The 57,074-nt window shown below is 54.5% G+C and carries 51 protein-coding genes and 2 pseudogenes (1 of these 53 running past the window's edge); 29 read left to right on the top strand and 24 right to left on the bottom strand.

Annotated features, from left to right (window positions below; genetic code table 11):
• Positions 1–227: 227 nt before the first annotated feature.
• A complete protein-coding gene (locus AC2TCY_RS21135; RefSeq protein WP_480850502.1) occupies positions 228–1,580 on the bottom strand; it encodes a serine hydrolase domain-containing protein in 1,353 nt (450 codons plus the stop codon).
• A 690-nt stretch (positions 1,581–2,270) separates the two neighbouring features.
• Between AC2TCY_RS21135 and AC2TCY_RS21140 the strand changes: the two genes are divergently transcribed.
• Genes AC2TCY_RS21140 through AC2TCY_RS21160 form a run of 5 tightly spaced genes read left to right on the top strand, consistent with a single transcriptional unit; the run spans position 2,271 to position 7,324 of the window.
• On the top strand, positions 2,271–3,194 hold the full coding sequence (locus AC2TCY_RS21140; RefSeq protein WP_480850504.1) for a hypothetical protein: 924 nt from the start codon (positions 2,271–2,273) through the stop codon (positions 3,192–3,194).
• Positions 3,191–4,066: a ThiF family adenylyltransferase gene (locus AC2TCY_RS21145; RefSeq protein WP_480850506.1), complete on the top strand. Its 876-nt coding sequence runs from the start codon at positions 3,191–3,193 to the stop codon at positions 4,064–4,066. Before AC2TCY_RS21140 ends, AC2TCY_RS21145 begins: the two co-directional genes overlap by 4 nt.
• Positions 4,063–5,247, top strand: a complete 1,185-nt coding sequence (locus AC2TCY_RS21150; RefSeq protein ID WP_480850508.1) for a hypothetical protein — start codon at positions 4,063–4,065, stop codon at positions 5,245–5,247. Before AC2TCY_RS21145 ends, AC2TCY_RS21150 begins: the two co-directional genes overlap by 4 nt.
• Positions 5,244–6,350 (top strand): hypothetical protein, encoded by a 1,107-nt coding sequence (locus AC2TCY_RS21155; RefSeq protein WP_480850510.1) that lies wholly within the window; start codon positions 5,244–5,246, stop codon positions 6,348–6,350. Before AC2TCY_RS21150 ends, AC2TCY_RS21155 begins: the two co-directional genes overlap by 4 nt.
• A complete protein-coding gene (locus AC2TCY_RS21160) occupies positions 6,350–7,324 on the top strand; it encodes a hypothetical protein (RefSeq protein ID WP_480850512.1) in 975 nt (324 codons plus the stop codon). The genes AC2TCY_RS21155 and AC2TCY_RS21160 overlap by 1 nt, the downstream gene beginning before the upstream one ends.
• Here the strand turns inward: AC2TCY_RS21160 and AC2TCY_RS21165 are convergent.
• The gene (locus tag AC2TCY_RS21165; RefSeq protein ID WP_170327328.1) at positions 7,321–7,611 is read right to left on the bottom strand and encodes a YiaA/YiaB family inner membrane protein; all 291 of its coding nucleotides are present in this window, start codon (positions 7,609–7,611) and stop codon (positions 7,321–7,323) included. The genes AC2TCY_RS21160 and AC2TCY_RS21165 overlap by 4 nt on opposite strands.
• Positions 7,612–7,657: 46 nt before the next feature.
• A complete protein-coding gene (locus AC2TCY_RS21170; protein ID WP_480850514.1) occupies positions 7,658–8,359 on the bottom strand; it encodes a PspA/IM30 family protein in 702 nt (233 codons plus the stop codon).
• A 113-nt stretch (positions 8,360–8,472) separates the two neighbouring features.
• Between AC2TCY_RS21170 and AC2TCY_RS21175 the strand changes: the two genes are divergently transcribed.
• Positions 8,473–9,075, top strand: a complete 603-nt coding sequence (locus tag AC2TCY_RS21175; RefSeq protein ID WP_480850516.1) for a TetR/AcrR family transcriptional regulator — start codon at positions 8,473–8,475, stop codon at positions 9,073–9,075.
• 86 nt (positions 9,076–9,161) lie between these two features.
• Here AC2TCY_RS21175 and AC2TCY_RS21180 read toward each other — a convergent pair.
• Positions 9,162–9,365 (bottom strand): annotated as a pseudogene (locus AC2TCY_RS21180) (IS5/IS1182 family transposase); the annotation flags it as partial.
• A 67-nt stretch (positions 9,366–9,432) separates the two neighbouring features.
• Between AC2TCY_RS21180 and AC2TCY_RS21185 the strand changes: the two are divergent.
• Positions 9,433–9,615: a DUF3604 domain-containing protein gene (locus AC2TCY_RS21185; protein WP_480850518.1), complete on the top strand. Its 183-nt coding sequence runs from the start codon at positions 9,433–9,435 to the stop codon at positions 9,613–9,615.
• 65 nt (positions 9,616–9,680) lie between these two features.
• Positions 9,681–10,352 (top strand): annotated as a pseudogene (locus AC2TCY_RS21190) (IS6 family transposase); the annotation flags it as partial.
• A 346-nt stretch (positions 10,353–10,698) separates the two neighbouring features.
• On the opposite strand, the gene AC2TCY_RS21195 reads toward AC2TCY_RS21190, so the two are convergent.
• Positions 10,699–11,595: a LysR substrate-binding domain-containing protein gene (locus AC2TCY_RS21195; RefSeq protein WP_480850520.1), complete on the bottom strand. Its 897-nt coding sequence runs from the start codon at positions 11,593–11,595 to the stop codon at positions 10,699–10,701.
• A gap of 512 nt (positions 11,596–12,107) precedes the next feature.
• Between AC2TCY_RS21195 and AC2TCY_RS21200 the strand changes: the two genes are divergently transcribed.
• Entirely contained in the window at positions 12,108–13,019 is a 912-nt protein-coding gene (locus AC2TCY_RS21200; protein ID WP_480850522.1) for a LysR family transcriptional regulator, read from the top strand.
• A 399-nt stretch (positions 13,020–13,418) separates the two neighbouring features.
• On the opposite strand, the gene yghX is transcribed toward AC2TCY_RS21200, so the two are convergent.
• The 5 genes from yghX to AC2TCY_RS21225 form a co-directional block, all read right to left on the bottom strand.
• Positions 13,419–14,306 carry a YghX family hydrolase gene (gene yghX / locus AC2TCY_RS21205; RefSeq protein WP_480850524.1) on the bottom strand — a complete coding sequence of 296 codons (888 nt, stop codon included), beginning with the start codon at positions 14,304–14,306 and terminating at the stop codon, positions 13,419–13,421.
• An 89-nt stretch (positions 14,307–14,395) separates the two neighbouring features.
• Complete coding sequence (locus tag AC2TCY_RS21210) at positions 14,396–15,919, bottom strand: malonate--CoA ligase (RefSeq protein WP_480850526.1); 1,524 nt, start codon at positions 15,917–15,919, stop codon at positions 14,396–14,398.
• Positions 15,916–17,214, bottom strand: coding sequence for a malonyl-CoA decarboxylase domain-containing protein (locus tag AC2TCY_RS21215; protein ID WP_480850528.1), 1,299 nt, complete (start codon positions 17,212–17,214; stop codon positions 15,916–15,918). The genes AC2TCY_RS21210 and AC2TCY_RS21215 overlap by 4 nt, the downstream gene beginning before the upstream one ends.
• 1 nt (position 17,215) lies before the next feature.
• Complete coding sequence (locus tag AC2TCY_RS21220; RefSeq protein WP_480850530.1) at positions 17,216–17,881, bottom strand: GntR family transcriptional regulator; 666 nt, start codon at positions 17,879–17,881, stop codon at positions 17,216–17,218.
• Between the two features lie 42 nt (positions 17,882–17,923).
• Positions 17,924–18,310 (bottom strand): YciI family protein, encoded by a 387-nt coding sequence (locus AC2TCY_RS21225; protein WP_480850532.1) that lies wholly within the window; start codon positions 18,308–18,310, stop codon positions 17,924–17,926.
• Between the two features lie 84 nt (positions 18,311–18,394).
• Here AC2TCY_RS21225 and AC2TCY_RS21230 point away from each other — a divergent pair, with 84 nt between their 5' ends.
• From AC2TCY_RS21230 to AC2TCY_RS21275, 10 genes are all read left to right on the top strand, one after another.
• Positions 18,395–19,279, top strand: coding sequence for a fumarylacetoacetate hydrolase family protein (locus AC2TCY_RS21230; protein ID WP_480850534.1), 885 nt, complete (start codon positions 18,395–18,397; stop codon positions 19,277–19,279).
• Positions 19,276–19,941 (top strand): malonic semialdehyde reductase, encoded by a 666-nt coding sequence (locus AC2TCY_RS21235; RefSeq protein ID WP_480850535.1) that lies wholly within the window; start codon positions 19,276–19,278, stop codon positions 19,939–19,941. Before AC2TCY_RS21230 ends, AC2TCY_RS21235 begins: the two co-directional genes overlap by 4 nt.
• An 18-nt stretch (positions 19,942–19,959) precedes the next feature.
• Positions 19,960–20,415, top strand: a complete 456-nt coding sequence (locus AC2TCY_RS21240) for an OsmC family protein (RefSeq protein ID WP_480850605.1) — start codon at positions 19,960–19,962, stop codon at positions 20,413–20,415.
• Positions 20,416–20,444: 29 nt separating this feature from the next.
• Positions 20,445–21,518 carry a C4-dicarboxylate TRAP transporter substrate-binding protein gene (locus tag AC2TCY_RS21245; protein ID WP_480850536.1) on the top strand — a complete coding sequence of 358 codons (1,074 nt, stop codon included), beginning with the start codon at positions 20,445–20,447 and terminating at the stop codon, positions 21,516–21,518.
• 30 nt (positions 21,519–21,548) lie between these two features.
• A complete protein-coding gene (locus tag AC2TCY_RS21250; RefSeq protein ID WP_480850538.1) occupies positions 21,549–22,100 on the top strand; it encodes a TRAP transporter small permease subunit in 552 nt (183 codons plus the stop codon).
• Positions 22,097–23,401: a TRAP transporter large permease gene (locus AC2TCY_RS21255; protein WP_480850540.1), complete on the top strand. Its 1,305-nt coding sequence runs from the start codon at positions 22,097–22,099 to the stop codon at positions 23,399–23,401. Before AC2TCY_RS21250 ends, AC2TCY_RS21255 begins: the two co-directional genes overlap by 4 nt.
• Positions 23,402–23,411: 10 nt before the next feature.
• Positions 23,412–24,278, top strand: a complete 867-nt coding sequence (locus AC2TCY_RS21260; protein WP_480850542.1) for a dioxygenase family protein — start codon at positions 23,412–23,414, stop codon at positions 24,276–24,278.
• Positions 24,279–24,299: 21 nt separating this feature from the next.
• Positions 24,300–25,106 (top strand): amidohydrolase family protein, encoded by an 807-nt coding sequence (locus AC2TCY_RS21265; protein WP_480850544.1) that lies wholly within the window; start codon positions 24,300–24,302, stop codon positions 25,104–25,106.
• A gap of 68 nt (positions 25,107–25,174) precedes the next feature.
• On the top strand, positions 25,175–25,480 hold the full coding sequence (locus AC2TCY_RS21270; RefSeq protein ID WP_480850546.1) for a hypothetical protein: 306 nt from the start codon (positions 25,175–25,177) through the stop codon (positions 25,478–25,480).
• Positions 25,477–26,607, top strand: coding sequence for a cytochrome-c peroxidase (locus AC2TCY_RS21275; RefSeq protein WP_480850548.1), 1,131 nt, complete (start codon positions 25,477–25,479; stop codon positions 26,605–26,607). The genes AC2TCY_RS21270 and AC2TCY_RS21275 overlap by 4 nt, the downstream gene beginning before the upstream one ends.
• On the opposite strand, the gene AC2TCY_RS21280 is transcribed toward AC2TCY_RS21275, so the two are convergent.
• Positions 26,594–27,757: a pyridoxal-phosphate-dependent aminotransferase family protein gene (locus tag AC2TCY_RS21280; RefSeq protein ID WP_480850550.1), complete on the bottom strand. Its 1,164-nt coding sequence runs from the start codon at positions 27,755–27,757 to the stop codon at positions 26,594–26,596. The genes AC2TCY_RS21275 and AC2TCY_RS21280 overlap by 14 nt on opposite strands.
• Before the next feature lie 136 nt (positions 27,758–27,893).
• On the opposite strand from AC2TCY_RS21280, the gene AC2TCY_RS21285 reads away from it, so the two are divergent.
• Complete coding sequence (locus AC2TCY_RS21285; RefSeq protein WP_480850552.1) at positions 27,894–30,770, top strand: FAD-binding and (Fe-S)-binding domain-containing protein; 2,877 nt, start codon at positions 27,894–27,896, stop codon at positions 30,768–30,770.
• Between the two features lie 9 nt (positions 30,771–30,779).
• Positions 30,780–31,457 (top strand): GntR family transcriptional regulator, encoded by a 678-nt coding sequence (locus AC2TCY_RS21290; protein WP_480850554.1) that lies wholly within the window; start codon positions 30,780–30,782, stop codon positions 31,455–31,457.
• A gap of 42 nt (positions 31,458–31,499) precedes the next feature.
• Here the strand turns inward: AC2TCY_RS21290 and AC2TCY_RS21295 are convergent, their stop codons facing one another.
• From AC2TCY_RS21295 to AC2TCY_RS21315, 5 genes are read right to left on the bottom strand one after another with little or no spacing between them, the layout of a single operon-like run.
• The gene (locus AC2TCY_RS21295; protein WP_480850556.1) at positions 31,500–32,576 is read right to left on the bottom strand and encodes an Ldh family oxidoreductase; all 1,077 of its coding nucleotides are present in this window, start codon (positions 32,574–32,576) and stop codon (positions 31,500–31,502) included.
• Positions 32,566–33,438 carry an ABC transporter permease gene (locus AC2TCY_RS21300; RefSeq protein ID WP_480850558.1) on the bottom strand — a complete coding sequence of 291 codons (873 nt, stop codon included), beginning with the start codon at positions 33,436–33,438 and terminating at the stop codon, positions 32,566–32,568. Before AC2TCY_RS21300 ends, AC2TCY_RS21295 begins: the two co-directional genes overlap by 11 nt.
• A complete protein-coding gene (locus AC2TCY_RS21305) occupies positions 33,435–34,244 on the bottom strand; it encodes an ABC transporter ATP-binding protein (protein WP_480850560.1) in 810 nt (269 codons plus the stop codon). The genes AC2TCY_RS21300 and AC2TCY_RS21305 overlap by 4 nt, the downstream gene beginning before the upstream one ends.
• Positions 34,241–35,269, bottom strand: coding sequence for an ABC transporter substrate-binding protein (locus tag AC2TCY_RS21310; protein ID WP_480850561.1), 1,029 nt, complete (start codon positions 35,267–35,269; stop codon positions 34,241–34,243). Before AC2TCY_RS21310 ends, AC2TCY_RS21305 begins: the two co-directional genes overlap by 4 nt.
• A gap of 58 nt (positions 35,270–35,327) precedes the next feature.
• Positions 35,328–36,149 (bottom strand): fumarylacetoacetate hydrolase family protein, encoded by an 822-nt coding sequence (locus AC2TCY_RS21315; protein WP_480850563.1) that lies wholly within the window; start codon positions 36,147–36,149, stop codon positions 35,328–35,330.
• Here AC2TCY_RS21315 and AC2TCY_RS21320 point away from each other — a divergent pair.
• The 4 genes from AC2TCY_RS21320 (at position 36,148) to AC2TCY_RS21335 (ending at position 40,523) form a co-directional block, all read left to right on the top strand.
• The gene (locus tag AC2TCY_RS21320; RefSeq protein ID WP_480850565.1) at positions 36,148–37,068 is read left to right on the top strand and encodes a FadR/GntR family transcriptional regulator; all 921 of its coding nucleotides are present in this window, start codon (positions 36,148–36,150) and stop codon (positions 37,066–37,068) included. The genes AC2TCY_RS21315 and AC2TCY_RS21320 overlap by 2 nt on opposite strands.
• A gap of 192 nt (positions 37,069–37,260) precedes the next feature.
• Positions 37,261–37,944: a fumarylacetoacetate hydrolase family protein gene (locus tag AC2TCY_RS21325; RefSeq protein ID WP_480850567.1), complete on the top strand. Its 684-nt coding sequence runs from the start codon at positions 37,261–37,263 to the stop codon at positions 37,942–37,944.
• 61 nt (positions 37,945–38,005) lie between these two features.
• Complete coding sequence (locus AC2TCY_RS21330; protein ID WP_480850568.1) at positions 38,006–39,541, top strand: acyl--CoA ligase; 1,536 nt, start codon at positions 38,006–38,008, stop codon at positions 39,539–39,541.
• Positions 39,542–39,545: 4 nt separating this feature from the next.
• Positions 39,546–40,523, top strand: coding sequence for a 2-dehydropantoate 2-reductase (locus tag AC2TCY_RS21335; RefSeq protein WP_480850569.1), 978 nt, complete (start codon positions 39,546–39,548; stop codon positions 40,521–40,523).
• A gap of 295 nt (positions 40,524–40,818) precedes the next feature.
• On the opposite strand, the gene AC2TCY_RS21340 is transcribed toward AC2TCY_RS21335, so the two are convergent.
• The 6 genes from AC2TCY_RS21340 to AC2TCY_RS21365 all read right to left on the bottom strand — a co-directional run bounded on the left by AC2TCY_RS21340 (position 40,819) and on the right by AC2TCY_RS21365 (position 48,445).
• Positions 40,819–42,642, bottom strand: coding sequence for a BCCT family transporter (locus AC2TCY_RS21340; RefSeq protein WP_480850572.1), 1,824 nt, complete (start codon positions 42,640–42,642; stop codon positions 40,819–40,821).
• A gap of 74 nt (positions 42,643–42,716) precedes the next feature.
• Positions 42,717–43,727 (bottom strand): Ldh family oxidoreductase, encoded by a 1,011-nt coding sequence (locus AC2TCY_RS21345; protein WP_480850573.1) that lies wholly within the window; start codon positions 43,725–43,727, stop codon positions 42,717–42,719.
• Between the two features lie 12 nt (positions 43,728–43,739).
• A complete protein-coding gene (locus tag AC2TCY_RS21350) occupies positions 43,740–44,369 on the bottom strand; it encodes a DUF3726 domain-containing protein (protein ID WP_480850575.1) in 630 nt (209 codons plus the stop codon).
• Positions 44,366–46,054, bottom strand: coding sequence for a hypothetical protein (locus AC2TCY_RS21355; RefSeq protein WP_480850576.1), 1,689 nt, complete (start codon positions 46,052–46,054; stop codon positions 44,366–44,368). Before AC2TCY_RS21355 ends, AC2TCY_RS21350 begins: the two co-directional genes overlap by 4 nt.
• A 4-nt stretch (positions 46,055–46,058) precedes the next feature.
• Complete coding sequence (locus tag AC2TCY_RS21360; protein WP_480850578.1) at positions 46,059–47,033, bottom strand: membrane dipeptidase; 975 nt, start codon at positions 47,031–47,033, stop codon at positions 46,059–46,061.
• On the bottom strand, positions 47,033–48,445 hold the full coding sequence (locus AC2TCY_RS21365) for an aldehyde dehydrogenase family protein (RefSeq protein WP_480850607.1): 1,413 nt from the start codon (positions 48,443–48,445) through the stop codon (positions 47,033–47,035). Before AC2TCY_RS21365 ends, AC2TCY_RS21360 begins: the two co-directional genes overlap by 1 nt.
• 133 nt (positions 48,446–48,578) lie before the next feature.
• On the opposite strand from AC2TCY_RS21365, the gene AC2TCY_RS21370 reads away from it, so the two are divergent.
• Entirely contained in the window at positions 48,579–49,451 is an 873-nt protein-coding gene (locus AC2TCY_RS21370) for a LysR family transcriptional regulator (RefSeq protein WP_480850580.1), read from the top strand.
• 268 nt (positions 49,452–49,719) lie between these two features.
• Here AC2TCY_RS21370 and AC2TCY_RS21375 read toward each other — a convergent pair whose 3' ends face one another.
• Positions 49,720–52,920 (bottom strand): ATP-binding protein, encoded by a 3,201-nt coding sequence (locus AC2TCY_RS21375; RefSeq protein WP_480850582.1) that lies wholly within the window; start codon positions 52,918–52,920, stop codon positions 49,720–49,722.
• A 177-nt stretch (positions 52,921–53,097) separates the two neighbouring features.
• Between AC2TCY_RS21375 and AC2TCY_RS21380 the strand changes: the two genes are divergently transcribed.
• Positions 53,098–53,508: a DUF1348 family protein gene (locus AC2TCY_RS21380; RefSeq protein ID WP_480850584.1), complete on the top strand. Its 411-nt coding sequence runs from the start codon at positions 53,098–53,100 to the stop codon at positions 53,506–53,508.
• Between the two features lie 201 nt (positions 53,509–53,709).
• Here AC2TCY_RS21380 and AC2TCY_RS21385 read toward each other — a convergent pair whose 3' ends face one another.
• Positions 53,710–54,579 carry a LysR substrate-binding domain-containing protein gene (locus AC2TCY_RS21385; protein WP_480850586.1) on the bottom strand — a complete coding sequence of 290 codons (870 nt, stop codon included), beginning with the start codon at positions 54,577–54,579 and terminating at the stop codon, positions 53,710–53,712.
• A 118-nt stretch (positions 54,580–54,697) separates the two neighbouring features.
• Between AC2TCY_RS21385 and AC2TCY_RS21390 the strand changes: the two genes are divergently transcribed.
• Entirely contained in the window at positions 54,698–56,239 is a 1,542-nt protein-coding gene (locus tag AC2TCY_RS21390; RefSeq protein WP_480850588.1) for a trimethylamine methyltransferase family protein, read from the top strand.
• A gap of 13 nt (positions 56,240–56,252) precedes the next feature.
• On the top strand, positions 56,253–57,074 hold the 5' portion of the coding sequence (locus AC2TCY_RS21395) for an aminomethyl transferase family protein (protein WP_480850589.1). 270 nt of this gene lie beyond the right edge of the window; only the first 822 of its 1,092 coding nucleotides appear in the window; its start codon is at positions 56,253–56,255; the stop codon falls past the right edge of the window.

Genomic DNA, 57,074 nt, shown 5'->3' on the forward strand with positions numbered 1-57,074 from the left:
CCTTGTTTCAAACTGGACGAAGCGCGCGAATGGCAGGCAAGTTTGGTGTTTCCATGGCTGATCCTTCGATCCGCCATGCCCTCCCACAACGGCAACCCGACGTCGTCAAGGGGCGATATCACAGGATGCTGCGTCGCCTCTGAGGTCTGCAAGGAGCCCAACATGCCAGTTTTCTGCTCAACGGCGAATGTCGGCTTCCTACGTCCCAACTCACCTTTTGAATCAACTCATCTGAACAGCTGTTGAACGATTTCGCGGGCGTAGGCGTGAACCCAAACCTCTGCTTGGTAAGAGGACGAGTAATAGACCACTACCGTGTCAGTCTCAGGGGACACATAGAGGCACTGACCAGTTCTCCCTGATTTGTACATGTCTCCATCCGGGAAAACAGCATCCCACTGGTAGGAAGCGCCAAAGCCGTCTTCGCCAAAGTCGTTGAGGAGGCGCTTGCTCATGTAGTCTTCGCCATAGATGGCGGGGTCGGCGGCGGCTTGGATCTTTGCGAAGTAGTCCTCTGAGACCACTTGTTCTTCTGCGACAACGTCCCAGCTCGGGGTGAAAAGCATTCCGAAGCGGGCCAGATCACGAAGTCTGGCGGCGAACGCCCCTGGAGAAGAAGGTTCTCCACTGACGGTAAGGCCGAGGACGCCATCACCCTCCATGCCTGCTTGGCTCCAGATGTGTTCGGTTGCGAGATCTTCGAACGGCTTCCCTGTGACCTTCTGCAAGATCAACGTCGTGACGTAGGTGTTGAGAGACGCGTACTCAAAACGACTGCCGGGTTCTACATCAACCTCGACGCGCTTCAGCGCTTCCATGAGTGACAGACCCTCTGGGATATTGGGGTCACCAAAGCCAATGGCGTAAAACAGATTGACTGGGTGGTCCGGAGCGCTACCCAACCGACTTTCGCTGATATCAAGACCGGATCGCTGGTGGAGGACATCAGCCACCTTGATATTAGCCCAAGGTGTGTCTCCGAGTTCAGGTACATATTGGGAAACTGTTTCATCAAGGTTGATGAGACCTTGCTCGTTGGCGATGTGTGCCAGGGTCCCGACCAGTATCTTGGTTGCAGAGGCCCAGAGGTGATTGTCCCAATCGCGTATGCCGACATACTTTTCGAATACGATCCGTCCCTTGTGAACAACGGCGATTGCTTTGAGCCGAGACCTTTCGTCTTGGATCATCTCGTTCAATGTCATCGTGCCGAGAATGGTCGTCGCTCTGACCTCACCAACTTCAGGCATCAGCTGGTAGCTGAGTTCTGAAACCGGTCCATAACGATGCACGATTGCTGTTGGCAGGCTTTCACTAAGGCGAGACGCTGCATAGCTGCCGGCATCGCCGGAGGTGGTCAGAGTTTCTCCGTCATAGGCTTGTCGATAGGACTGGCTCTGCTTAGCAGAAAAGCCGTCTCGGCCTTCTGTGACAGACTTTAAGTCGGCAGGGATTGTGAAGTCGGAACGCTGCGGCTCGGCAACTTGCGCGGCTGTAGGGCTAGCTAAGATAGTTAGCCCGAAGAGCAAGGCCAGAAGGGGCGTTACAGGAGAGTGGCGATGATCATTTTGGGTTCTCATAAATGAAGTATCTCCCTCGCAAACCGTCCGTCAAGAAAGCTCTTTCCCACCAGATCGCATAATAAACCAAAGCGGCCATTTGTAGATCACCATTCAACGGCAGCAGTGTCCGCGATCTGAGTTCGCTGACGACAAAACCGTGCACTCGCGGCGAATGTCGGGAAAGCGGGCTGCGACCGCAGAATCTTGACAGAGGGGCGAAGGTCCGGAATGGGTCGTCCTCGATGCTTAATCTCCCGTCACAGGTTTGCATTCTGCACTTTCGCTGATCATCGCGAAGAACCCTGAGCGGAAGTGTCGAAATCTAGCTACGCCGCACCATGGACTGTCCTGACCGTCGCGGACTACACATTTTTGGCAAATCTTGAAGTATCCAGAACCTAGGGTCAGGACTCGTTCTTATTTCATTGCCAAAACATGACGGTTGCGGCGAGGGCGATTGCGGACAGAAAGTCCTTGGGGCAGCGGATAAAAAAGAACTTGGCGAGCGACAGAAAAGTTAAATGCTGCTGGAATTCACGACTTGCGCTGAAAAGAAAAAAACCTGTTGATGGCGAAGCTATGCGACTTCAGGAAAATTGATCTCAAGTAGTGGCCTCGCCGAAACTTCGTTCGGATCCGTAGATGAGTAGAAATTAACGGGAACAGGAATTGTTTAGCGCAATTATCAACGCGGCTTCGCAGCGTTACATGGATATTCGTTTAGGTATCCCGGGCGGCTATCGCGTACGTATTCTCGAACGCCCTGGCCTGTGGATGCCAAGCAATGAGCTGGACAATCTGGTCGCGGAGCTGCGGAGTGTGGCGTCAAAAACGCTGCCGGCCGGGGAACTGAAATACGGCGTGTTTGCTGGAGATCGCGATCGGCTTGCACATTCGGTGATTACTCTGATTTCGCGCAGGGATGACAATACCCCTGTTGCCTTTAATGCCTTGGCGTTGATGGATGTAAATTTGGGCCATCGATCCGAAGAGGTCTTGCACCTAGGATTGGTGATGGTTGATCCAGACCTTCGCAGCCAGGGCTTCAGCTGGGTTCTCTATGGTCTGACATGTGTGTTGATCCTGTTTCGAAACGGTATGCGTCCGCTCTGGGTCTCGAATGTGACGCAAGTCCCGGCGGTGGTGGGGCTGGTCGGGCAGGGCTTTGCTCGGGTTTTTCCTGCGGCACCGCCCGAACCTCAAAACCGGCGTAGCCTTTTGCATCTACACTTGGCGCGGAGCATCATGCGGCATCACCGTCATGTGTTTGGCGTCGGTCCTGATGCGGGGTTTGACGAAGATCGCTTTGTGATCACCAACGCCTACACGGGCGGGTCGGATCATTTGAAGAAAACCTTCGAAGATGCGCCGAAACATCGCGATCAGGTCGTTAATGAATTCTGCGAGAACCAGCTTGACTATGACCGGGGCGATGACGTCCTGCAGTTGGGGCAAATGGATATGCCGACAGCGCTGTCCTATGTCGGTCGCGAAGTTCCGCGCGGATCAGTAGCTGCCCTCACCCTTGCTGTCTTCGCGGCGGTATTGCAGCGATTGGCGATGCCACTCTGGCAATGGGCCGATACGCGACACGAATTTGGCATCCTCAGACCACTTGAGCAGAAAAAATGACAGTCTTTACCTATCAGGAGTTCACCACCCGCAATCTCGGATTTGTTTCCGAAAATGAACAAACCAGTTTGCGCAACGCCAGCGTGTTCGTCTGTGGAGCCGGAGGAATGGGGGGTAGTGCAATCATGACCCTGATCCGTGCCGGCGTGGGTCGATTGATCTTGGCTGATCTGGACGCGTTCGAAGTGTCCAATCTGAACCGTCAGCTTTTTGCGACGCTGAAAACCGTCGATCAAGATAAAGCTCAGGCAACCCGTGATCAGTGTCTGCAAATAAACCCTGAGGCTGATATAGAAGTACTTGGGGCGGATTGGACCGACCATGTGGAGCGTTTGGTTCAAAGCGCGGATGTGGTGGTCAATGGCACGGACGATCTTGGCGCCAGCTTGCTGCTGTATCGGACTGCGCGGGCCAAAGACCGCGCAGTAATTGACGCGTATGCGTCTCCGTTGCCGTCAGTTTATGTCACAGTGCCGGGCGATCCGATGCCCGAGGAGCGTTTGAATTACACCACACGCGGCACCAAGTGGAATGAGCTGACCTCGGGGATGCGAGATGCGGCAGCAATGGCCGAGGCGGAATACGTACTGACCCATTCGTCCTCCCGGCACCACGTTGATCTGGCTCTGGCAGGTGAGGTGATTGCCGGAGCCCGCAGCCGTATGTCCTTTGCGCCGATGGTGATCATGGCAGGGGCACTGATGGGAGGAGAGGCGCTTCAGGCTGTTCTGGGGCGGTCGCATGGCGCGGATTACCGAGGGTGGTTCTTGAACCCTCACACCGGTAGGGTCGAGCGGCCCTTGCCGAGCTTTATTGCCGCGTTGATGCGTCCACTGGTGCGACGACAGATGGAAAGGTTGCTGACTCCATGACAGATATGGCGACCTTTTTGGCGGATGCTTGGGTTTCACTATGTGCGGCATTGGGTGCAGCAACCGTATTGTTGCGTCTTAAGGACCTTGTGCAGAGGCAAGAAATTGCCAGACGGTTTCAATTCTGCCTGTGGGTGCTGATCATCCTGATGCTGGCGCGGATCGGCCACTGGGGTGGCTGGGGGTGGCTTTTTTCAGCGATCACAAGCATCTGCGCGGCATTGATCCCTTTGACGGCACTTGTTCTGTCCGAGGGGCTTGTGCGCCGCCACGCGCCTGCGGTGCTGAAACAATTCTGTGCGTGGGGGGCTGTGACGTTCGGGCTGTTGGGTCTTTTCCAGTTTGGCAATATCGAATTTGGAAGACTTGCGGGGCTGATGCTGTTCCAACTGTTTGGATTAGGTGGCGTCGCTTTGTTCGTTTTGCGGCGCGATAGGGACAGCCTGTCACATGCGGAAAACAGAACCATCAATTGGATAAGCCTGTCATTCCTATTGATCCTGCCGTTTCTGGCAACGGATTTCATGCGTGGAACAACGCTTGACCTGCCGGTCAGGCTGGGCGGAGTGGCGGTGCTGGGGCTGTGCTGGTTGTCGATTGCGATGAACCGCTCCGGATTGCGACCGTGGGACACTTTGCGTGGTTTCGGGATCGTATTTGTCGTGGCCGCTCTGCTTTCGCTGATCACCTCGGGGATTGTGCCAATGGATATGCGGTCCAGCCTGCAGGTAATGGCGATTATTTTGGCCTCGCTCATGCTGTTGGCGATTTGGCAAGCAGCAATTGCCTTGCGGATTGAGGATCGCCAGTTGATCGCCCTTCGTGAGATTGCCGATGCGGACGGGCACGGCCCAAAGGTTAGCTTGGCATTGCTTCGACGGGCTGCCGGGTCTCCGGACGCGATTTTGGTGGACGATGCGGACTTGGCGGATATGAACCTGAATGAACTGCGCGCCAGCTTCACGACAACACCTGTTCAACAGTTGGGGGCCACGGATGACGAACAAGTCAATTGGCTATTCTCGCGTTTCGATGCAACCCATGCGGTTTTCTTGTCTGGCACCCCTCTGCAATTGATCATGCTCAACAGTCCCGAAATCGCGGCTTTGGACAGCACCGGTACCGCCTTGCGCGCGGTCCAGAGGATGGCGCAGGTTCTGGTGTGTGAGGGGCAAGCATGATTGAGTTGCTGGAACGGGACTTTTCAAGTTTCTTCGCCGCCCCGTTTCACGCCTATGGCGCGGACACGCCATATGTTTCGCCGATGAAAGCGGATTTGAAACGCTTTTTGTCGATCGAGAACCCATTGTTCTCTGACGCATCAGATTTCACGTTTTTCTCGGTGAAACGGTGCAGCAAGCCCGTGGGACGGATCACGGCTCACCTTCACCGGGGATCGAACAACCTGCACCACGAGGCGCGAGGATGTTTTGGCTACTTTGATTGCGCAAATGACCCCGAGGTCGCCACAGTTTTACTGCAAGCAGCAGAAAATTGGACCCGTGCCAAAGGCATGACCCGGCTGGTTGGTAACTTCAACCTGACTGCGATGCAACAAGCTGGAATCATGACGGGTGGTTTCAATCAGCAACCGTTTACCGACCAGATTTGGGGGCCTCCGCACTTGCCAGCGCTGCTGGAAGCGAATGGGTTTCAGCCGCACTTTCCCATGACCACCTTCGAGCGTCGCCTGGATACCAATCCAATCCCGGAAGTCTTGCCCGACGCGCAACGCTCGCAGTTACTGGATCAAGGGTTCTCTTTTGCACCCGTCACCCGCGCGACCATTGCTGAGAGGCTTGAGGATGCGCGTGCCATCCTGAACCGCAGCTTCAAAAACAATCCTATGTTTGTTCCAGTAACCGCCGAAGAATTCCACTTTCAGGCCAAAGACATGAAGTGGATCATGGACCCGCGAATTTCTAAGGTTGTGCACTATCGCGGCGCTCCAGCAGGTGCGGTGATTGCCATTCCTGATCTCAACCCGTTGCTTCGGCGGATTGGATCGATTATGCGTCTGTCCCTGCCGTATCACTATCTCCGCTACAAAGCTCGCCGTGATCGTGCAGTGGTCATTTTTCAGGGTGTAATGCCAGAGTTTCAAGGTCGTTCGGTCAACCCATTGATGCTGAGCGAGATGACACGAGACATGATTACCGCCGGATACAAAACCGTTGGCGGCACTTGGATCGCTGACGAGAATACGGCCAGCCTGCGACAAACCGAAAAAGCCGGGGCTGCGCCGCTTCACAGGCTGCATCTGTTTTCCAAGGAGTTGGTGTAGTGGACCGCACGAGTTTTGAAGCAATCGTTGCGCAAGCGATGCTTGCTCCTTCGGCGCATAACACGCAGCCAGCGCGATGGCGGTTGCGGGCGGGTTGTATTGAGATCCATGCTGAACTGTCACGGCGCCTGCCTGTTGGTGATCCGAATGATCGCGATTTGGAAGTCTCATGTGGTGCGGCGGTGGAAGGCACCGTACTGGCCCTGGCTGCGCACGGGGTTGGTGCAGAAGTAACCGTATCAGACGAGCCGGAGGAGGCAGGTTTGCGCAAGATTGCCTGCATTACTCCTAAGACGACGGGTGACGCAGAGGATGCAGAGCTGGCCGTGGAAACGTCGAAACGTCTGACACATCGCGGGGGCTTTGCGCCTCCTCCTCAAGGTGCTTTTGAGAACTGGAGCAGCGCTCACATGACATTGGTCGAAGATGCGGCCCAGATCGAGTGGCTTGCAAAGCAAATCGACACCGCGTCAGCCCGCGTTATGCGATCCAAAGCCTTTCGTTCCGAGTTGCTGAGTTGGATGCGTTTGCGTGAGGGCGATCCGAACTACCACACCGATGGTTTGAACCGAGAGGTGCTTGCCATGGATGCAACAACCGCAAGGTTCGCGCCATTCGTTCTGGGTGGCAGACTTTATGATCTGTTGTCGGTGCTGGGTCTTGGCCCACACCTGTCGGGTGAGGCCGCGCGCAGCCGTGAAGCAGGGGCAATCGCACTATTCCACTGGCCTGAAAACGGGTCGATGGTCGAGGCAGGTCGGTCGTTTTATCGATCCTGGTTGCAAGCTACTGCACGTGGCTTGGTGGGATGGCCTGCAGCGGCGCTGGCAGATGATCCGGGCACATGCGCAGCCGTCTCGGATCGTTTTTCTGTGCCGACTGACAGGGTCTTGTTCAACGCGTTAAGATTGGGGGCAGCAAATGGTGCCACCCCCAGCCGAACGCGCCTGTCTATGCGCGAGGTTATTGTTTAGGCAGCGATATTCTCGCCCACCTCTTTCAGCAGTTTTTCGGTTTTTGCGTCTTCGATCCGGTTGTGCAGACGCTGTGATTCTTCACGGTCGCGCAGGGTCTTGGTGATCGAAACGGTGGTATGCACTAACATCAGCGCAGACATGGAGTAGAACCCTTTTGCTGCAAAGCTGGCTTCGAGGAAGTAGATGCCGCCGGCCATCATCGCTGCCGCGACAATGAACGAGCCAATAGTGAACATGTTCCAGGCGTTGGACTGCGGCAGGTTCAGGTTTTCTTCGGTATTCATGGATCAATTCCTTTCAGCTTTTTGTCGGTTAAATTCAGTTTGGTCGTCAGTTCGATTTCGTTTTGTCAGATTTCTTCACCTTTTTCTTCAGGCGATCGAGCACGTCATCAGTGCTTGATCGCAAAGGCTTACCGCACCCTGCTTCGGCCAACCTGTCGCGCATGTTCTCGGCCGAGCCAGTCGCTTCCAACTCGGTCATGGCGCGCGCTGTGGCATCAATTTCGCTTTGACGTTCTTGCAAACGCTGAAGGGTGTCCTCAGCCTCGCGCAAAGTGGATAAACCGCTGTCGGGTGCCACTTGTTGCAGGCGCTGCGTATTGTCGGTGGCCGTGGCAAGACGCTGACCACGCTGCAGCTGCCGCAACCGGGTTTCAGCCTCGCGCAGGACGGTGCGTAAGCGGGCGATCTCAGTATCAAACCGGGCCTGCGCCTGAGTTGATACATCACGCTCTGCTTCGAGATGTGCGATTGTCTCGGCCGCATCCCTTGCCAAATCCTCACGGTCTTTCAGCAGCGCATCCAAAGTGCGGCCTTCGAGATCCGCGATCTGTTGGGTCAGTCGTTCGTGCTGCTTAACCTCCTGTTCGTTCTGGGCCATCGCGACGGCAACAGCCTTGCGGGACATCTGGACAGCATGGGCGCAGTCCCGGATCTGCTGGCGCAAAATAGGCAGAGCATTGCGGTCGGTTACGACGGATGCCGCCTCAAAGGCCCGGCCTCTTATTAAAGTGGCAAACTGTTTGAACATCGTTGGCTCCTCATTTATGAACATTGTTCATGGAGTGACTATGAAATGATTCTGAACATTGTTCAATATTAAAAATGAACGTCGTTCATTATAATTGGAGCCAAGAGGATTAAGTGGCTAAAAGTAAAAGAGAAATACTGAAGGAGAAAATCCTGATTGCTGCGGAAAAGCGCATTGAAACGCAAGGTTTGGCTGCTTTGCGCGCCCGTGATGTCACAAAAGATGCCGGATGTGCTCTCGGCAGTCTTTACAACGCCTTCGAAGACCTGGACCTTCTGATCCTGGCGGTCAACTCTCGCACACTCGCACGCTTGCATGCGTCATTGCAGACCGCCTCTGCGTTGCAAACCGCGCCCCAGGACAAGCTTCTTGCGCTAGCGTTGGCTTATCTGGATTTCGGTACTGCGAACCCGAACCTGTGGGCCGCATTGTTTGATCACCGTATGCAACCAGGAGTACCTGTCCCGCAATGGCACCTTGAAGAACACGCGGTGCTCATTGCCGAGATTGTCGGCCCGTTATCGCAATTGAGCCCCAACTTAGATGAAGACACATTGGCTTCGCGTGCGCGAACCGTGTTTTCTGCTGTGCATGGCATCGTCAAACTCTCGTTGGAGGGGCGGTTCGTCGCCTTGGAACCGGATTTGGTCCGGGCGGAATTGACGGAGTTCGTTTCCCAGTACTTGCGGGGGTATCAGTCAGGGCAGAAGGTATAGGATGATCATATGAGTAGATCGAGTATCGCACGTGATCCAAACACCATTGTCGCCTGGGATTTCGACGGGGTTCTTAGGGTCAGGATTCATGACCAATAGATGGCGATGGCAGCGAGAGCGATAGCTGATAGAAAGACCTTTGGGCATCCTTCGTAGTGTGTGGCCACACACGGCCAGTCCTTGAGCCTGTCGAACATGATCTCAATCCGGTTACGCCGTTTGTATCGGCGTTTGTCGTAATTCACGGTTGTTTTGCGTTGCTTTCGACCCGGGATGCAAGCGTGTATAAGCGGATCTTTGATGTGGCCGTCGCCGATGGCCGAGAAATTGGAGAGGATGGTCGTGCACGCGAACCCAATGTGTCTCCATCTAAGTTGGGGCTCGACGGTAGACGTTGAAATTGCGAAGTACAGCAACTCAATCGGTTCCGTGGAACTCGCCGCGTATTGGCAAGACCCAGATTTTGATCCGGATAACAACGCGGTTTACTACGTGAGAGTGATCGAAACGGATGTGTCGCAAACTATAACGCCTAAATGACGAACATACGTGATCTGACGTTTGTTCCCGTCGAATAGTTTTCGAACAGGTTTCGGCACGATCTCATTGAAAGGCTGTCATTCCCCAAGGATACGGTTTTGTACGCTGTGTACTTCTATCTGCGGTACACGATGTCCTGTCGTGACCTTGAAGAGATCATGGCCGAATGCGGCGTGCAGGTGGACCACGCCACTCTCAACAGGTGGGTTGCAAAGTATTCACCGATGATCGCAGTGCGCGCGCAATCAAAGAAGCGACCAACGCTGAGTTCCTGGCGCATGGATGAAACATATGTTCGTGTTCGCGGCAAATGGATGTACCTCTATCGGGCCGTCGACAAAGCTGGAAATACCCTTGATTTTATGCTGTCTGAGCGGAAGAACCGTCCAGCAGCAGCCAGGTTCTTTGCCAAAGCGCTGTCTTCTAATGGAATTCCAGGAAAGATCGTCATCGACAAAAGTGGAGCTAATGCGGCGGGCATTCGAGAAGTGAACAAAATCCTTAATCGGTTTGGCTGCTCAGCCAAAATCCAAACAGTCAGGTCCGAGTATTTGAACAACCTGATCGAGCAGGATCATAGGTTCATCAAGCGTCGCATACGGCACATGTGCGGGTTCAAGTCGTTCAGATCCGCCTCGGCTACTCTGGACGGCATTGAGGTCGCCAACATGATCCGAAAGCAGCAATTCCCCAGCACTACGACATCTGCCTTTCGGCTATTTTCCGAAATCGCAGGATATCTCTCCGTTGTCTGCAAGATCTCCGGCGATCACGCAGAAATCGAAGTCGCCATAATAGGCGTTGGCGGCGTCGATCGCGCGTTCAAAGCGTTCTCGAGTGCACAGGCCCATGCACGCCGCATTCGGCCATGATCTCTTCAAGGTCACGACAGGACATCGTGTACCGCAGATAGAAGTACACAGCTACAAAACCGTATCCTTGGGGAAATGACAGCCTTTCAATGAGATCGTGCCGAAACCTGTTCGAAAACTATTCGACGGGAACAAACGTCAGATCACGTATGTTCGTCATTTAGGCGTTATAGTTTGCGACACATCCTTTCATACTGCCAATTGCGAGTAACTATGCAATAGCGACCCCTTGACCGGATCGCGCCTCCTGCTGCAGCCACTTTCGCACAACACGGACGGCTCGCCGCCTTCCTGCGCGTTGGTTGGTGGCGAGGTAATATCCTCCAAAACGAATTTCCACGTCGTTGAGGCGCACCAACGCACCCGTCTCAACCTCTGTTTGACAAAGGTGCTGATCCATCAGAACCGCCCCCAAGCCTGCCACGGCTGACTGGATTGATAGCAGCGCTCCTAATGGATGAGGCAGATCAAGAGTAGGAACCTCTTTCAAACCAGATTTTGAGAACCATTCTGGCCAAAGACGGAAGGTTGCCTCTTCAATCAATGGGCCGGATGCCAGAGCCTCAAGATCAGCCTTAGAGCTGGCATGTGGCGCAAAGTTTGGGGCGGCAAATGCTCTGACCAGAGATGGGAACAACAGGTCGTATCCTTCGTCTGGGTGGGTGCGAAGATATCTTAAGCCCAGATCGAAGTCATGCGCTTCAATATCCATGACCTCAGTTGTGATCGAAAGTCGCAGGTCTATTTCCGGATGCGCATCTTTCAGTCGCGGTAGTCGCGGCACCAGCCATTTTTGCGCTACGGCACTCTCTGTCGTCATAGTAACGACGCCTTCGGGCACAGAGATCAGAGCGTCTGTTGCGATTGCAATTTGATCAAGAGCGGGTGTGATCTGACCCAAGTAGATTTGCCCTTGTTCTGTGAGGGCAACACCGGATTTTTGCGTCCGGAAGAGATGCACGTTTAGCCGCTTTTCCAACCCGCGAACGTGACGGGAAATTGCAGAGTGCGATACGTTCAATTCCTCCGCTGCACGGGTAAAGCTACCCAACCTTCCAGCAGCCTCAAAGGCGCGTAGCGGATTTAGGGGCGGTAAATTTCTTGGCATGATTGATTGTGACTTTTTGGAACAATTAGTGTCAAGAAACGGCGCTTGTGAGATTCCTGGTTAACTCAGATTTTGGGTGTATTTCCAAAACAGGAGAGATCCATTAAATACGCAGATCCTCGTGAATTTGTATCACATCGTAAAGCCACAGTCCCAAGCGCCGAAGGTTCGCTCACCTTCCTTGAAAAGATCAGGGAGTCGTTCCGTGCCCTGCTTACAAAGCGAAACGATCCTACGAGTATGAGCAAGGTTGAACGGCAAGATTCCGGTATCTCTGAAGCCGACGTCGATTGGCATAATGCACGACACGGTCCTTTGGTAAAGTGAGTCAGTCAGCTTCGAAAACAACATCCAGGCCGCTGTTTGATCGTGTAATTGCCATGATATTGCCTCGTCTCTTGCTGCGATGCAGTATTTATGCTGCACTGCAGGGGTAGCTGTATTTGGTAGCGCTCACAGTTCAGCAATTTGGCAAAGGCCCCATGCCAGATTGGAATAGCAAGGGTCATGACATGGATATTTCTGCGCAAATGTTAATCTTTGCGACAGTTGTCGAGCAGGGAAGTATCTCTGCGGCCGCACGATCAATGGGGCAAACCCCATCGGCTGTGAGCAAGCAGATCAGTTTACTTGAAGGTCAGGTGCACTATCGCCTTCTGAATCGCACCAGAACGGGTGTCTCCCCGACATTGGAAGGCCAAGCGTTCTACGAAAAATGCAAAGCGATGGCTGACAAATTCAAAGAGGCCGAGGCGATGATTCATAACTTTGATGGTATCCCGCGCGGAGTGCTCAGAGTCGCATCCACGGTTGCCTTTGGTAAGTCACAGCTGATCCCTGCTCTGCCTGAATTCATGGAAGAGAATCCTGAGGTTCAAGTATCGTTGGATCTGACCGACCGGGAGATTGATCTTCGGAATGAAGGGTTCGACGCGGCGATTTGCTTTGCTGAACAACGGAAGAACCCAGATATGGTCGTCAGGCGCATTATGCAGAGTCGTAGGGTGCTATGTGCCTCACCCGAATACCTTGAGAGGATAGGATCACCGTCGAGTTTTGCCGAGTTGGCCGAACACAATTGCCTGAGGGTTTCGGGGAGAAGCCAGCGGAACGCTTGGAATAGTATCGAACAGAAGGCAGGCGAAAGATTTGAAGCAACGGGCAGTTTTGAGGGAAACAGCACCGATGTTGTCTTCAGAGCCGCGCTGGCTGGTATCGGGATCGCACGGCTACCCTGCTATATGGCAAACAGTAAATTTCGCTCCGGCGAACTTGTTCACGTGATGCCGGAGTATGCACCACCCAGCACAGATATCGTCGTATTGTTTGCCGAAAGGCGGAATCTGGCACCAAAAACCCGCGCGTTCGTGGATTATCTCGCGCGGCGGTTTCGGGATGCCGAAGTGAACCAAATGAACGGCTAACCACGCATAGAAACGATCGCAGTTGTCCAAGTTAATCCGGTCCCATCCGCTGTGAGTGGTTAAAAGCCCAGCCGAAATTTAAAGAGAACTGACGGGGCACCTCGATCAAAAATCTGGCATTGGTTGGTAAATGCGGCATTGGTCAATTCGGTCTCAGAACAGCCCTTCTCCGAACACATGATCATGGCTGCTATCAGCGGCATTAAAGTGATAGTGCGTTTAATCCGTAGATGAGTTGAACACTTAACGATGGATCGCTTCACCTAAAACCACTTCGACAATATTCTCCCATCGTTTCGACTCTATAAAACATCCAATGGTTGGGATAGCAGGCCAAGACGAACCGTGGATTGCCACGAAGCGATATCAACGAATGACTGACTTCGTAGCTTACACCAATTACTTCAGATAGGTGTTGAACCAATCAATTGTGCGGTCCCAGGCTAGGATTGCCATTCCCTCGTCGTAACGTGGCGTGCTGTCATTGTGGAAGCCGTGGTTGGCATTTTCGTAGATATAGGCCTCATAAATCTTATCGTTGGCCTGCAGGGCGGCCTCAAAATCTGGCCAGCCCGCGTTAATGCGTTCGTCAAGCTCTCCCATCTGAACAAGCAACGGCGCCTGAATTTTGGCCACATCCTCGGCCGCTGGCTGGCGCCCGTAGAACGGGACACCAGCAGCCAGTTCGGGATAGGCCACGGCAATTGCGCTGACCACACCGCCGCCGTAGCAGAAACCAACAGCGCCGACCTTTCCAGTGCAATCATCTCGGTTCAATAGGTATTCGAACCCATTGAAAAAATCGTTCATCAACTCGACCCGGTCCACTGTCTTTTGTAGTTCGCGCCCATCCGCGTCGTTGCCTGGGTATCCGCCCACAGAAGTCAGGCCGTCTGGAGCCAGTGCCATAAATCCGGCTTTCGCCAATCTGCGCGCCACGTCCTCGATGTAAGGATTCAAGCCTCGGTTTTCGTGGATTACCAGCACCGCGGGCAATGGCTCTTCAACGCCGGCGGGCCGAACTAGGTAGCCCCGGACATCACCGGTTCCGTTCGGTGAAGGATAAGTAATGTAGTCAGCGTGGATATCGGGATCGTTGAATGATACTTGCTGAGCCAGTGCATAATTTGGGCTGAGCATGTTCAGCAACGCGACCGTCGTCACGCCGCCGACCGCAAACTTGCCGGCGCGATCCAGAAATTGGCGCTTGGTGATCTTGCCGTGCGCGTAAAAGTCGTACAGGTCCAGAAGTTCCTGGTCGAAGTCTTTTGCCGTCATGCGGGTCATTGTGGATCTCCTAATGAGTTTGGCAGTCTGAAGGGGCGGTATTATCCGATCTGACGGTTTTGATATGATTGAGCGTCTGGACAGGTTTTCTATGATGCGGCCGGCGACTGCTCCTTGTTCGCGTGCTGTTCGCGCAGCACGTTCTTTTGAACCTTTCCCATTGTGTTTCGTGGCAATTCCAGGACGAGTTCGTAGCGGCGCGGATGTTTGAAGCGTGACAGCTTGTTTCTGATGGTCTCCGCGATCTGATCCGTGTCAAGTTTTACGTCTCGCTCAGCAACCAGAGTGGCGATGATTGCTTCACCGAAATCGTTGTCGGGAATTCCGAAAACTGCCGATTCCCTAACACCATCTATGTCGTTCAGGGTGTCTTCAATTTCTTTGGGGTAGACGTTGTAGCCACCGGTAATGATCAGGTCTTTTGACCTGCCCACAATCGACAGATAGCCATCCTCACTGAATTGGCCCAAGTCGCCGGTGATGAAGAAACCGTTCTCTCGCAACTCTGCGGCTGTTTTATCGGGCATTTTCCAATAGCCGCTGAATACGTTGGGGCCACGTATTTCGATCATTCCAACCTCGCCTTGGGCCGATGGCTCTCCGGTTTCAGGGTTGGTCAAGATCACCTCGATGCCCGGCAGCGCCATGCCGACGGTTCCTGCGCGACGCTCACCGCTATAGGGGTTCGAGGTGTTCATATTCGTCTCGGTCATGCCATAGCGCTCAAGGATGCGGTGGCCCGTGCGCGTTTCGAACGCCACATGGGTTTCGGCTAGAAGGGGGGCAGAACCAGAAACGAATAGGCGCATGGTCCCTGTGATTTCTTTCGTGAACCGGTCGTCCGCCAGCAGCCTTGTGTAGAAGGTTGGAACTCCCATCAGAAGGGTTGACTGGGGCAACTCTTCCAAGATCGTGTCTATGTCGAACTTTTCCATCAGCCTGATTTGGGCACCGGCGAGTAGTGCCGTATTCATAGCCACGAAAAGCCCGTGCGTGTGAAAGACGGGCAACGCGTGAATCAAGCGATCAGTGTCGGTGATGCGCCACAAATCTACAAGGGTTTGGGCATTGGAAAGCAGGTTTCGGTGGCTGAGCATCGCGCCCTTGGACCGGCCGGTGGTGCCTGATGTGTAAAGAAGCGCTGCGAGGTCTTCTGGCGCGCGATTCACGGTTTCGAACACGCAAGGCTGTACGTCGGCCTCGTGGCTCAGGCTTGGATCTTTGCCACCCAATGTCAGCAGCTTTGCATCATACCGGGCTGCCAGTTTTTCGAATTCAACTTGGTCGATGCTGTCGCAGACGATTAATGCGGGTTGTGCATCAGAGATGAAATAGTCCAACTCTGCCAAGGTATAGGCAGTGTTAAGCGGCAAGTAGACGGCACCTGCCTGAACCGAAGCAGCGTAGAGCGCGATTGTATCGGCCAGCTTGGGGGCCTGCACAACGATGCGATCACCAGGGGAAACTCCGCTATTCTTCAGGACATGCGCGATCTGCGCTGCCCGCTTCTGAAACGCGTCATAAGAAACCACCTGGCCATCGTCGAGTTGCAGGAACGGAGTCGTGTTGCCCTCGTGGTGGGCAAACAAGTTGTCGTATAGAGTATTTGTCACGCTGTATTTTCCCTTGGCTTGACCGCAAGCGCTGCGGTTGAGGCCGCGCGAACAGAACGCGAGGCTTGGATCGTGGCACGTGTCGCGAATTCTTCGTGGTGACGTTCTGTTTTATTTAAATCGTAAAGATAATTGACCATCGCGCCTCCGGATTGGGCGCGTCCGTTTGGCGACAGATCTGCTTCAGCATGCAATTCATGAAGCTCGGCACCATTGCCCAAGTGAAAGCGGGCCACAGGGTCCTGTGGCATCCCGTCTTCGCGCTTGGCGAACATTAAGTATCGGGCAGCCATCGCACGTATGACCTGCGGCGTTGCTGTTTCTGCCAACACGGCCTGGGCCGCATGGCCGTGTTCCGGACGTTCTGTTTCCCCGGCCAGCCAACGCTTCAGCCCCGGTAACGGCGACAAGGTCACAAAGGTATCAAGCCCTCGAAGAGCTCGCGAAAGCTCGGTCACAACTTGCTTAATCAATAGATTACCAAAGCTGATGCCCGCTAAACCCTTTTGGCAGTTTGAAATGGAATAGAACGCCGCGACTTTTGCCTGCTCGGCTTCGATCGGTTCTCGAGCCTCGGAAAGAAGCGTGTCAATCGCAGCCGGGATTTCAGCGGTCAGAGCGACCTCAACAAATATCAGTGGCTCATCTGGCATCGCAGGGTGGAAGAACGCAAAACAACGACGATCTGGCGGGTAGAGCCTTCGCCGCAAATCGTCCAGATCGTTGATCTGGTGCACCGCCTCATAGGTGACGATCTTGTCTAGAACACGGGCAGGGGTATCCCAGCTGATTTGCTTGAGAACAAGAAAGCCCCGGTTGAACCAGCTACGCAACAAATGGACGAAATCGATATCTGTTCGCTTGAGTTCCGGGTTGGATTTGAGAAAGCGCAGCAGGTCAACGCGCATGGCCACAAGTTCTTGCGTCGCACCAGACGGCTGGTTCAACCGGCGCAACAACTCTTGCCGCCTTGGCTCTGCAACTTCATTAAGTCTTTGATAAAGATCGACACTTCGATCACTGGCGTAGAGGCGCGCCGTTTGGGAAAGCTGATCCGCGTCTAGCTCTAGATGGTCATTCAAATAGGCAAAAAAGTCTAGTTTCTCGGGGTCATCCAGGGTGTGGTAGCGATCTAGAATCGTAGACGCGAGCGTGAAGCCCGATACTTCACCTTCTGCGGACAGAAGCGCCTCACATAGCTCGGCAATGGATCGTTTGTCATCCTTGCCACGCCTTTTGTCGGGACGGTCCAGCAAATGGTTTAATAGATCACCCAGAAACCAATTCCGCTGCATTTCAGGGCTCCATCTGGCTGCTTAGGTACTCGCCTGTTCGCCGGTAGTGATCGACCAGGTGCCGAGTTGCGCTGTCTGCGTCGTGGTCGAGTGCGGCATCTAGGATTTGCTGGTGTTCGGCAGCGATATCGCGCTTTTTGTAACTTGGCCCTCCCGCTGCCAGATAACGGTAGCGAATGTTGAGGTCATAAAGCTGGGAACAATACCGCAACAGCAACGGCAGTTTTGCATTTTCCAACAAGGCCATATGAAACGCTTTGTGGGCGTCTTCGAAGTCAGGCACACCCTTTTGACTGGCCTTTTTCATATGGTGATGGCGCAAGACTAGCCTGTCCTCCCAAGCGCCATCTGCGTTGGCGATGGAAGCGCGCAGCGCTGTTTCCTCGAGGTTGCATCGCAGCAATAGGATTTCCTCGAAGTTGCATTTGCTGACCGGCGCCGCCCGAAATCCGCGCTGATCGATCCGCTCAACCAGCATGTCAGAGGTCAGAAGGCTAAGCGCTTCGCGAACCGGGCTTGCGCCAGTGTCCAGCAAACCACGGAGTTGTTCGATCTTGAGCTTCTGTCCCGGAGGCAACTCGCCTGTCAGGATCATATCGCGCAGCCGTCGATATGCACCATGAGTGGCTGATTTCTCTTTGCCCTCGGTATCAAGCATGACGTCCATATCCGGCTATTCCTCTGTGAATGCGCATTCTTCGGGGTACTTTTAACTGAGGGCGCTCGTTCCGGTCGATAGGCCGACTGAAAGGTTCAGCGAACCTTCGTTGATCATCCAGCGCCGAAGTACAAAGTTGCGCGCACCGCTTTGGTGCATCGGATCGTCCTCGGCTAGTTTTCGGGCGGCCTCAAGACTGTCAGCACGATAGATAATCAGGCCCATTCCTTGCATGTGTTCACCAGTCTCATCCGACATTGGCCCTGCAAAAGCCAGCTGTCCCGCGCGTTCAAGCTGCGCCTGATATGCCAAATGATCGGGAAGCGACGCCTTCACATCTTCGGGTGCTTTGGCTGGCGTACTCATTGCAGCATAAAGCTCCAAAGCCAGTGCGCCACGGCTCTTTGCTTCTGATTTGTAGTCTGCCCAGGCAACCATCAATCGCCTCCAAAAATATCGATATTATTTGACATATGGCAAAATAGTCGGCAAAAATCAAGCGAACTGACATGGATGGTGAAAATGAGATACGTGGTGGGAGAGACTCCGGAGGGCACAGCGGTATTTGCCGTGAACGGTGAAAACGCGGTGAATCTAACGGCTTTGGACCCTGCCGTCGGTCCTGATTTGATGGGTTTGATCGGCAAGCCTGAACTGGCCGAATCGCTGGCTGGAAAAATCGACTCTGCAGAATGTGTGCCTGTATCCTCTGTCGCGCCAGCGTTGCCCGTGGCGTCACCCGGCACGATCATTTGCATGGGTTTGAACTATACAGATCACATCAAAGAGGGCGGGTACGACATCCCGGAGTATCCAACGCTGTTTATGCGCGGGAAGAACTCGATCATGGCTGCAGGGCAACCTATGGTGCGGCCTGCGTGTTCGGAAAAACTCGACTACGAAGCCGAGCTTATGCTGATTGTTGGTAAACGTGGTCGTCATATCTCGGAAGAGGACGCGTTGGACTATGTTTTTGGTTACACCGTGTTCAATGACGGGTCACTGCGAGACTATCAGCGCAAAACCGTTCAATGGACGCCAGGCAAAAACTTTGATGACACGGGCGCGATCGGTCCCTTCACCGTAACACCAGACGAACTGCCCGAAGGAGCGTCAGGTCTGAAGATCGAAAGCCGTGTGGGCGATGAAATCCTTCAAAGCTCGAACACTGCCAACATGATATGGGGTGTTCGTCAGGTCATAGCGACGATTTCGGAGTACACCACTCTTGAGCCCGGAGACCTCATTGCTCTGGGAACACCACCGGGTGTTGGGCACGCCAAGAAGCCAAATCCTCGTTGGTTGAAGCCTGGCGAAACCGTCGAAGTCGAGATTGAAGGCATAGGCGTCTGCGCCAGCCCGATTATCGACGAAAAGGATGCCAGATCGAAGGTGGCCGCAGCATGAGTGCACCGACCGGGGCAGAACTGGAGGCACTTCGCGCCAAGGCGCAGCAAGATCATCGCGATCTGCGTGAGCGTATTCCACGTCTTTCAGACGACGCAATTGCCTTGATCCTGCGCGAATCCAGATCTCATTACGCTTGGACTGACAAGCCAGTTTCTGACGAACTGCTTGAAGAGATCTATGACATCACGATCAACGGCGCGACCAGCATGAACACGCTGCCCGCCCGCTTCGTTTTTGTGAAAAGTGCAGAAGGAAAAGAGCGCCTTGCTAAGTCGTTAAAGCCGAAGAACGTGCCAAAGATGATGGATGCGCCGGTCACGGCGATCATTGCCTATGACAAAGACTTCTGGAAGGAATTGCCCTTTCTTTTCCCACACGAAGATCGTCGGTCATTGTTCGAAAACAATCCCGAATATGCAGCCGATACAGCGTTTCGCAATGGAACGCTTCAGGGCGCCTACTTCATGATCGCCGCCCGGGCTGTCGGGTTGGACGTTGGCGCGATGTCAGGATTTTCGAACAAATTCGTCGACGATGAATTCTTCGCGGGCACGACGCTCAAGTCGAACTTTCTTTGCAATCTGGGCTACGCGGACGAAACCGGTTTGTTTCACAAGCTGCCGCGTTTTCCGTTTGAAAAGGTTTGCTCTTATGCATGAGGAGGTTACGCCGTGGCAATGAAAGTGAAACCTGTCGTGACTTACCGGACGACAGCTCAGTGCCCGACACATGCGCGTACCGAGATACCTATTCGCGATCTGGAAGTGGTAATCGACGAGCCCCTCGAACGGGGCGGCACAAACCTTGGTCCGTCTCCGACCGAAACGGCCATGGCGGCCTTGATCGCGTGTACGAACGTCATTGGACACAAGAACGCGCACCGTTTGGGAATTGATCTTGGCACAGTGACGATAGACGCGAAATGCAGGTTGGATCGGCGCGGTGTTCTGATGGAGGAGGAGATCGTTGTTCCGTTTCCGGAAATCGAGCTCACCGTGAATTGCGAAACGCCCGCTAGGCAGGAAGAACTGACAATCGTGGGCGAGGAGACAGCCAAGTATTGCGCCATTGCAAAACTGTTTGAAGCGGCAGGCACCGACCTGACCGTCAACTGGGTCAAAGCAAACAAATAAAAAAGACCCGACTTTCTGGGAGGAGAGAAATGAAAAACTGGACCAAACGTAGTCTAATAGGTGCCGCTGTAGCTAGCGTTATGGCGCTGCCTGTTGCCGCGGAAGAAACCATTTCCGCTGTCGTGATAGATGGCTACCCCGATCGTGCGCTGTGGGTGAGGGAATTCACTAACTTCTTCATTCCAGAAGTGGACAAACGGCTGGCCGAGTCCGGTAATTACAAGATGAACTGGCAGGAGAACTATGGCGGTTCGATCGTAAAGCCCAAGGGCGTTCTGGAAGGCGTACAGCTGGGTTTGGGGGACATTGGCATCGTCACAACCATCTTCCATTCATCCAAGCTGCCTAGTCAGGGGATCTCGGGCTCGACACCATTCGTCGCGTCGGATGCCCGTGCAGTGGCCAAGGCGGTTGACGAGATCGCGCGAGAATACCCGGCCATGCAGAATGAGTTCGCTGCGCAAAATCAGGTTTATCTGGCGACGGGCGTTGTGCTCGACACATATCAGATGTTCTGCTCTGAGCCGGTCGAGAAAGTTGCAGACCTTGAAGGACGCAAGATCGCGGGAGCCGGCCTGAACCTGCGCTATCTCGAGGGTATCAAGGACGCGGCGGGCGTTCGCGGTGGCCTGACAGATTTCTACAACATGGTTCAAACCGGCCTTGTCGATTGCGTGATGATTTGGCCGGAAGCTTCCAAGACGTTCAAGATCGTAGAAGTGGCCCCTTACATGTTGAAGGCAGACCTTGGCGCAGTGAATACAAAAACAGTCACAGTCAACGCCGATTACTGGGCAAGTCTGCCTGACGAGGTCAAAGACGTACTCCAGGCTGTGGCTATCGACTACCGTGACCACGTGGCAGGCATTGCAATGGATCGAGCCGCTGCGTCACGAGATGCCTTTGTAGAAGCTGGCGGATCGATCATTGAAATCTCGGACGAAGACCGCGCTGCGTGGGCAAATGGGATGCCCAATGTCGCGCAGGAATGGGCTGCAACGCTGAATGACAACGGCGAGCAGGGCACAGATATGCTGGCCGCTTATCTTGGCAAGCTTCAGGATGCCGGTTTCACTGGTGTGCGCGACTGGACGGCCGAATAATCGTTCGGCGACCCGAGAAAGGGGCCATACATGCTGAAGACCGCAGTTGCCGTTCTGTCGCGGGTCGCTAATTCGCTTGCAATAACTACCAACGCTTTGGGCACGCTCGTCGTCCTTGCGTTGGTGGTCATTCTGAATGTCGACGTCGTTGCGCGCGGGCTGTTTTCGGCTCCGCTGCGCGGCACCTATGAAATGGTGCAGTTTTCGGTCGTGATGATCGTTTTCCTGCAACTGGCCGACGTGGTCAGAGTGGATCGGCTGACACGCTCGGACGGGTTCCTGAACCTCCTGCACCATCGCCGTCCTGGTCTGACGGCCAGCCTGAGGCGCATCATCAACGCCATCTCGGCGATCTTCATGGCGTTAATTGCGTATGTGACCTTTCCAGAATTTCTGCATATGTGGGAGACGCAGGACTACTTCGGAGTGCCCGGTCTTTTCACACTGCCCTGGTGGCCGGTCAAACTGGTCATCGCGTGCGGTACTGCGCTTGCCTGCGTGATCTTCCTGCTCAAGGTCGTCACGGCGCAGGACCGCCCGCAACTTATTCGCACCCCAGAGCATGACGAGGCCGAAGAATGACGCCGATTGAGATTGGCCTGATCTCGGTCGTTGCCATCGTCTTTTTGATCTACGCGGGTGTCTACATTCCCATCGCTCTTGGCGTGGTCTCATTCGTGTCAATCTGGCTGATGCGGGACAACTTCACGCTTGCGCTCAACCTGCTGAAGGTAGCGGTCGGCGACAGCGCGATGGAATACAGTTTCGCGACCATTCCCTTGTTTACCTTTATGGGGCTCATCGTCTCAAAGGCAGGGTTAGGCAGGGACATCTACGAAGTCATGACCATGCGGTTTCGCAAGGTCAAAGGCGGTATTGGGATGGCAACCGTCGGGGCCAATGCCGTTTTTGCCGCGGTGACAGGGTCATCAATCGCCTCGGCATCCGTGTTCACCAAAGTTTCGGTCCCGCAGATGATGGCGCAGGCCTATAACCCGCGCTTTGCCGTCGGAGTAGTGGCCGGGTCCTCGGTCTTGGGTATGATCATTCCACCGTCGGCTATGCTGATCATCTATTCCTTTGTCGCTGAACAATCTGTGGGGGACATGTTTCTGGCGGGTGTCATTCCGGGGATCATGCTGGCCATCGCTTATGTCGGTGCGATCTGGATCATGGGACGCTTCACCCCAACATTTGTCGGTGGCCGGGTCGTTGCAGACACCGAATGGATGTCCGGTCGCGAGGTCGCCTCCAAGACACTGCCGACGCTGTTCATCATCACTATCGTTCTTGGCGGGATCTATACGGGTTGGTTGACCGCAGTCGAGGCAGGTGCCGCCGGAGCTTTTGTTGCGCTGATCATTGCTGTTGCCCGCAAGTCGATGTCACCGCGCGCGTTCTGGGATGCATTACTGGAAACCGGTCACATCACGGCGGCGATCCTGTTTCTGATTACCGCCGCTTCGATCTATAGCCGTATGCTTGGTCTGGCTGGCTTGCCCAATCAGTTGCAGGACCTGCTTGCAGGGAACTCGGCATCCTTCTGGTCGATCATGTTACTCTACGTTGTGTTGATGCTATTTCTGGGAACATTGCTCGACACGGCGTCGATCATTCTGATCGTTGTTCCGTTGTTCCTGCCCATGGCCGAAGCCTTGGATATGTCACTGATCTGGTTCGGGATCATCACTGTTGTTGGAGCTGAAATCGGGCTTTTGACCCCGCCTTTGGGCATTTCGTGTTTTGTCATCAAATCCACGATCAACGATGACCGCATATCACTCAAGGACGTATTCATGGGCGCATTGCCCTTCGCGTTCGTCATGCTGATCGTTCTGTTCATTCTGATCGAATTCCCGATCCTCAGCCTTGCTCTGATTTAAGGAGGCCAAGATGCGCTCTGTCACCAAAGACAATATCACCGATGTCTTCATGGGTTATCTGTCCAAAGACACCGATCCACGGATGCATGAAATCATGGGCTCCCTGGTAAAACACCTCCACGACTTCGCGCGGGAAACCAATCTAACACATGACGAGTGGCGGGCCGGGATTGCGTTTCTGGAGGGCTGCGCCGCCGTGGAAACCGAGGACCGGCATGAATTTGTGCTGGCCTCGGACGTGTTGGGTCTATCGTCATTGGTCGATATGCTGCATTCTAGAACAGAAGCGACCAGTTCGTCTGTTTTAGGTCCATTTCACGTCTCGGGCGCACCCCCGCTGCCAATCGGTGGTGATATGAAGCGTCACTACGACGGGCCAGTTCTCCTTGCTGAAGGCGTGATCCGAGATACGGAAGGCAATCCGATTGCCGGAGCAGAACTGGATATCTGGCAAACGGCACCGAATGGTCTTTACGCAAGTCAGGACGAAGAACAGGACACCTATTCATTCCATGGTCTGATGACGGTTGGAGAGGATGGCCAATATGCGTTCACCACAGTCAAACCAGTCGAATACACGGTGCCATCGGATGGGCCCGTCGGAGACATCCTGCGGGCGTGTGGTCGCCATCCCTGGCGACCGTCGCACCTGCACTACATCGTCAAAGCTCCCGGCTATCGATCTTTGGTGACCGAGATATTCCCTGACGACGATCCCTATCTGGATCAGGATACCGTCTTTGGTGTTCGCGACGATCTGGTGATGACCTATGTTGAACGCCCGGCATCAGAGTTTCCCGATGGCATGGAGCTTTCCGGTAAGATCACCGAACCTTTCTTGCACGTGCATTTCGACGTGACGCTTGCCAGAGTCTGAACGATATTGAGGAGGCTTGAGGTGCTGAAACATTTCTTCATGATAGGTGCCGCGCTCTTTTGCAGTACCGCCATCGCAGAAGAGCGACCGATCTTTGACGTGCATATTCATTACAGCCATGATGCTGTCAAACTGGTTCCGCCCGAACAGGTGTCCAAAATCCTTCGGGATGCGGGCGTGCGAAAAGCCCTAGTTTCCAGCTCGGATGACAATGGCACTCAACTGTTGTTGGCCGCAGCACCCGATATCGTTGTTCCGGCGCTGCGCCCCTACCGTCGTCGCGGTGAGATCAACACCTGGATGCACGATGAAACTGTAATCGACTATCTGGAAGAAAATCTGGCAAACAACAAATACGAAGCCATCGGCGAGTTTCACGCTTACGGAGACGACATTAAGACGCCGGTCATCCAGCGTATGATTGCACTGGCTAAAGAGCGGAACCTAATTCTACACCACCACGGCGATCGAGAGGCAGTTGACCTGATCTTCGAAACCTGGCCGGAGGCAAGGGTATTGTGGGCCCACTCTGGCTTTGATGATCCAGCTAACGTTGTTGACGCGCTGGACACTTATCCCAGGCTTTGGGCCGACCTGGCGTTTCGTTCAGACATGGTTTCACGAGGCAGAGTTGACCCGGATTGGAAGGCGGCATTTGAAGCTCACCCGGATCGTTTCATGGTTGGAACGGATACGTTTGCCCCGGAACGTTGGTATTACGTAGAACCTCATGCCGATTTTTCGCGTGAATGGTTGGATTTGCTGCCGGACCAACTTGCGGACAACATCGCCTATGCCAACGCAGAACGTTTGCTGGCATCAAAATGACCCACTGCTCTGTCTGGTTTCTGATATGGTCCAGCGCGGCCGTTGCTTGTGAAGCGACGGGGCAACGCATGAATTCGGAAGTTCAAAACGCACCCGAGATTTATCTGGCTGTCGACGAAATTCCGTTGGCCCAACCGTTTTCCGTTCTGGTTTCAGTTTGCGATGAAACTGCCGTGGGCCAAATGCGTGTGGATGCAGTCATGCCTGCTCATCAACACGGTATGAACTATACTCCTAAGGTTACCGCATTGGGCGGCGGAGTGTTCCGAGTTGATGATATGCTGTTTCACATGCCGGGTTTGTGGGAGCTGCAAGTCGATGTTGACATCAGTGGCCAATCGGTCTTCTACACGTCAGAAATTGCTCTGAAATGAAGCTGTTGATGACAGCTGCGCTAATGGTCCTGACCGGCGCAGTGCGTGCAGAGGTCTTGTTGTCTGGAGACGAAATTGAACAAACGCTGTCCTTTGGGCCGTGGCCACCAACCTTCCAGTCGGATCCAAGCAATAGGGTTTCCAAAGACGCCAGAGCGATCAAGCTCGGACAGGCTTTATTCAACGATCCGGTGTTGTCAGTCGACGGTGCATTTTCTTGTGCAAGTTGTCATGAACCTGAACAGGCATTTACTACGCCGGAGGCGCGGGCACTCGGCCGTGTTCTGTTAAATCGAAACACACCATCACTGCGGAACCTTGCCGGACTTCGCTGGTATGGGTGGGGCGGAAAGAGCGATAGTCTTTGGGCAGCCAGCCTGCATCCGATTATCGAAGAGCAAGAGATGGCGCACAGTACCGAAAGTCTAAGAAAAGCTATCTCTGAAAGTATCTACATTGATGATTTTGAAGCCATATTTGGCAACATCCGAGATCAAGGCCCAGAACTTGTTCTGGTGAATACTGCAAAAGCTCTTTCGGCTTACTTGGAGACCTTAGCTACCGACCGGACGCAGTTTGACGATTTTCGCGATGCCTTAGAGCACCGAGATATTGCAGCGGCTAAGGAATACCCCGAAGCAGCCCAACGAGGTCTTCAGCTCTTCTTGGGGCGCGGAAAATGTGTATTCTGCCACAACGGTCCGAGATTCTCCAATAACGAGTTCCACGACGCGGGCGCGCCATATTTTCTGAGTGAAACCGAAGTCGACGAAGGCCGGTTCGGTGGATTGAACTTTTTGCTCTCAAGCCCCTACACACTGGACGGCGACTGGAATGACGATCCGGAAAAGAAAGGCGCATGGGCGGTTCGCAGTGTGCGCAGAAGCCATTCAGATTTTGGAACCTTTCGGACGCCCAGCCTGCGTGGTGTAGCCGAAACTGCGCCTTATATGCATGACGGCAGTTTGATCGAATTGGATGCGGTGATCAGGCACTACAACAAAATTGATACAGAGAGACTTCACGCCGATGGCGAAGCCATACTCTCAGAATTGAATTTGTCCGAGCAGGAGATCGCGGACCTAGTTGCGTTTTTGGAGAGTCTGTCCAGCGTCACGCTGCCTTGAGATGCTCCAACGCAGCCTGTGTGCCGCCTGTGTTATGAGGCACGCCGCTCTTGGCGAGCCCCATTTCTACGCCTGAGAGTGTGGCCATCAACATCAGGTCGTTAAAGTCGCCCAAATGGCCTATGCGAAATACCTTGTCGGCTACTTTGGACAGGCCATTTCCTAGCGAAATATCATAGTGCTCCAGCGCCGTCGCTCGAAACGCGTCGGCGGAGTGACCTTCAGGGACCTTAACCGCAGTCAAGACGCCCGATTCCTGACCTTGCTGAGTGCACAATACCTCAAGACCCCAGGCGCGCACGGCAGCCCGTGTCGCGGCTCCGTGGCGGTTATGACGGGTAAAGACGTTGTCCAAGCCCTCCTCGTGCAACATGTCCATGGCCTCAATTAACCCATAGAGAAGATTGGTGCCGGGGGTGTATGGAAAGAACCCTTTCTGGTTTGGCCCGACCATATCCTGCCAATCCCAGTAACTTCGCGGCGTGGTCACGGACTTTGAATGTTCCAGTGCACGATCGCTTACCGCATTGAAGCTCAGACCAGGCGGTAGCATCAGCCCTTTTTGCGAACCGGAGACACAGACATCAACCCCCCAGTCATCAAACCGAAAATCGATCGACGCAAGGCCAGAGATGGAGTCCACGATGAGAAGCGCAGGGTGATCCGCCGCGTCTATGGCTCTGCGCACTTCCTCAATTGGTGAGACTGACCCGGTAGACGTTTCATTGTGTACGATGCAAACAGCCTTGATCTCGTGCTGACTGTCCGCGCGCAATCGGTCTTCAATCTGAGTAGGGTCCGCGCCGCCACGCCAATCCCCTTCAATAAGCTCTGGCCGCAGTCCGATTTTCTTGGCCAGGTTGTTCCACATAAATGCGAAATGTCCTGTTTCGAACATGAGGACTTTTTCGTCCGGCGACAGTGTATTCACTAACGCAGCTTCCCATGCTCCGGTCCCGGACGACGGGTAGATAAAGACGTTCTGTTTTGTCTTGAAAATCGTTTTCATCCCATTGAGGGCCTTAGTCCCCACTTCCGCAAAATGGGGTCCTCGATGGTCGATGGTCTGCATGCTTATGGCATTAAGGATACGCTCCGGCACCGCACTTGGCCCCGGAATTTGCAAAAAGTGTCTTCCCGCCTGGCGCATCTGAACTGATCCTCCCGCTGGCGCCAAAAGAGTGGCGCGATTGCCTATTGGCAAATCGTAATTATGAATTCATTATTCAGTCAACAGTGAGATGAGGCTTCATTTTGGGCTGACACGGCAAGGGAGGGCTAACCCGATGCTTGAAAATGGACCGCTGCACCGGCGCCTGTCGTCTAATGTCCAAGGCGAGGTAATGACTGATCCGGCATCGCGTGCACGATACTCGACCGACGCTTCGATCTATCAGATGATACCGGACGCTGTGGTGATCCCTCGATCCACAGAAGATGTCCAAGCCGTGATGTCCATCGCTCGCGAGGAAGGTTGCCCTGTTCTTCCTCGCGGCGGTGGTACGTCGCAATGCGGGCAAACGGTCAATCGCGGGGTGGTGTTGGACAACACACAACACTTGAATCGCGTTCTCGACGTGGACGTCGAGAAGCGTATCGCCCGCGTTCAGCCTGGTGTTGTTCTGGATCAATTGAATAGCGCGTTGAAGCATCATGGTCTGTGGTTTCCGGTCGACCCCTCAACCGCGTCGCGCTGTACAATTGGGGGGATGGCGGCCAACAATTCTTCAGGCGGAAAATCTCTGCGTTACGGGATCATGCGAGACAACGTCAACGCGATACAGGCAATTATGGTTGACGGCATGGAAGCGCGGTTCAGCGCGGACTCGGCTGGTTCTGGTGACTATGGAAAACTTGTTGCCGATATGCGTGCTCTGGGACGTCGCGAGGCTTCCGAAATTGACGCATGTTTTCCCAAAGTCCAGCGCCGCGTGGGCGGTTACAATATCGACGCGCTCACCGGCAACGACGTCAACATGGCCCATTTACTCGTGGGGTCCGAAGGTACACTGGCCTATTTTACAGAACTGGAACTGAGCCTTGCTCACTTGCCGGGCGAGAAAGTAACCGGTGTGTGTCACTTCCCAACGTTTCGAGCTGCAATGGAGGCCACCCAGCACATCGTTACACTCAACCCGCAAGCCGTTGAGTTGATCGACGACACCATGATCGCATTGGGGCGCGAAATCCCATTGTTCCGCGACACGATTGAGGCATTTGTCGAAGGCAATCCCGAAGCGTTGTTGCTGGTGGAATTCGCCGAGGGCAGCACCGAAGCCAATGCCGCAAAACTGGTCGAGCTTTCACAAATGATGGGAGATCTGGGATTTGCGTTCAACGGAGCAGCAAACTGCTTGGGTGGCGTTGTCTCTGTTACCGACAACGCCTTGCAGAATGCTATCGCCGAGTACCGAAAATCCGGATTGAACGTGATGATGTCGATGAAAGAGGCGGGAAAGCCGATCTCCTTTGTCGAAGATTGCGCTGTCCCGTTGCCCGACCTTGCCGACTACACTGCTGGCCTGACCGAAATTTATGCAAAACATGGTACGAAAGGAACTTGGTACGCGCATGCCTCGGTGGGATGCCTGCATGTGCGTCCTGTTCTGAACATGCGGCAGGACACTGACATCCGAACAATGAGGGCGATCGCCGAAGAAACATTTGATCTGGTCAAGAGATACAAAGGCTCTCATTCAGGCGAACACGGTGATGGGATCGTGCGTTCGGAATTTCATGAAAGGATGTTCGGCCAGGGTATCGTAACCGCGTTTGAAGAGGTCAAAGCCCGGTTTGATCCCAACGGGGTGATGAATCCCGGCAAGATCGTGCATGCGCCTGCCATGGATGACCGCCGACTGTTCCGCTATGGCCCAGACTATTCGGTTCCGGAATTCGAAACGGCTCTGGACTGGTCCGCTTGGCCCGGTTCCGCAGGAGGGTTTCAGGGCGCCGTTGAGATGTGCAACAACAATGGGGCATGCCGCAAGCTCAAGGGCGGCGTTATGTGCCCTTCTTTCCGAGCAACCCGAAACGAGCGAGACGCTACACGTGGGCGGGCAAATACGTTGCGGTTTGCTATTAGCGGGCAGATGCCGGGGGGATTATCGTCAGATGCCATGTTGGACACAATGAAGTACTGCGTGTCCTGTAAAGCGTGCGCTCGGGAATGTCCGACTGGCGTCGACATGGCGCGAATGAAAATCGAAGTATTGTCAGCGAAACGTAAAAAAGATGGGCTGACGTTGGCAGATAAATTGATAGCTTACCTGCCCCGATACGCGCCAAAAGCCGCGAAAGTCGCATGGCTTATTAATATTCGAAACAAAATTGGACCCTTGCGTAAGCTTTTGGAAAGCCCGACTGGTATTGCAGCGCAACGTGACCTGCCAGTGTGGTCTTCCGACCCGTTCCGTGACGCCGAGGTCCAAGACACTGACCCGCAGGTTCTTCTGTTCGCAGATGTGTTCAATCGGTATTTCGAGCCTGATAATCTACGCTCCGCTGTCCGGGTTCTGCGCGCGCTTGGGCTGCGGGTCGCCGTAGCACAGGATGACCAGACAGGAAGGCCGCTGGATTGCGGTCGCACTCTTTTGGCTGTGGGGTGCGTGGAGGAAGCGCGTCATGAGGCACAACGCGTAATTGACGCGACACGAGAGGCAGTCGCAGAAGGGGTGCCGGTAGTCGGGCTTGAACCGTCCTCAATCCTCACTTTCCGGGACGAATATTTGGCTCTTTGCCCGGGACGGGAAGCAGAGTTGTTGTCGCAAGCCACCCATACCTTTGAGGAATTTTTAGCCAACCAGCCGGACATACCTCTGAAACGATTGGATCGCCCGATCTATGTGCATGGACATTGCCACCAGAAAGCACACGATGCTGTTACACCGTTGCTCAACCTATTAAAGCGTATTCCCGCAGCACAGGTTAACATGATTGAAAGCAGTTGTTGTGGTATGGCCGGGGCGTTTGGATACGCGGCCGATACTATCGACGTCTCGATCAAGATGGCAAAGCTAGACCTATTTCCAGCTTTAGACGCGGCACCAGTGGATGCAATTATTGTGGCAGATGGAACATCATGCCGGCACCAAATCACTGAGGGTACCCAACGGCAGCCCATGCATGTCGCGCGCTTGTTGGAAATGGTACTTGATGATTAGGAAGTGGTTATGAATCTGACGGATAGCATCAAGCGTACAACACTACATGAAGAGCTGGTCGAACGCTTGCGCAACCTCGTTGTCGAAGATGTTCTGAAGCCGGGAGAAAAAGTGCCCGAGAAACAACTTTGCGACTCGTTGGGGGTCTCAAGGACACCACTTCGGGAAGCCCTAAAGGTGCTTGCATCAGAAGGCTTTGTGGTACTCCAAGCCAACCGGGGAGCCCGCGTCGCAAGTGTCACGCGAGAGGAATTGGAGAATACGTTTCCAGTGCTTGCAGCGCTAGAGCAATTGGCGGGAGAGTTGGCGTGTCAGCACATGGATTCCGCTGAAATTGAACTGATCGAAAGTCGCCACACCGATATGCTGGAAGCCTATAAATCACATGATCGACAGGCATATTTTAAGGCCAATCAGGACATTCATCAGGCTCTGATACGCGGAGCGCGGAACGATATCCTTGAAAGCCACCACACGCTGTTGGCCGCGCGGGTCCGCCGCGCACGTTTTATGGCCAACTTGTCAGACGAGCGCTGGGCGCAGGCAATTGACGAACATGAAACCATGATGGAAAAGCTTGAGACTCGCGATGCAGATGGGCTTGGCAAAACCATGAAACTTCACATGATGAACAAACTTTCTGCTCTTGTGAAAGCCCTAGATGCGGAGGAAGAGCCAATTGGATAATTCCCGATCAACAGCCGCGAGACGCTGCCTCAGTTAGAGCTGCTAGTCAGCGCCGAGGCTGGTAAACGGGAGATCCAATCCACAATCTAGAGCCAGTTTGTTGAGGTCACGGCAAAGAGCTAGGTTAAGCCTGACCCCGTCCTTGCGGCGGGCTTCGGCGGCGGCTGTTTTGCCATCGCCCGGCAGGCGTACCGTGTCATGGCCGGGCAGGGGCGCCGACGCGCGCATTTCGGAAAAGACGCGGGCTGCATTCGAAGCAAAGTCTTTTTCCATCCCAAAGGCTTCCGGATCAAGCGCCATTACAAATTGCCCTGTGTTTGTGGGCGATGTCGTGTCTGAGGTGAAGTTGACCACGTCAGAGCCGAAGGCAGCGCCGTTCAAGACCCCGGCCATCAATCCGATAGCTACGGAAAGACCGAACCCTTTCGGACCGCCGATCGGCAAAAGAAACCCTTCTGACTTGAGGGCAGGGTCCGTCAACGGGTTTCCATCACGCCCAACCATCCAACCCTCGGGCATGGGCTTGCCTTGCTGCAACAGGGTCTTGATTTTGCCCATCGCAGCGACCGTCGTCGCCATATCAAACACAAACGGGTCGGGCCCTTTGGCAGGGGCAGAAAAAGCGATGGGATTGGTACCAAGAAGCAAGTCACTGCCGCCATAAGGCGGGACATGGTTTGCACTGCCCACCGCCGCGGCCATGCCAAGCAACCCAGCCTCAGCCTGCGGACGCACATAAAGTGCGAGTGGTCCTGCATGGTTGCCGCGCCGAACACCGACCCAGCCGATGCCTGCCTCTTTTGCCTTTTCAATTGCAAGATCCCGCGCCGCCGACATAGCCAAATGGCCAAGGCCGTCGTCACCATCAATCAACGCGGTTGCGACAGTCTCATGCTCTACGGTGACGTTTGGCGTGGCATTGCACCCACCCCCTGCCAATCGGGCAAGGTACTGGCGCAGGCGAAAGACACCGTGCGTGCCGTATCCGTATATGTCGGCCTCAACCATCAGCGAGGCCACCTTGTCCGCATCTGCTTTTGGCACACCTCGAGTTTCGAGTGCGCTTGCCACAAATTCAAGCAAAGGCTGGCAGCCTATTTTCACAGGCTCAGAAATCATCTCTGCCCACCTGTTCCTTGTGCCAGAACACCAGTTTGCGCTGTGTCCAAACCACTGTTGCAAAGACAGCGAGGCCAACAAGACTGAGATACAGGATCAAAGAGAAGACGCGTGGTGTGTTGAGTTGCGAGGCCGCAACGCGGATCAACTCACCGAACCCTTTGCCTCCTCCCAGAAATTCTCCGGTGATCGCGCCAGCCATTACGCCGACTGCTCCGATCTTGAGGCCGGTAAAAATCTGCGGAAGGCCGGTCGGCAGCTTCATCTTTATCAATGTCTGCATCCGACTTGCGCCCATAGTCTTGAAAAGCATGCGCGCGTTTTCGTCGGCGGCGTGAAGCCCTGCCGCAGTACCTACCACGATTGGAAACGTCGCGATAAAGGCCGCAAGGGCCACCTTAGATTCAATGCCGAAACCCAGCCAAGCTACGAAAAGCGGGGCGAATGCTACTTTTGGCATGGTATCGATAGACACCAGGTAAGGCATTACAGCCTTTTCGCCAAAGGCCGTTTCCCCGACAAGCACGCCAAGCGAAAATCCGATCGCAATGGCCAGCGCAAAACCATAGATCACTTCTTTTATGGTGATCCAAAGCGCACCAAGCATGTAGCCGCCTGACAATAGGTTTTGGCCCACGAAGATCATATCTTTGAGGGTTTCCAACGGCGTCGGCAGAATGATCGGAGAGACAAGTTTAAAGCTTGTCACCATTTGCCAAGTACCTACGAAAACCAAGAAGACAAAGGTCATCGCCAGCCAACGAGGAACCGAGTCAATAAAGTGGACTTTCTGTTCCCATACCGTGTCTTCTGAGGTGTCAGCATCTTTGACGGAGGGTGAGTAATTCTGAACTTCGCTCACATTTCTTCTCCTTTATCCAGGAGGCTGCGAATGTAATCCACAATAGCGCCGAATTTGGGAGTCGTCATCATATCGAGCGTACGCGGGCGTGGCAGGTCGACCTCAACAATTTCGGCAATCCTGCCCGGGCGTGGTTTCAGAACGACGATCTCGTCGGACAAAATCACGGCTTCCTGAATCGAGTGCGTTACAAGAAATGCGGTGGCATCCTGTTCTCGACAAATACGCTGCAACTCCATGTTCATCATGTCGCGCGACAATTCATCGAGTGCGCTGAACGGTTCGTCCATCAATAGCACTGCTGGCTCTGTGATCAGCATACGGCAGATCGAAGCGCGTTGTGCCATACCGCCTGACAATTCGTTCGGGTATACGTTCTCGAACCCTTGCAAACCTACGATGTCTAAAAGTTCATGAGCTTTGCCCATAGCTTTTTTGGCCGCAGCTTTGCCGTCGCGAATCTCGATCGGCAAGACGATGTTTTCCACCGCCGTTTTCCAAGGAAATAGTGTTGCCTGCTGGAACATCATGCCAATGTCTCGGCGGGTCCCAGTGACTGGTTGCCCCTGAAGGATCACACGCCCTTTGGTGGGCGGGATCAGACCCGCCATGATTTTGAGCAGAGTTGACTTCCCGCAGCCGCTGGACCCGATGACGGATGTGAAACTGCCCTTCCGCAGTGACAGGTTTATGTCCTCGAGAGCGACAACAAGATTGCGTGCATAGGTCTTGCTTACGTGGGTCAACTCATAGACCGGCGTGCCCAAGGGCGCGCCGGAAAACTCATGTGTGACTACAGCGTTCATTTGCTGGCAGCCTCGTTGCCGATGGCAGCAAACTCGTTGGTCCAAGCAGCGCTCAGGTCATCCAGCGGCCCTGGGATTTCGCCCCCTGCAACAAGTGCGTCTTGCCATTCCTGCCAAACTTCGGCGGGGTACCATCCCAGACCATTGCTTGGATCTGCTGCTATGGTTTTCGATCGTACTGCATCGAATAGCGCTGACTGGAATTCCTTGTCTTCGCCTTCCTGCGGATTGCCGTCCGCCAGATGTTTCAGCACGGCTTCGCGGTTGGCATCATCGAGTGCAAAGGCATGACCACGTGCGAATGCGCGGCTCCAGGCTTCGACCAATTCGCGGTCGTTGGCGATTGTGTCGGCCATTGTGGCGATGCCATTGCCGAAGAAACGCCCGAATTCCGCAGGCGTGATGTCACGCACAGCCATTCCGCGCTGGTTCAGAATTGCCGTATCAGCGGTAGAAGCAGAATACGCGTCGATTTCGCCATTGAGGAAAGCTGCAGTCGCCGGGCCACCGTCGCCGACGGTCAGGAAGGTGTAGTCTTCCCCTTCTTTCATGCCTGCGCCGGTCATAACATTGCGTGCAAAGCCCACTTCTGCGCCATCGGCAGTGCCTGTGCCGATTACCTTGCCGCGCAGTTCCTCAACGCTTTGGATCTCTGAGTCTTCTGGCACGGCGATGCCGAAGTTGCTGCGAGCGGCAACGTTGTAGATGTGTACGGCATCCACATCGCGCGACCGCGCCGCTATCAGGGGACCGGGTCCGGGGCGACCAAAGTGCGCTTGCCCGGCGGATAATGCCTGAAGCACAGCTCCCGAGCCGTTGATCGCCTCGACGGTCACGTCCAAACCTTCATCTGCGAAGTACCCTTCGCCAATGGCGACAAAAACAGGAAATGAGTTGATTGCCGAAGGGCTTGGCTGGACGAAGGTTATTTTACGCACGTCCTGCGCAAAACCCTTTGTTCCTAGTGCTCCTGCGACCGGAACCGCCGAAAGCAAGGACGCTGTGAAAGTCCTTCTGTTCATCATTTTAGTCTTCCTCCCTTGCATGGTTGGCAACCCGCAGATTCAGCTATGCAGGAGCCATTTATACGGCGCGCACGGTATTCCTAAGCGCGCCGATTTCTGAAATCTCACAAACCACGGTGTCCCCGTCTTTCAGAAACTGTGGTGGATCCATTGCGTATCCGACACCAGACGGTGTACCGGTCGCGATTAGGTCACCTGGTTCCAGGGTCAGGCCTTCTGACAGGGATGCGATCAGCGTCGGAATGTCGAAAATCATATCCGACGTGGTTCCGTTTTGGCGCTGTTCGCCGTTAACTGTCAGTCCGACCGACAGAGCTTGCGGATCGCTGATGGCATCGGCGGTCACAATGCATGGACCAATTGGGCAAGATCCATCCAGTCCTTTGCCCTTGAAGTACTGACCGCCATGACGGCGCTGTATGTCACGGGCCGTTATGTCGTTCAGAATAGAATACCCAAACACGTGATTAAAAGCGTCTGCCTTGGCGATGTTGCGCCCGCGCTTACCTATCACGACTGCCAACTCGACTTCGTAGTCGATGGACTGTGAAACCGAAGGGAAAAGTAGGATGTCAGCGTCCGGTGCAACGACCGAGGTCGGCGGCTTGGTAAAGAAAACCGGATGCTCGGTGATTCCGATTTTCTCTTTTTGCGCCCGCTCACCTTCTGCGATGTGCTCAGCGTAGTTTCGCCCCACGCAGAACACGTTCTTACGCGGCGTAGGAATGGGTGGCAGAAGCGGCGCGTCCTCGGGGATTAGCACGTCCTTAAGTTCGCCCGCCTCACCCGCAGAAATAACGGCATTCAACGCCTCCAGTGAGGTCTGGCCGCCTTCGATAACCAATTGCATCGTGCTTACGTCAAGAGCCGTATCTGGCATGAGCATCTTAACCGCACGCGAAACATCTAACCTGCTACCGTTGGCAAGTATTGCGACACAAACGGCGTTGCCATCTACAGAAACAGTCGCTAAACGCACTCGGCTCTCCTCCTACATGCTGGCGCCCACTTCGGTTACCGATCTTGGCAGGCGACTCGGATTTGGTTGTCACTTGCCCTTGAGTTTTTGCCGACTTGGAGTTTCAATCAATCAACCAATCACCAAATTGGGTGGAGATGTGAGCGAACCAACCGAACTCGCGCAACACGTACGCGACCTGATTAACAATGCTGGATACCGGCATAACGACAGGCTCCCGCCTGAACGCGAACTGTGTTCAAAGCTTGGAACGACCCGAAACCAATTGCGAAGAGCGTTGGCAGAGCTTGAGGCGCAGGGGCTCATTTGGCGGCATGTAGGTCGGGGAACTTTCGTTGGTTCCAGACCAGTTCTTAACCTCACAGACGTAACTTATTTGGGCAATCAAATTAAACCGGAGCAGGTTGTGTCGGTGCGATTCACGATCGAACCGCAGCTCAGCCGCCTTGCAGCGCTCCACTCCACCCGTTCAGATCGTGAGCAAATGAGGCTCTGCGCGGATAAATGTCGTACCGCAGAGGATTGGCGTACCTACGAAGCTTGGGACAACAATTTGCATCATGCGATAGCCCGCTCTACTCGCAACCAGCTCTTTTTGTACTTTTTTGAGACTCTGAATTCAGTTCGAAGATCTATTGTTTGGGGGCAGCCACGCGAAACCCTAAAGCCCGCAGAGGATTACTCCAGTTTTAGCGAACACGATGTGATCGTGTCTGCGATAGCAAAGGGCGACGAAGAACTTGCGGCCAGTGCTATGGTGGATCACCTGAAATCGGTTTATTCGCGTGTACTGCCAACGAGCATCCAGTCTGACGACTGAAGCAGCACCAACGCCCAACCAATTCTGGAAATGGTCGGGCCAGAAGGAGGCTGGAGCTCTTGCAAACTAGCCCCAATTTTGGCGATGACTTGGTAAGCGGCCACGTCTGATCGTATCTGGCGTGGCATCGATCGGAAGGTGTCTGACCATTTGGAAATCCGATCTTTGGCAATAAACATTCTGGAGGAAGCGATGCCCGATCATGTCATTCCCGCGCCGCAGGTGCATGTAATACCCGTAGCGGGGGGCGGCACATTCCCGGTCCGTCGCGTTTACTGTATTGGGCGAAATTATGCGGCGCACGCAATTGAGATGGGCCATGACCCAAACCGGGAGCCTCCGTTTTTCTTTCAAAAAAACCCGAACAATTTAGATCCTTCCGGGGAATTTCCTTACCCTCCGCACAGCTCCGATGTGCATCACGAAGCTGAAATGTATGTCGCGCTCAAGTCGGGCGGTACGAACATCTCGGTAGACGATGCGTTGGATCATGTCTTTGGGTACGGTCTTTCGCTTGATATGACCCGTCGCGACCTGCAAGGGCAGATGAAGAAAATGGGTCGCCCGTGGGAAATTGGCAAGGCATTTGAGCGCTCTGCGCCATGCGGACCAATTCACAAGGCATCAGAAGTTGGGAATCTCGACAAAGGTCCGATTACTTTGACGGTGAATGGTGAAATTCGGCAGGAAGGTGACTTGAACCAGATGATCTGGAAAGTCCCTGAGATGATCTCCTATCTGAGCGATTACTTCGAACTTGCTGCCGGAGACGTAATCCTTTCGGGAACGCCTTCTGGCGTTGGCCCTGTCAACCGCGGCGATGTGATGGTTTTGGCCGTCGACAAACTGGGTAGCCTAACTGTCAACGTAACTTAGCAAGTACGAAGCCAAACCCTCTCTGCGAATTAGGCCAATGCTTTTTGTAAAGGGAACCCGGATGCCCCACTTAGTCGCTGAATTGATCGCACCCCATTCTGGCACTGCAAATGCTATCGGTGCCCCAGGTCGATCTTGGCTGAATTATCTTGGGCTTCGCGAGCTTTGCGCAAAGGTCAAGAAGGATCTCCATCAGATCGGAGTTGGTCGCGGCGACCGGGTGGCAATTGTGTTGCCCAACGGCCCAGAGATGGCGACGGCTTTCATATCCGTCGCCCAAGTGGCGACGACGGCACCTTTGAACCCGGCGTACACTTACGAAGAATACGTATTTTACCTCAAAGACCTGAAGGCCAAGGCTCTTCTTGTAAACGAAAACGAAAATGGACCTGCCGTAAAAGCGGCAAGGGACCTTGGCATCGCTATCTTGAGGGTGTCTCACGATAGCTTACATTCAGCCGGGCAGTTTTACATTTTGCCCTGCGACCCAATTGGCACGGCTGACACATCCGCGCCGGGTGAAGATGATGTTGCCCTGATACTCCACACGTCAGGAACAACGTCGCGCCCCAAAATCGTCCCTCTGACGCAGGCTAATATCTACGCATCCGCGCGAAATGTGGCTTCGTCTTTGAAACTGACAATCGACGACCGCTGTCTGAGTATTATGCCGCTGTTTCATATCCACGGGCTGATTGCTGCTGTTGCCGCTTCTTTAGGTGCTGGATCTCAAATTAGTTGCGCCCCAGGGTTCAACGCTCTTAGCTTTTTCTCACAGGTCGCTGAAGTCGATCCGACCTGGTACACCGCAGTTCCGACAATGCACCAAGCTATTCTCGCCCGAGCTGCACGAAACCAATCAATCATCGAGCAATCGCGGTTGCGCTTTCTTCGATCATCTTCTGCTTCGTTGCCGGGCCCGGTAATGGAAGAGTTGGTGGCAACTTTCAATGCGCCCGTCATCGAAGCCTACGGGATGACTGAAGCCACACATCAAATGTGTTGCAACCCGCTTCCGCCCCAAGAGCAAAAGCCCGGATTTGTTGGAATAGCAGCAGGCCCCGAAGTCAGAATCGCTGACGAGAAGGAGAATGTTCTGATTTCTTCGCAGGACGTCGGAGAAATCGTTATCAGCGGTCCGAACGTGACACCGGGATACGAAAGCAACCCGCAGGCAAATGCCGACAATTTCTTTAATGCGGACGGAAAACTCTGGTTTCGCACTGGTGACCAAGGTTCATTCGACGAAGAAAATTATCTGCGACTGACCGGACGCCTTAAGGAGCTCATCAACCGAGGTGGTGAGAAAATCAGCCCGCTTGAAGTCGACGCCATTCTATTGAGCCACCCGGACGTTGCTCAGGCAGTTTGTTTCGCTGTGCCCCACGAAAAACTTGGCGAAGACATCGCTGCGGCCGTCGTGCTCTCAGAAGGCGCCTCTATCGCATGTCAGGAAGTTAGGGATTTTGTCGGTTCTCGGCTCGCTAAGTTCAAAGTGCCAAGTTCAGTGGTTATCCTCGAGGAGATTCCTAAGGGCGCGACAGGCAAAATACAAAGGATAGGCCTAGCCGTAAAACTGGGGCTGGCAGAGGCTTAGACACATGAAAGTATGTATCTTTGGTGCCGGAGCAATCGGAGGTTACGTTGCCGCGAAACTTGCACAGACTGATACAGACGTCAGTGTTGTCGCGCGCGGGCCCCATCTGGCCGCAATGCAAGAAAAAGGGCTGACTCTTCTTGAGGATGGGCGGGATCCAATAAACGTCCCAATACGCGCCTCAGACAATGCTGCCGATCTCGGTCCACAAGATTATGTCTTCATCACTCTGAAAGCGCATTCCGTCCCAGCAGTCGTAGACTCAATGCAGCCGTTGATTGGGGACGAGACAACAATAGTAAGTGGAGTGAACGGGGTGCCCTGGTGGTATTTCCACAAACTGCGCGGCCCTTACGAGGGAACGAGGTTGGCGTCAGTCGATCCCGGCAACCTGCAGTGGAACGGTTTCGGGCCAGATCGAGTCCTCGGATGTGTCGTTTATCCAGCTGCTGAGGTCGTTGCTCCTGGATCAATCAAGCATGTCGAAGGCAATCGTTTTTCATTAGGCGAGCCTGATGGTTCTAAATCTGACCGTGCGGCCAAGCTTTCGGCTGCGCTGTCCACCGCCGAGCTTCGTGCGCCCGTTCGACCAAGAATCCGGGACGAAATCTGGCTAAAACTGTGGGGTAATTTGTCGTTCAACCCGATTTCCGCGCTTACCCACTCAACACTTGATGTCTTGTGTACTGACGAGGGTACACGCTCCGTGGCTCGTGGGATGATGCTTGAGGCACAGGAAATCGGTGAAAAACTTGGTGTAAAATTCCCGATAGACGTTGAAAAACGGCTCGACGGCGGAGCGGCTGTCGGTGCCCACAAGACATCTATGTGGCAGGATTTGGAGTTGCGCCGACCGATGGAAATTGACGCCTTGGTAACTTCAGTGCAAGAACTCGGGCAACTCACTGGAATCTCGACGCCCACAATCGATACTGTTGCTTCACTGATTAAGTTGAGGGCAAAAGTCGCAGGTCTTTATTAGTTTGCTCCAGCCTACATCGGCTGACGATTGGCCTTGTCAGAAGAACTTGCGTTGATGTGGGCAGGGTGCGTAGCCTCTATCCACGAAAAGACGATCACTATTCAATTTCTTCAAGACGAGTACTGAGATTATCCGTTTTTGGGTGATTTTGTGCGGTCGGTTTCCGCTAGGAAACCAATTTGTCTCTGGCATTTTCTAATTTATGCGACGCCCGGGCACCTTGAGAATTGAGGGAAAGAGCGTGCGAGGACAAAAAAACCGGGCGACCCAACATCAGACCGCCCGGTGGCTTTGATCATTCCGCTAGCACAGCCGATTTCTCGCGCAGGCCGTCACGATAGAGTGCTTTGGCGAGGGAGATGCACATCAGCCCCATGATCACGGTGAAGGGCAGTGCGCCGATGATCATCGCGCTCTTCAGCGCCTCCATCGGATCAGCGCCGCCGTTGGTTTTGCCCGCGATCAACAAGGTCCCGATGACCAGCGTCAAGAGCACACCCCAGACGATCCGGTGCTTGATACCGGTATGATGTTCACCGCCAGACATGATCGTGTTCATCACAAGGATGCCCGAGTCTGCGGAGGTGACAAGGAATGTCAGGATCAGCACCACGCACATCACAGTGATCCCGGCTAGAAAACCGCCTGAAAGCATGTGTTGCAGAGTGACGAACAGCTTGGCTGTGTTAGATGCGCCGATGATCGCGCCTTCTGCCGCGCCCGAGAGTTCGAGGTCGATAGCGGTACCGCCAAGAATGGCCATCCATGCAAAACAGACCATGGCCGGTGCGAATACGCAGCCGATGATAAACTCGCGCACCGAACGTCCTTTGGATATGCGCGCCAGGAACAGGCCGACAAAGGGCGAAAACGCGATCCACCAGGCCCAGTAGAACGTGGTCCAGCCCGCTTGCCATCCGAATTGGCGACCCGGCTCGCCGGCTGCATAGGCAGCAGCAAGAACCTCGTCGGGCAACGTTGCGGCATCGCCTTCCAGGCCGGATTTAAAGCCATCGAATGAACCCCAGGCATTGGTCGCGCCACCGCGCAGCGCATCGGCATAAGGTGCCGCCTCGCCGGGCAATGCCGCAGCAAAGTCTGCAGGAGATTGAGGGCCGAAGGCACCAAAGCTCAGCGAGACGTAGTGCAGGATGTAATCTGCGAACGCGCTGGCATAGGTGGTCATGGCAAATAGGAACGAACCAAAGACCACGAAGGTCAACAACAGGATGATCGACAGGACCAAGTTGAGGTTGGATAGGTATTTCACGCCTCGTCCTACGCCGGAAACCGCCGAAAGGATCGACAACCCCATGATAGCCACAAGCCCCGTAATCAGGCCTACTGTGCCCGGAGCTGGCGCATCACCGCTCATGTCCATCAGCCACTGCATACCAGTAATCGCGTACAGCCCGTCGATAAACTGCGACACTCCGAAACCAATCGTCACCGAGACACCCAGGATCGTCGCGACAACCCCAAGAACATCAACGATATGGCCCAAAAATCCGTTCATCCAGCGTCCGAACAAAGGCGTCAGAGCCGTACGGATGGTCAGCGGCATGCCACGAGTATAGGCGTAGTAAGCCAGCGACAGGCCGGTCACCACATAGATAGCCCAGGCGTGAAAACCGTAATGCAGGAACGTGTAGCGATAGCCTGACTTGATGGCGCCTTCGGAATTGGCCACGACTTCACCGGCTAATACCTCGGGGTTCGAACCCCACAGGCCCATTGGCTCGGCTGTGGCGAACACCATCAGACCCACGCCCAGACCAGCCCCGAACATCATGGAAAACCATGAAAAGGTCGAGAACTCAGGGACTTCATCCGGTGTTCCCATAATGCGGCTGCCGGTTCGGGGCAGCAGCGCGATCACCAGCAAAAAGAACGAGAACAGCCCCACTATGACGATGTAGAAGACGTTGAAATCTTCCAACAGACGCCAATTCAGGCTGCCCAGAACTCCGTTTGCATTAGCCGGCCACACCAGTGCCCAGATGACCAGTGCCACCATGATCAACTTGCTGAGCACAGCAATTTCGACGCTGTGCCCTTCGTAAAACCCACCGGCAGATTTCTTGATCTGCAACTCGGTGAAAGGTTGATTGATAGACATAAATTCCTCCCTGTTCGCGCGTATTCAGAGGCTTCTGGGTGTCCTGTTTTGTTGTCCGGGCACTGTTTCGGCCCTTACCCCAGAAGAGCTTCAATTTTTGCAAGTGTTGCGGTGTTCACCGCAACGCCGTCCTCACGGGCGGCCAGTCGTTTGGCACGGCGGCCGTCGCCGGGCAGATGTGCCCCGTCCTGAGAACGGATCGCTTCGACAAGGCCAGAAACGCCACTCTCAAACGTGCCAGCCGCGGTGGCAGCCGGGTCGATCGCTATGAAGAATTGGCCGGTTTTTGGTGGACCGCCCGCAGTTCCGGAAAATGGCGAGGCATTGATGCCCAATGTTGCCCCGGCCAGCGCCGCTGCCAGAAGCTCAGTCATTAGCGCGACGCCCACGCCCTTGTATCCGCCAGAAGGAGCCATTGACCCTTTAAGGCCAACCTCCGGATCAGTGGTCGGGTTGCCATCGGCATCCAAAGCCCAGCCAACGGGAATCGGCTTGCCCTCGCGCGCGTGTTTCATGACCTCGCTCTTTGCGATGGTGCTGGCGCTTTGGTCGATCAGCAGCGCAGGCTCACCGTCAGTGCCCGGGGCAGCGACGGAAAACGGGTTAGTGCCAACGACCGGTTTGGAACCGCCAGAAGGTGCGATCGAAGCAGGTGCGTTGGTGAATGCCATTGCGACCAGCCCTGCCTGCGCCAGACGGTATGTGTGATAGCCCAGAACACCGCAATTATAGCTGTTCCTGATGGCCAGAACTGCCACGCCTTGTTCGCGGGCCGCGGGGATCAGCGTCTCAAACCCCAGATCGATGGCCGAATGCGCAAAACCGGTCGCAGAATCGACGGTCACGACGCCCGGCCTGGGGCGAGACAAAACCGGTGTCGCCTGCCCATCGACCTTGCCACATTGCACATGCTCGCAATAAATCGGGATATAGGCGAGCCCGTGGCTGGCGACACCATCCGCCTCGGTCGCTGCTGTGGCCACAGCCAGCGGGCGTGCGTTTGCCTCGGAAGTCCCCGCCGCCACCAGAGCGCGGAACGACAGATTCTCAATTTCGGTAAGGGAAAGGGTTCGTGTTTCGGTCACTTCAGTGTCCCTTCAATCATTGTCGGAAAGCCCGGCCCCTGCACCCAACAAGCGAGATTCCTCGGTAGCAGGAGCGTAGGTGCGATGGGCAAATTGGTTCAGAACTTCCCAGTCATCCGGGGCAGGGTGCGCGCGCGTGTGCTTTGCCCGCCGGGCGTCAGAGGTGCCACCTTGTGAAACGGTCACCCGCCGTGCGTTCTCTGGCAGGACATCGGGAGCTGTCAAATAGGTCTCATCGATCACCACCTGGACATCGTCGAAGTCGACAACCAGTGAGCAATCCAAAGCACGTGCGGTATTGGAGATAAAGGGCAACAACAGAGCAGGTGCAACAACATCCTGCATTTCGATCGGGCCCGTCGTGAGCAGATGGGCACAATCCGACAGAAGCGGCCCCGCAGACAACGGACACAAGTCCCCGTCACCCTGCCATGGACCTTCAAGGTGCCCAGGGCGGTGCGAGGCAAGGTTCGAAGCCAGCTCCAGTTTCAATAATCGGGCCAAAATACCGGCGCCGTCCAAGCCCTGTGAGCAGAGCCAGCGGGCAGCCTTTGACGCCTCTTCAGCTTGTCCCCAGGAATAGCCCGCACCGCGGGTGGCACGTTTGGCAGTAGCCTCCATTTCATTCAGCGAAAAGCTCATGCTTGCACCTCCGGATAGACCCACAAATCGGCGTTCTCGCTGGTCAGATCCTCAGGGTAAGGAGCGCCGGCATACATGCAAATTCGCACCCAGCGGTCCGAACGTGGATCAAAATGCGTTGCACCAAAGAACGACAGTTTTGCTCGCAGCATGTCGAGGGGCGACACCGAAGCGCTGATCGTGTTGTCGTGGATTTCGCCATAAGGAGCGGTACGGCTCATCTGCGCGCGGCGGATGGTGTGGCGATGTTCGGGATGGCGCAGTAGAAACTCGGCCACAGGCTTGGATGCGTCCCATTCGCCCAGCGCGGCATGGGCAACGGCCGCATCGCGCGCGGGCGCTAGTGGTTGTTCATAATCCGCAATCGGCTCTTCGAACCGTTCGCCCATCCGGGGTTCAAGCTTCTCTTCCGAGACATACCATGCGCGGGCGCAGTTTTCGGAGGCGTCCCAATCCAGGTCGAGCGCCCAGCCAAAGCTGTTGCAGATCAAATCGCAGACCTCGCTTATCGGCATCGCGCCATCGATCACAAATGCAGGGGCGTTGCTGTCTCCCATACAGGTGGCCAATTCGTCCACAAGATCACCGTAAGGTTCTAGGATTAGTGACGCGATCAATTCCTGACCTTCTTCGCTGAGCGCGGTTTCAGACCAGACCACCAACCGGTTCCACGGGTGGTCACCAGTCAGATTGTCCAGTTTCAGGTAATCTGAAATTGCCTGCAGGTCGGCATTCAATGCCGCCAGCTTGGAGATCTGGATGGGATGCTCTGACTGCCACCAGGACATTGAAAGCCTACTGCGTTCGAATACACGGCAGAAATGGCTGGCCTCGGCCTCGGTAGCGGTTTCCAGCGATCGAACACGCGCAATCGCCTCTTCGCGCGCCATGATCCAGTTGTTGAACAAAACAGGATGGTTGACGATGAAGGGGGCCATGCCAAGGCCAGTGGAATTGCCGATCCCCAGCCAATGGGCAATGCTTGGATCTAATTGCACAGCCCGGTCGCCGCCCTTGGCATCAGCCATATGCTGGACCAAATCCCGTACAAAGGCCCGGGTCAGAAATACGGACAGCATTTCGGCCTGAAACGGCCCATTGGTTTCAGGGCGGTCTGCTATGTTCTCGCGATCCGCGGCGCCGAATTTACCCGAGCCGTATACGGCTGTGGTTCGCATCAGGTAACCAACCTGATAAATCTGTTCCAGATCAGGCTGTTGCCCCGATGCCAGAGCGTCAACGACATGCGCCCACAATCGCACCGAACGGTTGGCGCGAGACAATGACAACTCGCTTTCGCTTACACGCCCAGCCTCTTGCAGAGGCACGTTTTTCGACAAGCGATCAATATCGGCCTCGGTCGGGATGCCGTCAAACAGGGCAAAGGTGGCATCCCAGGCTTCGGCAATCACACGGTCCGAGCGCATTTCAGGCGGCAAATCATGAGCAAATGCAACGAGTGAGTACGCACGCGCTGGCCCATGGGCGGTGTAGACGGCACACCCAACGCCATTGGCATCGATGTCGAAAACAGGCCGCGAAAACGACCAGTTTTCCTGCGCCATGCGGCGGGTCAGCTGCCGCATGAAGCTGAGGCGGCATTGATGCAACGACCCCAAACGTGAAAGCCGCATTACGAATGCAGGGTCTCGTCTGCCAATGTCTGTTTGCGCCAGTATTTCCATATGATTACCCTTGAGGGACGAAGTTATCGGCGAAGAACCTGTGCCAGTTCCCGCCCATGATCCCGGCCACTTCGTCATCGTTCAGACCGGTCGCGCGTAACCCTTGTTCGATATTTCCAAAATCCCGGCTATCCCGGAACCACCCCGGCATCGGAGGAAAGCCCGGATTGTTGGCAGACCCCTCGCCATAGTCGATTTCCTTGGTCCAGCGTCCAACCCGCATCCATTCGACGACGCTGTCGGGTTGATCCTGACATAAATCCGTGCCGATCCCGAGATGTTCAGGCCCGTACTTTTCCGCCGTACGGGCGATCATCTCGCAAAAGCTCTCCAACGTGCAGTCGGACTTGTCTTTCAGGTGGTGCGGATAGACTGAAAAACCAAGCATCCCACCGTTTTCGGTCACCGCCTGGATCACCGCTTCGCGCTTATTGCGCAGGGCGGGTGACCAGTCGTAGGGGTTTGCGTGGGTGATGGCGATGGGGCGTTCGGACAGCTCGGCGGCGTCGATGGTAGAGCGGTCCGCCGAATGGCTCATGTCAACGACCAAGCCGACGCGGTTCATCTCTTTGATAACCTGTTTGCCCATGCGGGTGATGCCGGTATCCTCGGTCTCATAGCAGCCAGTGGCGAGCAGGGATTGATTGTTATACGTCAGCTGCATGAACCGTGCGCCCAGCGTATGCACGATTTCGACCAATCCGATATCGTCTTCGATAGGAGAGGGGTTTTGAAAGCCAAAGAAGATGGCCGTGCGCCCGGTTTCGCGTGCCTTATCGATGTCGCTGGCCCACAATCCTTTCATGATCAGGTCCGGGTATTGTTCGAACCAGCGGTTCCATTTCTCAAAGTTCAGAACCGTTTCGCGGAAGTTTTCGTGATAGGCGATGGTGACGTGAACTGCATCCACACCACCTTGGCGCAATTGCCGAAAGATCTTTTCCGACCAGTTCGCGTATTGAAGGCCATCAATGCGCATCAGAACGGCTTTCCCGCGCTGATATAAGCAGTCTTGACGGTGGTATAGAACTCGGCCGCCGCCTTGCCCTGCTCGCGCGGGCCATAAGAGCTGTCGCCGCGTCCGCCGAACGGCACGTGATAGTCGGTACCGGCGGTGGGCAGGTTCACGGTTACGACCCCGGTGCGCGCGTTGCGGCGGAAATGGGTGGCGCGTGCAAGGCTTTGGGTGACGATGCCCGAAGTCAGACCGAAATTGGTGTCGTTGACGACGGCCAGCGCTTCGTCATAGCTGCCCACTTTGATGACAGACGTCAGCGGGGCGAACATTTCTTCGCGGTTGATGCGCATATCGTTGGATGTGTTCAGGAAGACGCCCGGGCTCATGTAGTAGCCATCGTGAGGCATATCCAGGCGTGTACCACCGCAGGCCAGCTCGGCGCCTTCGGACTTGCCGAGATCGACATAGGCCAGGTTCTCAGCCAGTTGCTGTGCACTGACGACGGGCCCCATCTGGGTTCCATCCTCCAGCGCGTGACCGACTTTCATTGCTTTTGCACCAGCGACAAGTTTCTCAACGAAGGCATCATGCACGGTGCTGTGAACCACAAGCCGGGAGGAGGCTGTACATTTCTGACCTGTGCCGCCAAATGCGCCACCCAGCGCCAGCGAAACAGCAAGGTCGAGATCAGCATCGTCCATGACGGCCAGCGCGTTTTTCGAACCCATTTCCATCTGCACTTTGGTCAGGTTCTGTATGGCCGCGGCGGCAATGCCTTTTCCAACCGGGACCGAACCGGTGAACGAGATAGCGTTGACCTTTGGACTTTCCACCAGGCGCTGCCCAATTGAACGACCCGAACCCATAACGAGGCTGAACAGACCTTTGGGAATGTCCTGGCGGTTGATGATTTCAGTCAGGGCAACAGCCGAGGCCGGTGTGATATTGGCGGGTTTCCAAACCACGGCATTACCGTAGCACAGAGCTGGGGCAATCTTCCACGAGGCGGTCGCGGTCGGAAAGTTCCACGGGCTGATAACGGCAACGACGCCCACTGCTTCGCGACGGACGTCGACTTCGATATCAGGGCGCACGGAATCTGCGTTCTCACCGATCTGGCGCAGACATTCGGCCGCGTAATAGGTGAAAAACTGCCCGGCGCGATAAACCTCGCCCTTACCTTCGGCCAGCGGCTTGCCTTCTTCTCGGGCCAGCAGGGTGCCCAGCTCTTCGGCGCGCGCCATCAACTCGTTACCGACATTCATCAGTACCGCCTGCTTGCGCTCTAGCCCGTAAGCCGCCCATTCGGCTTGCGCGACACGCGCCTGATCCAGTGTGGCCTCAAGCTGATCCGCACGGGCTTGTGCGAAATGACCGATGAGGTCACTCAGGTCTGAAGGGTTGCGGTTTTCGATCTCGCTTTCGCCGGCCATCCATTCGCCAGCGATCAGGTTCAGTTTGGTCACGTCGGGCCCCAAATTCAGAATTGATTTGGGGCAGAGTGGACTTTGCAGACTGCATCAGTCAAACTCAAACAACTGAATTGAATTTCAGGAAAATTGAAGTATGGCTATAAAGATCGAAATGCTGCGCTGCTTTTGCACCGTTGCGCAGACAGGTAACCTAACCGAAGCAGCAGACCGATTGGGTCGCACCCAATCGGCGGTTTCCATGACTCTCAAGCAGTTGGAAGGTCACCTGGGCAAAAAGCTGTTCGAAGGAGAACGAAAGAACCATCTCTCTGCTCTGGGCGAGCAGGTGTTTGAAATGTCTCTGAAGCAGGTGCGCCAGTTCGATCAGACGGTGCAATCTATCGAAGCCGCAGCAGACGCAATACATGGATTGATACGAATCGTTTCTGTGCCTTCGGTCGCGGCTCTTCTGTTTCCTTCAACTCTGGAACACATGACTCGCCGCTTTCCTGGCCTGAAGGTCGAGTTGCGGGATACGGATACTCAGCAGGTGTTGGATGCTCTTACCGAAGGCAAGGCAGATATCGGGATAGCTTCGGGTTACCATCCGCTAAATGGTGTCAAAACCATTCCCCTGTTCGAGGATCAATTCGGACTTGTTTGCGCGTCCAACCATCCGCTTATCATGAGGCCGGAACCACCTACCATCGAGGATGTTGTCAATACTTCGTTTGTCCGAAATGCTTTATGCGATCTCATTCAGACGCTGCGATTTGTGAACGCGATCGAAAACGCTGATGTTACAATCCACAATACGCACTCGCTTATTACCATGGTACGGACTGGGGAATGGGTTACCGTTCTCCCTCAAACAGTTGCGCAGTTCATACCCGAATCCACCGCATTTCGCACCATTTCGGATCTATCCGACAAGAGGCAGGTCTATCTGTATGTGAAAGAAAGATCGCGGTTCGAGGAAGTAACGGCCGAGTGCAGCGCCTTTATGTTGAACTGCGATTTGGTTTGAAACAGAGGTTTAGGCAGGCTTCCTTTCCCAAAAGCCAATTCTGTTTTTGTTAACCCGGAAGTCCAGGTGATAACAGCAATCTGCGCTGCGGGATTTAAATATACTGTCACTCTGCAACGCCAGTGTCGGTAGGCGTTGCAAAAGTCAGATGTTGAGGAATGAACCCGGTCTGAGATCAGAGGAAGGACGGCGCTTAACACACTGACAAGGGGATAGGCAAATCGAACAGGTAGACCGATTTCGGCAAATGTCGTTGCACCTATGTTGTTCAAAATCCGGCTAAACCCAATTCCTTCCTGGACTGTGATGCCCGGGACTCCAGAATCGAAGTGTTCTGATCGTGCGCGACCGAAATGGCTTGGTCGAAAGCGCGTATCGCCCCCTCCTTGTCGCCGCGGGCCGAACAGATCTCTCCCTGGATTCTGTACAACTCCGCTTCTGCCCAACGTTCTCCGGTCGCTTTCTGCTCATCAAACGCTCGATCAACCGCTCTTTGCGCGGCATCGGGATTGCCGGATCTCAGCAAGGCTTTCGCCTGTATCACCAGATAAAGCGTAACCCACAACCAACAGCCTTTTTCGCGGTATTCCTCAAGTGCTTTATCCAGCTTTGCGTGGGCGCCGTCCTCATCAGCCATACAGGCAAATACCGCGTCATGGATGACGACGAAATTCTGCCACAGGGTCATATCGTGATCTTCAGATACCTTGCGCATTTCGTCGTTGATCTTGCGTGTACGATCAATTTCACCTGCCCAAATCGACAAAGTGACAACGTGCAACCCCGCATAACAGAAGGTGTTCGCGTGTTTCAGTTCTCGCGCCCTGGCCATCGCTTTGTTGGCAGTTTCCCAGGCCCCACGTTCATCACCTGTCATCCATTGCGCCAGCAGAGTGTAACACCATATCTGAACGCCCGGGTCCTGCGCGAACTTGGTGGAAAAATCCACAATCTCGGATGTCTGATAAAGCGCATACGCGGTCTTTAGATCCTCCAGCGCTTCGGACGGTCGACCCATCGCGATAAGTGTTGCCGCTCTCATGCGCCGCGAGATCAAATGTGGAATCGGATCAGGTTCGCCTGCCATTTCTGAAACAAGGCGGCTTACCAGGTCGAATGCACGATAGAGATTGTTTCCGATATACGGCGCAATCCATGTGCCGTAGTAGATCGCGATCTTCAACTCGGAATCCGAAGTCGCCTCGATCCGTTCCAGCGCTTGTGAAAAGGCTGCGCTGGCCTCGGTCGACGCGTAGCCGTCTTTTGCAATATGCACCTGTGCAAGCTGTACAAGCAGTGCAAGTTCCTTTTCCCGCCACTCTGGCTTGTCCAGCAGTTGCGTAACCACATCCAGGGCTGTTCGCAGGTGATTTGCGGCCTCAACATAGGCCGGGCGGGCCTGTGCATTTCTGGCAGCGTCCGCCCACAGCAACACGGCTTTTTCAGTTAATCCGGCAGCTGTCGCATGATGTGCCACCAATTCCGGCGGAACATTTTGATCCGCTTCGAACAGGTCTGTGAGGCGGTTATGTATTTCGATTCTACGGCGTCTGAGCAAGCTCTCGTAGGCGACATCACGAACCAGCGCATGTTTGAAGACATAGGTGGCATCAGGTGGTGTTCCGCGCCGAAAAACCAGTTCGCTGCGTTCCAGCTGCGCCAAAGCATCGTCGAGTGTCCGGTCATCAATCTGTGCAATTTTCGCTAATGAAGTACGGCTGAAATCGCGACCTATACAGGCAGCGATCTGGGCAATTTCCTTGATCGGTTGAAGCCGGTCAATGCGCGCCATGAGAGAATCGTGTAACGTTGCGGGAATGCTGACCCGGCTGAGCGGGCCCGCCAGCTCAAAGCGGTTTTCGGTTTCGACCAGGTCCCCGGACTCGACGATTGTTTTTGTTAGCTCTTCGATAAAAAGGGGAATGCCGTCGGTCCGGTTGATGATTTCTGCCACCAGTTCATCAGGAAGATCTTTGCCCTTGGTGATTTTCTTAAGGATGCCTTCGGTTTGATCAGATCCCAAGCGGTTCAGCGTCAACTTCGAAACGATAGGGTGGCCGCCAAACCCATAGGTAAAGCTGGGCCGCCCGGTAATCAGTATCATAACACGCTCACCTGCAATTCGGTCCAGACAAGCTTCGAGCATTGCAAGTGTCGATGCATCGCTCCAATGTGCATCCTCGACTACTATCAAAACCGGTTTTTCGCGCGATAACGCCTGAACTTCCGCAGACGTTTCATTCATAATCCGAACCCTGAGTTGCTGCGGTGTCAGCTCAGGTTTTTCGCCCTGCAAAGCGATGTCGATCTGCAGAAGCTCAGCAATTATCCGATGATCTGCTGCACGAAGCTGCGTACGCAGCTTCGCGAGCTTCTGATCCGCCGTATCGGATTCGAGAAGGTTCATTGCGTGCGAAAGCTGGCCAATGACTGGATAAAAACTCGAATCCGAATGGTAAGGAGAGCAGTGATAACTGATCCGATAGTGATCCTGGGATTTCAACTCGTCAGTTACCGCGCGCGTCAGCCGGGATTTTCCAATGCCGGCCTCACCTGTCAAAATAGTGACTTGCCCCTCGCCCGACTGGGCGCGGCGCCAATGTTCCAAAATCAACCCGAGTTCATTATTTCGCCCAATCATGGGGGAAACAGGGGCGGAATCTTGCGTCTCAAATCGGCTTTCAAGACTGCGTTCTGACGTTATCCGCCACGCGGCAGCTGAGTCTTCAAGGCCCTTGATTTCGAGCTGACCAAGGAACTCAAGCTCGAACGCGTCCGAGATAAGCTGCCGTGTTGCGTCGGACACAATGACCTGCCCGGGTTCCGCCTCGGCCTGCAATCGGGCGGCTAGGTTGGGTGTATCACCAACAACCGTTTCCTCCTGTGCGCTACCCTCACCGATGAGGTCGCCGACAACGACCATTCCCGTGGCGGCGCCAGCGCGCGCAGCAAGAAATGTCCCGTCCGGCGCACGCATGTCTGAGACTGATTGGGTGATTTCCAAGGCTGAACGCACCGCGCGCCTTGCATCATCTTCGTGGGCTTCTGGCCACCCGAAATAGCACAGAACGCCATCACCCATGTATTTGGCAATGTGGCCCTGATACCGTGTTACGATACCGGCGACAGCATTCTGGTATTCTTTGATAATGTCGCTCATGTCTTCCGGATCCAGACCCGCAGACAGTGCTGTTGATCCTGCTAGATCCACAAATAAAGTCGTCAAATGGCGCCTTTCGGCCCCGCGTGAGCCATCCGGTGCCGCCATTGTGTCGTCTCCGGATAAACCGGTTTCTTTTGCCGTTATTGCAGCACGGAGCCTTTTGCGCGCGCCCAGAGACAAGCCTATTTCCCGCAGGTCGTCATTCGTCAGATCAAACAGGACGTCCAGATCGATTTCATTTTCGACGAGGCATTCCTCTAGGTTGCCAAGATTCCGCCGCGATAACCATTCACCAAGTTCTGACATACGTTAATGAGACCTTTTAATCTGGCTCTGACTCCAAAGAATTTTTGATCTTGCAAATTGTGGTCCCGATTTCTCAAGGGGCAAGTCTACTCATTGGGTGTCTACGCTAACACCGTGGACACCGGGCAAAGTTGCCGACTAGTCTGGCTCGGACCTTTTATTAACTGTGAGACAACAATGGGCATTAACACAACGACATTTGAAAAGATGACCGAAGCGTATACCGCCGCATGGAACTCAGGCAACCCTGAGGCGGTTGCCGACTTTTACGCTCCGGAAAAGGGGATAACCATTAACCGAGGCGAAAACCAATTCGGCCGCGAAGCCATGATTGCGATGGCAGGCGGGTTCATGGCGTCATTTCCTGATCTGGTCCTGGTGCGGGATTTTTTTCGTCTGGCAGGCGGTCGCGCCGTTTTCGGATGGACGCTTGAAGGTCACCATGCGGACACGGGAAATTTTGTCAAAGCGAGCGGATGGGAGGAATGGGAGCTAAGTGAAACCGGGGCGATTACAAACTCCTTGGGCTGGTTCGACGCTTTGGATTACGAGCACCAGGTCAACGGCGCGAAGCCAGAGACCTCTTAGAAGTATACCACCCGCCTTCTAGTTTTTTGATCGTACCGAAATCGGCCGCAGTGAGCTTAATGTTTCAGAGGCCACCGCATTGTCATGCTTGCCGATGAGTGCTTCTAAACCAGTTGGAAACCAGCTTAAGAACAGTGTTTCCATATTTCATCAGCCACAGGTTTATTGTGCCCGTGGTCGGTTCTTGAAGTTTCAGTTATGCTATTGGCTTTGAAGCCAATCCAGAAAAGCCTGAACGTTTTTCTGTCTTTCATTTTGTTTCGGGCGGACAAGGAAATATCCGTAGTCGACGAGAGCGTGTGGCGACAGAAAAAACAGCTTCTGGTCTGCTATTTCGCGCTCGATCATTGAATCCATCAGGGCAATTCCCTGGCCGTCGATCACCGCCTGCACCCTGACATTGGGATCCGGGATGATCAGTGTATCCCGGCGCGTCTGATGCGGCAGGTTCGCGACATTCAGCCAATCGGTCCACGCGTTGCTGTCATCGTGATCCCGCAGTAAAGTGAGTTCTGATATCGCCTGTTCAATACCCAGTGTCTCGACCATTCCCAACGCGTCAGCATTGCCGACTGGATAGGCCGGGCAAGGCAGGAACGGGACGACCTCTGCGTCGTTCCATTGCCCGTTTCCCCACCTGATGGCGATATTCACGCCTTGTGCCTCCAGATCAAACAGTCGGACCATCGGTTGCAATCGCAACTGAATTTCGGGGTGCTCTTGCATGAATGACATCAACCGCGGAGACAACCATCGGGCAGCGAAGTAAGTTGAAACACCAACGGTCAGCGTGCTGTAAGATATCCCTTTTAGCGCCAGGATTTCGGCCTCAATTTCCGCATAGTGGCCTTGGCAAGAGGCGAGCAACCTTTGCCCATTGGCGGTCAACTCCACGCCGCGGGCATTACGCCGGAACAGTGGGAACCCCAAGTCCATTTCCAGTGTTTTGACCTGATAGCTGATTGCGCCTTTGGTCATGTTCAAAGATTCAGCGGCGTCCGAAAAACTGCGATGCTGGGCAATTTCGATGAACAGACGCAGAGTATCGTGATGGCGAAATTCAACAGTCATTCCTCAATCGTATGAAATTTTTGAACGCAGTGAGCAAATAAAATCGATTGTTGTTTCCCTAAAACCTAAAAATATAGGCGGTGTAGAAACATTTCTGGGAGTTAATGCGTTGGGGAGAATGAACACTCAAACGCACATTTCTCAACGCGGCCGAGTTCGTCAGGGACGGTTGACCCGACATAATGCAACCTTAGTGGCCCCAGTTTACAGCCGTCGCAAGATTCCAGCTTACAGTCTTCTGGATGAGGGCGCGCTAACCAGAATTGAAACTCAAGCAGATTGGATATTGGAGCAGATCGGCGTCGAATTCCGCGGTGATGAAGTGGCGCTTGGATTGTTCTCGGATGTAGGCGCGCATGTCGAAGGAAACCGTGTTCGGTTCGAGCCCGGGCATGCAAGGCAGTTATGCGCGACCGCGCCAACCGAGTTTCAACTTCATGGGCGCAATCCGGACCGCACAGTCACATTGGGTGGTGATAGTCTGGTGCTGATGCCGGGTTATGGTTCACCTTTTGTCACCGATCTGGAGCACGGCCGGCGGTATGCCACGCTGGAAGATTTCGAGAATTTCGTAAAACTCGCCCATCTTTCCCAGGCGCTGCACCATTCCGGCGGTACGGTGGTGGAGCCGACGGATATTCCTGTGAACAAGCGACATCTCGACATGGTGCGGGCGCACTTCACCCTTTCGGACAAGCCTTTCATGGGTGGTGTCACCTCGACCGTGGCCGCGCAGGACAGCCTGGATTTGGCACGGTTGGTTTTTGGAAAAGGGTTTTTGGACGAGCACGCAGTAATGCAAGCCAACATAAATGTGAATTCACCGCTGATCTATGACGAGACGATGTCTGGTTCCTTGCGAATTTACGCTGCCGCCAATCAATGTGTGTGTGTTTCCCCTGCAATTTTTGCCGGTGCGATGGGGCCATTGTCCCCGGCAGCGGTTGCGGCGCAGACCCTAGCTGAAGTCATGGTTGGGATCGCCTTGACCCAGCTTGTGCGCCCGGGTTGTCCAGTCGTTTTTGGCAGTTTCCATTCAACTATGAACCTTAGAACCGGGGCTCTGACCTTTGGCTCGCCCGAGGCCAACCTGACCACCATGGCGGTTTCCCAACTGGGTCGCAGGCTTGGAGTTCCGGTACGCTCGGGTGGGGGTCAGGTTACCGCGTCGAATGCGCCTGATGGTCAGGCGATGCAAGACAGTGCAGATGCATTGTGGGCCACGCTTTTGTCCGGCGGCCACCAGATCTGGCATGCGGCGGGATGGCTCGAGGGCGGGTTGGTGATGTCCTATGAGAAATTCATCATGGATCTCGACCACTGCGGCGCAATGCTCAAGATGTTGCAGGGGTTCGAAACGGACGATGAGGCCTTTGGACAGGATGCCTATCTTGAGGTCGGGCCAGGGGAAAACTTCCTCTCTACCAGCCATACACTGCGCCACTACAGCACTGCCAATTTTGAATCGCAGATTCCCGAAGCCGGTCCTTACGAGACATGGGCAGAAAACGGCTGCATGACGAACGATCAACGCGCGACCGCACGTTGGCGGCAGATGCTGGCGGAATACGAGCCGCCTCAGATGCAAGATTGCATCCGTTCTGCGCTGAACGACTACGTGGCAGAGCGAAAAGTCGCGATGCCTGATGAATGGTATTAGGAAAGGACAGGTCATGACCGAAGAAAAGAGCCGCATGTCAGCTCTTGCCTCACGCCACACCGCACTTGGATCGGGGTTGGAGGACTGGAATGGAATGGGCACTGCTTGGACTTACAACTCGGATCCGAACGATGAGCACGATGCCGTGCGTCAGCGTGCCGGGATGTTCGACATGTCACCATTAAAGAAGGTTTTCGTACGAGGCCCCGACGCGCAGGCGGTTCTGGATCATTTGACAACGCGAGACCTGTTCAAAATAGCGGCAGGCAAGGCGGCATACCTTTGCGTTCTGAACGATGCAGGCGGAATTGCTGATGATGCGATTGTGTCGAATAACGGCGATGACGAGTGGATGATCGTGCACGGGTCTGGCGATACAATGGCATTACTCGAAGCATCGGCACATGGGCGTGACGTCTCGATCGAGTTTACTGATGAACTGCATGACATTTCAGTGCAAGGCCCCGCTTCACTAGGGATTATTGACGCACAGTGCGACATCGATCTGGCATCGCTGGGTTACTTCGAGCACAGCCCAGCCCGGCTTTTCGGTCATCCCTGCCGTATTTCGCGAACCGGTTATTCGGGGGAACGCGGTTACGAAATTTTTGCCGATGGCTCAGTGATCACTGATATCTGGGACAAGCTGGCGGAATCCGGAGTAACGCCGTGTTCGTTCACTGCGCTTGATAAGGTTCGGATCGAAGCGGGTCTTCTGTTTTACGGGTATGACATGACAGAGGATAATACCCCCTGGGAAGTGGGCCTGGGTTTCACCGTCAGCACATCAAAAGGTGAATTTCGTGGAAAAGAAGCCCTCATGGCGGCAAAGGGA

This window comes from Ruegeria sp. HKCCD7181 (assembly GCF_057221055.1).

What these genes read in the sequence shown, in the direction of transcription:
- AC2TCY_RS21200 (WP_480850522.1), top strand. Translation starts at nt 12,108, where the DNA reads ATGGATATTTCTGCGCAAATGTTAATCTTTGCGACAGTTGTCGAGCAG.
- AC2TCY_RS21185 (WP_480850518.1), top strand. Translation starts at nt 9,433, where the DNA reads ATGTGTCTCCATCTAAGTTGGGGCTCGACGGTAGACGTTGAAATTGCG.
- AC2TCY_RS21215 (WP_480850528.1), bottom strand. Translation starts at nt 17,214, where the DNA reads ATGCAGCGGAATTGGTTTCTGGGTGATCTATTAAACCATTTGCTGGAC.
- AC2TCY_RS21380 (WP_480850584.1), top strand. Translation starts at nt 53,098, where the DNA reads ATGGGCATTAACACAACGACATTTGAAAAGATGACCGAAGCGTATACC.
- AC2TCY_RS21350 (WP_480850575.1), bottom strand. Translation starts at nt 44,369, where the DNA reads ATGAGCTTTTCGCTGAATGAAATGGAGGCTACTGCCAAACGTGCCACC.
- AC2TCY_RS21375 (WP_480850582.1), bottom strand. Translation starts at nt 52,920, where the DNA reads ATGTCAGAACTTGGTGAATGGTTATCGCGGCGGAATCTTGGCAACCTA.
- yghX (WP_480850524.1), bottom strand. Translation starts at nt 14,306, where the DNA reads ATGACCCGCATGACGGCAAAAGACTTCGACCAGGAACTTCTGGACCTG.
- AC2TCY_RS21155 (WP_480850510.1), top strand. Translation starts at nt 5,244, where the DNA reads ATGATTGAGTTGCTGGAACGGGACTTTTCAAGTTTCTTCGCCGCCCCG.
- AC2TCY_RS21355 (WP_480850576.1), bottom strand. Translation starts at nt 46,054, where the DNA reads ATGGAAATACTGGCGCAAACAGACATTGGCAGACGAGACCCTGCATTC.
- AC2TCY_RS21245 (WP_480850536.1), top strand. Translation starts at nt 20,445, where the DNA reads ATGAAAAACTGGACCAAACGTAGTCTAATAGGTGCCGCTGTAGCTAGC.
- AC2TCY_RS21255 (WP_480850540.1), top strand. Translation starts at nt 22,097, where the DNA reads ATGACGCCGATTGAGATTGGCCTGATCTCGGTCGTTGCCATCGTCTTT.
- AC2TCY_RS21390 (WP_480850588.1), top strand. Translation starts at nt 54,698, where the DNA reads ATGAACACTCAAACGCACATTTCTCAACGCGGCCGAGTTCGTCAGGGA.
- AC2TCY_RS21165 (WP_170327328.1), bottom strand. Translation starts at nt 7,611, where the DNA reads ATGAATACCGAAGAAAACCTGAACCTGCCGCAGTCCAACGCCTGGAAC.
- AC2TCY_RS21385 (WP_480850586.1), bottom strand. Translation starts at nt 54,579, where the DNA reads ATGACTGTTGAATTTCGCCATCACGATACTCTGCGTCTGTTCATCGAA.
- AC2TCY_RS21135 (WP_480850502.1), bottom strand. Translation starts at nt 1,580, where the DNA reads ATGAGAACCCAAAATGATCATCGCCACTCTCCTGTAACGCCCCTTCTG.
- AC2TCY_RS21150 (WP_480850508.1), top strand. Translation starts at nt 4,063, where the DNA reads ATGACAGATATGGCGACCTTTTTGGCGGATGCTTGGGTTTCACTATGT.
- AC2TCY_RS21235 (WP_480850535.1), top strand. Translation starts at nt 19,276, where the DNA reads ATGAGTGCACCGACCGGGGCAGAACTGGAGGCACTTCGCGCCAAGGCG.
- AC2TCY_RS21275 (WP_480850548.1), top strand. Translation starts at nt 25,477, where the DNA reads ATGAAGCTGTTGATGACAGCTGCGCTAATGGTCCTGACCGGCGCAGTG.
- AC2TCY_RS21240 (WP_480850605.1), top strand. Translation starts at nt 19,960, where the DNA reads ATGAAAGTGAAACCTGTCGTGACTTACCGGACGACAGCTCAGTGCCCG.
- AC2TCY_RS21330 (WP_480850568.1), top strand. Translation starts at nt 38,006, where the DNA reads ATGCCCCACTTAGTCGCTGAATTGATCGCACCCCATTCTGGCACTGCA.
- AC2TCY_RS21260 (WP_480850542.1), top strand. Translation starts at nt 23,412, where the DNA reads ATGCGCTCTGTCACCAAAGACAATATCACCGATGTCTTCATGGGTTAT.
- AC2TCY_RS21360 (WP_480850578.1), bottom strand. Translation starts at nt 47,033, where the DNA reads ATGCGCATTGATGGCCTTCAATACGCGAACTGGTCGGAAAAGATCTTT.
- AC2TCY_RS21220 (WP_480850530.1), bottom strand. Translation starts at nt 17,881, where the DNA reads ATGGACGTCATGCTTGATACCGAGGGCAAAGAGAAATCAGCCACTCAT.
- AC2TCY_RS21250 (WP_480850538.1), top strand. Translation starts at nt 21,549, where the DNA reads ATGCTGAAGACCGCAGTTGCCGTTCTGTCGCGGGTCGCTAATTCGCTT.
- AC2TCY_RS21320 (WP_480850565.1), top strand. Translation starts at nt 36,148, where the DNA reads ATGAGCATCTTAACCGCACGCGAAACATCTAACCTGCTACCGTTGGCA.
- AC2TCY_RS21365 (WP_480850607.1), bottom strand. Translation starts at nt 48,445, where the DNA reads ATGGCCGGCGAAAGCGAGATCGAAAACCGCAACCCTTCAGACCTGAGT.
- AC2TCY_RS21270 (WP_480850546.1), top strand. Translation starts at nt 25,175, where the DNA reads ATGAATTCGGAAGTTCAAAACGCACCCGAGATTTATCTGGCTGTCGAC.
- AC2TCY_RS21340 (WP_480850572.1), bottom strand. Translation starts at nt 42,642, where the DNA reads ATGTCTATCAATCAACCTTTCACCGAGTTGCAGATCAAGAAATCTGCC.
- AC2TCY_RS21335 (WP_480850569.1), top strand. Translation starts at nt 39,546, where the DNA reads ATGAAAGTATGTATCTTTGGTGCCGGAGCAATCGGAGGTTACGTTGCC.
- AC2TCY_RS21285 (WP_480850552.1), top strand. Translation starts at nt 27,894, where the DNA reads ATGCTTGAAAATGGACCGCTGCACCGGCGCCTGTCGTCTAATGTCCAA.
- AC2TCY_RS21195 (WP_480850520.1), bottom strand. Translation starts at nt 11,595, where the DNA reads ATGCCAAGAAATTTACCGCCCCTAAATCCGCTACGCGCCTTTGAGGCT.
- AC2TCY_RS21310 (WP_480850561.1), bottom strand. Translation starts at nt 35,269, where the DNA reads ATGATGAACAGAAGGACTTTCACAGCGTCCTTGCTTTCGGCGGTTCCG.
- AC2TCY_RS21305 (WP_480850560.1), bottom strand. Translation starts at nt 34,244, where the DNA reads ATGAACGCTGTAGTCACACATGAGTTTTCCGGCGCGCCCTTGGGCACG.
- AC2TCY_RS21280 (WP_480850550.1), bottom strand. Translation starts at nt 27,757, where the DNA reads ATGCGCCAGGCGGGAAGACACTTTTTGCAAATTCCGGGGCCAAGTGCG.
- AC2TCY_RS21145 (WP_480850506.1), top strand. Translation starts at nt 3,191, where the DNA reads ATGACAGTCTTTACCTATCAGGAGTTCACCACCCGCAATCTCGGATTT.
- AC2TCY_RS21170 (WP_480850514.1), bottom strand. Translation starts at nt 8,359, where the DNA reads ATGTTCAAACAGTTTGCCACTTTAATAAGAGGCCGGGCCTTTGAGGCG.
- AC2TCY_RS21370 (WP_480850580.1), top strand. Translation starts at nt 48,579, where the DNA reads ATGGCTATAAAGATCGAAATGCTGCGCTGCTTTTGCACCGTTGCGCAG.
- AC2TCY_RS21325 (WP_480850567.1), top strand. Translation starts at nt 37,261, where the DNA reads ATGCCCGATCATGTCATTCCCGCGCCGCAGGTGCATGTAATACCCGTA.
- AC2TCY_RS21225 (WP_480850532.1), bottom strand. Translation starts at nt 18,310, where the DNA reads ATGGTTGCCTGGGCAGACTACAAATCAGAAGCAAAGAGCCGTGGCGCA.
- AC2TCY_RS21295 (WP_480850556.1), bottom strand. Translation starts at nt 32,576, where the DNA reads ATGATTTCTGAGCCTGTGAAAATAGGCTGCCAGCCTTTGCTTGAATTT.
- AC2TCY_RS21290 (WP_480850554.1), top strand. Translation starts at nt 30,780, where the DNA reads ATGAATCTGACGGATAGCATCAAGCGTACAACACTACATGAAGAGCTG.
- AC2TCY_RS21230 (WP_480850534.1), top strand. Translation starts at nt 18,395, where the DNA reads ATGAGATACGTGGTGGGAGAGACTCCGGAGGGCACAGCGGTATTTGCC.
- AC2TCY_RS21315 (WP_480850563.1), bottom strand. Translation starts at nt 36,149, where the DNA reads ATGCCAGATACGGCTCTTGACGTAAGCACGATGCAATTGGTTATCGAA.
- AC2TCY_RS21140 (WP_480850504.1), top strand. Translation starts at nt 2,271, where the DNA reads ATGGATATTCGTTTAGGTATCCCGGGCGGCTATCGCGTACGTATTCTC.